Raw genomic sequence first — 57,671 nt, 5'->3', positions numbered from 1 at the left:
GGGATGAGCAGTTTCTCATTATTTTTAACAGCATCGATTATCAAAACCCTGACAACCCGCGCCGCCGTTTAGACGACAGCGTAGACGCCTATTGGACCGTTGACGCTGGTTTGGGTTACACCCACGGCGATGGGGCACTCAGATTTGAGGCGTTCGCTAACAATCTGTTTGATGAGGTTCGCACTGCTGCAACCATTATTACCCAATTTGATAACACACGCTTCTTCACGCGCCCCAGAACCTTTGGTGTGCGCATGCGCTACACTTACTAATTAAGGTTTGTATTATCTAACAATTGATTATGGACGGCGACGCCCTCATTAGGGTGTCGCAGCGTTTACATGTTATTGAAAACCGTTAGGCACGCTTAAGGAGTGATGCAGTGGCCATACTTCATCGTTTAAACACACATTTCCTAATCGCTGTATTAGCACTATTTTCACCCTGCCTATTTGCTAAAGCTATTCACGTAGAGGTAACTAAAGCTTCAGACGGAGGCTATGTGTTAACCCGGGCAGGTAAACATTATGTGGTTAAAGGTGCAGGTGCGGATGGCGCTGATTTAAAAGCCTTGAAGGCACATGGCGCTAACTCTGTTCGTACCTGGTCTATTAACGGTGGCGCTTATTCGGCTTTTGAACTTTTAGATAAAGCTCATGAGTTAGGGATGACGGTGTCTTTAGGACTAGATTTTGCGCGGGAGCGCCACGGTTTTGATTACAATGACTCATATGCAGTGGCAGCGCAATTAAAACGGGTGAAAGCAGAAGTGATAAAATATAAAGACCACCCTGCTCTACTCACATGGTTTATTGGTAACGAATTGAACTTCGATTTCACTAACCCGAAAGTTTACGACGCCGTAGACCAAACCGCAGAAATGATCAAAAGCTTAGATCCACACCACCCCACTACCACAACGATGGCTGGCTTTGACAAAAAAGCCATGGATGCTATTACCCAGCGAGCAACATCATTAGACTTCATTAGCTTTCAGCTTTATGCCGATGTGGTAAACCTACCCAAGTATATCAAGTCTTACGGCTACACAGGCCCTTACATGATTACCGAATGGGGCGCTGTAGGCCACTGGGAAGTGCATAAAACAAAATGGGGCGCGCCCGTTGAAACAACAAGCTCTGAAAAGGCCAGTAACTATGCCAAAAGCTATTTAAAAGCTATTCAGCCCCATGGGAAGCAAGTTATCGGCAACTATGTGTTTTTATGGGGTCAAAAACAAGAACGCACCAGCACCTGGTACGGCATGTTTTTAGACTCTGGCGAGCGCACAGAAGCTGTTGATGTAATGCAATATATATGGACAGGCAGGTGGCCAGAAAATCGAACACCCCGGGTTAGCCCTATTGGCTTAGATGGCAAGGTAGCCTTTGATAACGTGTATCTTTTTATGGGTGATAAGTACGAAGCAACTCTCAATGCAGTAGACCCAGATAAAGACTCACTAACCTTCAAGTGGGAAATAAGAAAGGAATCGACAGCAACACAAGTAGGTGGCGATAAAGAGGAAGTCCCTGAGATTGTGGATGGATTAATTAAAGATACCTCTGCTCAAAAAATTGAATTTGAAGCACCGAAAACACCAGGGGCTTATCGGTTATACGCCTATGTGTATGATGGAAACGGTAACGCCGCACACGCGAATATTCCATTTTTTGTGAAGTGAATTGCGTATCGAGCGACTCTCACAAACCAATAAGCATCTCTATGCCAAACAGTATTGCGCCAATTCCCCCACCCACAATAGTGCCATTAATACGCACTTTTTGAAGGTCTCTACCTATATTCAACTCTACTTGCTCTGCCATGTCTTCTTCATCCCAACTATTTATCGTGTCTCTAATGTGCCGAGTAAGAAACTCGGCTAACTCAGGCGCCATGTATTTTGCAGCCTCACCGATATGCTGATTGAATGAATGGGATAATTGACTATCGTTTCGCAAAGAAGCCCCTAAATCCTGTAATAATCCCGCGACCTTTTGCTCTGCTTTTCCCTCATTTTCTTCAAGGGATTTTAACAGCCATAAGTTAAATCGTTGCCACGAGTTGTGAAGATAATTCTTTAGCGCAGGATCGTTAATAACTTTTTCTCTGAATCCGTTTACTTTTTGCTCCATACCAGGGCTGTGCTGTAGGTCGTGTAAAAACTCATTAACCTGCTCGTCAAATGCATGCCTTATTGGATGATCTTCGTCTTGATAAATATCTTCTAAAATAGATGATACAGCCTTTACCGCTATTAACGCGCCCTGCTCGCTTATCCAACTAGAAGGTAAAATCTTCTCAAGTCTGCTGTATTCAGTCTTAAGCCATATCACTAGCGTATCGGCAATGTATTCTTGCGTATCTGGTTGACTGAGTAATCCTGCTAATTTACCGAGAAGCCTGTCGAGCATAACTTGGTGTTGGCGCTCTTTGGTTACTGCTCCTAGTGAGGTAGCGATTAACTGGTTTAAATCGAGATTTTTCAACCCTTTCTCTACCGTTTTAGCAATAAAGGCTTTTACCGGTTTATCGTCTAATATTCTTAACATTCCGCTTAGCGCATCACATAAAAAACGGCTTAGCTTTTGCGCATTCTGTGGGGTTTCTAGCCACCGGCCAGCACCTTGCGCAGGGTTACTGTCGCTTATAAGCTTTTCAATTGCTTGGGGATTAAAAAACTTTTCCTTTACGAATTCAGAAAGGTTATTGGCAATAGCGTTTTTATTATTCGCCACTATGTTGGTATGAGGAATTGGATAAGATGAAGGAATAGGTTTGAACAACGCAGTGACCGCAAACCAATCGGCTAGCCCGCCGACTAAGGCTGCTTCACTTGCCATTTTGATAAGCCCTAGCCACCAAGTATGAGCAATATCAGGCTGATATTTTTGAATGAGGATAGTGATCACAAAAACACCCGCCGCAAACAGTAAACATGCCAGCGCCTGACGCTTAGCTCTGTGTAGCTGATACTGCTTATCTTGCATGCTATTTCCTTTAAATAAAAATGCTAACCGTGTAGAAGGCCCAATGATTGAAATAGCCTGAACGCACACTATCTTTTTCTCTGCTTCGACTTTTTTCCTACCCACTATGCAAACTACAGACCCATTATCAGCAAACAAAGGCTTTAAGTACATCTACTTGCTTAGCCGTAACACAACGCCGCTGTTTGAGCGCATCACAGTGCAACTCGGCTGCTTACTTTATGTAATACCTTATGTGAACGTTCTGCTCAGCTTTGTACTTAAACTTTGAATTAGCGCACATCTTCTGCTGCACACATAATCACCACAAATAGCGAAAAAAATCATTATTTCGCTTTTTCAGTAACTTAATAATGAAACCCACGAAAAAAATGTACTAGCCAGCAGCCCGAAATTCAATAAATGTTTGTTTTTTATAGCTTTTAATACTTGGCACGGTACATGATAACAACATACTACGAGGTAACTGCTAGCTAATTTACATACTGGCTAAATACCTGCTAAGCAACATTTAAGTCATAGTGAGAGAATAAAGACGTACTACTTACGTAATCATGTACTGCGTTACGCCACTAGTTTTCTCGCTTCAATATAAAATTATAGATTCTCAAAGGAACGAAAATGAAAAAGTCTTCTATCGCTGGTGCCATGATTGTAGTCAGTACAGCGTTATTAAGCGGCTGTGTTATTCATGTGGGTAACGCTAGCGCTATGGATGGAAACGACGTGAGTACTATGCTTGGCAACGTTGATATAAAAAGCGGTAAGCATGCCGGTGATATTTCATCAATCAATGGTAACGTGGATATTGATGATCACGGCAGTGCCGAGGACATCAGCATAGTAAACGGCAATTTAGACATGCAAAGTCACGTAACAGCGAGAAGAATTGATGTTGTAAACGGTGATATTTTCGCTGCATCTCATGTCACTGTAACGCAAGATGTAGAAACGGTGAATGGCGACATATCGTTTGATTCTCATGGTGAAATAGGCGGGAATATAGAAACGGTAAATGGCGACATTCATATTACCGACGTAACAATCGAAAAAGACCTAGCTACTGTTAATGGCGACATTGATATTGAAGGCGACAGCGTTATTTTCGGCAACATCGTTTATAAAAGTAGCGACAGCAAATGGATAGACGAGGATGACCACATGCCCACCCTTACCATAGGGTCTAATGTGACATTGCACGGGTCTGTAATATTAGAGCGACCAGTTGATCTCAAGATTGAAAATAAAGACATCAAAGGAAAGGTTATTGTAAGCTACGCCGACGCGAAATAATCGTTTACCGTATTGTTTACCGAATAGGCACTAAATTTACATGACCGAACATGAAAAAATGCTCGCAGGCGAGCTTTATTTCCCTTCAGATAAACACCTTACGGCACGTCGTAAAGACTGCCGTAAGCAGTTAGATATTCTCAATAGTATATGTCAGACTGAACATAAAAAGCGCACACAGTTACTTAAATCTCTGTTCGCCGAAACGGGAAAACGCCTGTACATCGAGTCTACGTTTAAATGTGACTATGGTGAAAACATTGTTGTGGGTGAGAACTTTTATGCCAATTTCAATTGCGTTATTTTAGACGCCGCCAAGGTCACCATTGGTGATAACTGCATGTTGGCACCACAAGTTGGTTTATATACCGCCACACATCCAATAGATCCCGTGCAGCGTGCCACCGGCATTGAATTCGCAAAACCAATCACGCTTGGCGACAATTGCTGGGTAGGTGGAATGGCCGTAATAAACCCTGGTGTGAAGCTTGGTAATAATGTGGTGGTTGCATCGGGTGCTGTAGTAACCAAATCCTTTGGTGATAATGTGATCATTGGCGGAAACCCTGCCCGCGTTATTAGGCCATGTTAACCTTTGGTGTGCGAATTTTTATCTGAATGGAGGGGGTTTAATCGCGGATCAGTTTTTTGGATCCAGCGGGCTATATCAATTGCTTAAGATAGGTCACTTAGCGTAGCAATACCTACGGCGTTTTTACCTTTATGCTTAACGCTGTATAGCTAGCGCTCCAAGAATGCTAAAAAGCCTCGCTCTGCGCGGCTTAAATATTTCGTTTTTCTCGGTAGTGTTAAAGACTTTCTCCATGCCTCTTGAGTTGCCCCATCTTCTTTACACAATGCAATTAACTCTGGGTGCACATAAGATTTACGAGCAATGGCTGGCGTGTTACCAAGTTGAGAAGACACCGTACCAAGCGTGCTTTTAAGAGTAAGTTCGCCTGTTGCATAAGCCAGTTCTTCAAATGCAATCACACTGGCTCGCCACGTTCTAAAGTGCTTGGCACTAAACGATTCACCCATGACCCCTTGAATATACTGATTGACATCACCTGAGGTCACATTAGTACGCTCTCCATCGCTTACATATTGAAAGAGGTGTTGACCTGGCAAATCCTGCAGCTCTTTAATTACATGGCTAAGCACTCTGTCGGTGATATTGACTTCTCGCTCCTTTCCCGACTTAGCACGGTAGTTCAGCTGAATGGTTTTACCGGTAAGTTTTGCGTGTCGAGTGCGAAGCGTTGTGGCACCGTAGCTTTTATTTTGCTTAACGTTGCGTTCGTTGCCAATTCTCAAGGCGCCTAAATCCATTAGCCTGACCACCGCAGCCAACGTGCGCTGAACAGTAAGCTCGTCACCTTGTAAGTCAGATTCCAATTGCGCTCTAAGAAGCGGTAACTTATTACCGAAAACACCGCAGGCCTCATACTTTTTTGCCTCCTGCTGAGCTCTGAATTCCGGATGATAACGGTACTGCTTGCGCCCTTTGCTATCAAACCCAGTCGCTAGAATATGGCCGTTTTCTTCAGGGCAGAACCACGCATTTTTATAGGCTGGCGGAAACGCTAAGCCATTTAGCCTATCAATAACATCTGCATCTTGTATGGATTTTCCGATAGGATCGAAATACTGCCATTGCTTGCCCTTTGGCTTTCGAGATATGCCGGGTAAATTATCGTCAACATAAATTAATTGCATTGTTTTTTACGAATCCTAGTTATTCTCACCGCGACGTTTACTGAGCGTTTTATTATCTGCTACATACTTAAAAGCCTACAAGATTTAAGCCATGTTCTGCTGCCGTTTATTTAGCGATTGTCACATTCAGCTATTCGCTATTGTTACTCACTATACATTTAGCTTTCAGCCAAGCCTTAATACTCACTCAGAGGACTCCTTTGATAGTCGTTCATTTTCCCTTTCACGACGAGGTTATTACAAGTGAGAAGCGTCATATATCCTTGATGCGACGGAGATAATTCCGGAATTCCCGTGTAATTTTTATAAGTAATTTGGAATATATTACAGCGGCCTTCGTTGATTTTGCGCTTTAAGCGAGTAAAGCGCTGCTAATAATAGAGGCGTGCTTTTTGCACAGTGCTTTTGACACAGTGCTTTTGACACAGTGCTTTTTGCCCAGTGTTTTTTGCCCAGTGTTTTTTGCAAAGTGCTTTCCATAACCTGTTTTTTACAGCGTTATTTTTAATCACCTTATAAGGGTTGCGACTATCGCAAAACACGGAAAACTCAGTAAAGGATTTATCCATGACAGATATCACATTTTCAGTTTACTTCGCCTTCTATTTGTATTTATTGCTTTTACTCGTGCAGTGGGGCGTTGCAACGGTGAGCAAAGCGAAACAACCCCATGCAGTCCCAGGCAAAATAGATGACGATTTATCACATGATAGCTTTGTCTTTAGAGCGCATCGCACGTTTCACAATACGCTTGAAAACAGTGCTTTATTTATAGGTACCGTGTTATTTGCCTTTGTTATTAATTATCAAAGCCCAGTTTTTGCGCTTTGTGTATGGGTCTATGTTATCGCGAGAGTCATTCACATGGCGCTTTACTATGCCATTGCCACCGAAAAGAACCCAAGCCCAAGAAGCTACTTCTTTTTAATCGGTATTATTGCTAACGTGATTATGTTGGTGTTGCTGGGAATGAGATTAGCGGTGTAGTATCGGTCCCCCGCCCTAGTTAAAACACTTTATTGAAGCCGTTTTGAAAGGACGATTATGCGCATTACACTTCTTTGCAACTTAGATATTGCTAGTAATTTGGCCGCAAATCGTCTTGTCACGGCCCTACCCGAACATCATTTTAGTGTGCTAATGACTGCGCAGGTAGGTGGCAAGAACCATCGGCCTAAAGCGCTTGAGGCGTTGTCCTTCTACGAAAACACACTATTCACTGAAATTCTCTTTCCTGCGCTAATCTCTGGGCAAAAAGCTTCTGGCAAAGAAGTTTGTGTAAAAGAAACTTGTGAAAAAAAAGGCGATGAAACACCGAGACTTCTCACATTCGACGCCATGCAACAGCGTGGTGTCGACATCCATCCCGTGTCAGAGATTAACAAAGGTAACGGCCTTTCTATATTAGAGCGCTGCCAACCCGATTTAATATTGTCGGTGCGCTTTGGCCGTATTTTAAAAACCCCCGCCCTTGACGTGCCCAAACACGGAGTACTCAATCTGCACTCGGGATTATTGCCACAGTACCGCGGAATTATGGCAACATTTTGGGCGATGCTAAGGGACGAATCTCATATAGGGTGCACGTTACATCGCATACAAGATGGAGGTATTGATACGGGCGATATATTGTCTACCCACCCTATCAAAACTGACTACAACCGGTCCTATTTTGACAATATGCTTGCCATTTACCCTGCAGGCTTAGATGCCATGATCGCCGCGACAAAACGTATAGCAGACGGCGTGGTGCTAGTTTCGATACCGCAAAACGACACACAAGCCAATTATTATGGCCTACCAGACCCAGCCTCTATCTCATTATTTGAGCAGAAAGGTCATCGTTGGCTTATTCACAGTAACTTAATCAGCTTGGCGCAACGATTCTTTCCCCAATAACGTGTAAAATACGTTTTTTTCTGCAGTAGAATTCGTAATAGTGCGTCGGTTCACCCTCTACGCTGCGTGTTATCGATGACAATTAATGACAAGGAACATGTGTGGATAGGACTTTACTCAATAGGCTCAGTAACCTTTTTAGCCTAGCTGTTATGATGGTATTGCTTGCCCTTTTAACAAGTGAGGAAAGTGCGGCAAGTGAGGAAAGTGCAGCAGCCGATACCACCATAAGTGCTGATTCAGTGAAATTTTCACAAAAGCTAGACATTCAGCTGCGTTATGACAATCGCTCGAATAGACCTAGTCGAGAGCAGTATCGCTTTCGTTATTACCCTTCCGTTTCGCTATCAAAAGCGTGGTCGCTGCATAGCTTTGTTGTAACTGGTGACGGATTTTCTTCAAGCCACAATACCATTGGCAGTAGCAACACCGATTACCTCTACGCTAGGCGACTTTATGCCCGTCATGAAAGTGAGTACGGAAAAACAGAATTTGGAATAATACCTACGTACAAAGGCCGAGTTTCTTCTACAGGGCTATCGAAAGATGGGTGGATAACTGGCTTTCGACACGTTCGTTCTCTTCGCAATAATAGCGCTATAGAAGTTGTTGTAGGGCAACTTGCCAATGAACAAGCTAACCATGCGTTAGATATTGGCAAAGGAAACAGCGATGACAACTACTTTGAAGTTGAATACTCAGCACGAATGGGTCAACGGCACAGCTATGAAGCCAGCATAGAGCGAATGCTACGTGGTGATTTCCTGCGCGCTGAATATCGCTTCAACTATTCCAGTGACAACACGTTGTTTTTTGAAAACGTGCAGCGCATTGATGCATCAGCAAATAAATTTGTTGCCGGTATGAGTGGCGAATTCTCTGGAGAACGTGTGAGCCTGCCCTACCCCATCGAGTACTTCGCTTACTACTCTTATGTGGACGATGGTTTTGGTGAACGCGTAGAGCTTACTGAAGACTTTTTAGGCACCGGACACGGTGGCTCTGTGGAATTTAGCAGTGTGTTGTCTAGACAGCACAATACCGACTGGTTTGTGAGGGTGGACAATGTAGGCGGCGTTACTCGCTTACTGGCAGGAGTAAAACTGTCTCTTAACCGATGAGGGTTAACCATCAAAATATAGTCGATTGCTTTTGAAAATTTAGAGGTTTGGAAGAATTAGAAGTTTCGAGAAATTAGGAGGCTTTGTTATTTTAATCGCTGATTTTCTGCTTCTATTTGTAAAAGCGAAAGCAAGCAGCGAAAGGCAGAATCTGTTACGTGCTCTGTCCAATCGCTACTCTTTATTTTGCGTTGTCTTTTTGTAACTAACGCTTTGTTAGTCTACCTAATCAGTACTCTACTGTTTTAATCCCATTTGGGAGCAAAGTCAGGGTCGACAATTCGCTCGCCATTATCCAGTTCATCAATTGCCTCTAGCTCTTCATCAGATAGCTGTACTCCACCATAAGCTAAGTTTTCTGCCAGATGTGTTTTACTGGTTGATGAAGGTATTGCATAGATATGGCGTTTCTCCATCCACGATAGAACTACTTGAGCAGCCGAAGCATCATATTTCTTAGCAATCGCTGTGAGCGTATCATCGTGCATCACCTTGCCCACCGCAAATGGCATGTAGGCGGTTACCTTAATGCCCCTTTCTCTGCATGCATCTACCACTGCGTGATTTTGCATGAAGGGGTGAAACTCTACTTGGTTGGTATAAATTTCACCTTTACCCAAAATATTCTCTGCTTGGTCCATCTGGTCTATCGTAAAGTTAGATACGCCAATGTGTCGAGCCAACCCGAGTTCTTTCGCTTGTTTTAAACGATTTAAGTAACTTTCAAGGGTTATATCATTACCTGGATAGGGCCAATGTATAAGAAGTAAATCTACATATTCAAGTTTTAGCTTTTCTAAACTTTCATGGACACTTGCCATGAAGTGGTCTTCACCTAATGATTCATACCAAACTTTGGTAGTAACGAAAAAGTCGGCGCGTTTTAACCCACTGGTTTGAATAGCATCGCCTACCTCAGATTCATTACCGTAAAACTGTGCAGTATCGATATGGCGAAACCCTACTTCAAGTGCGTCGCTCACTGCTTGCCTAGCCTGTTCGGCTTCCAAACGGAATGTTCCCATTCCCAACTGCGGCATGTCTTTCATCTTTCCTCCTTGTCATTTTAAAACAACTTGTACGTTATTTCCTACGGGTGGTTGCAACAGTGGATCGCTATTTTTTGTTGATATTGATGGGGGGGAATAGAAATGTGTGCAATAAAAAACACTGCAATAGTTGTTATCTCAAGAGAATAAATTTGTCTGATTTTTGGGATACTTTTGTGACATTTCCCCCTCAGTATTGCTTAGACATGAGCGCCTACTTGCAAGAACTTGTTCATAAGAGCTTTTTGATAACTGAGGAAATACCCATGAAACAACTAAGTAAACTTACTACCGCAGCGTTATTAGTTTTTACAGCCCAACACAGTGTTGCCGCCGATTTGACTGTAGAAATTCAAAACTTAACTCACGGCTTGTATTTCACCCCCATTGCAGCAGTAGCACACTCTGCAGATGCCAGCCTTTTTGAGGTGGGTGAAACGGCGAGTACCGAGTTACAAATGATGGCAGAAGGTGGGAGCTTAGAAGGTATAGCAACCATCGGCGACGCCATTGGAGCGGATGTTATTGCCAATCCAGCGGGCGGATTGTTAGCCCCAACCATGACAGCATCAGCGGATATCACGACAGCTGATAGCAACATCGTGTTGTCTGTTGTTGCTATGGTACTTCCATCTAACGACGGCTTTATTGGGTTAGACAACTGGCAAATTCCAACAGAGGCGGGCACGTATACCGTTTATCTCAATGCTTATGATGCAGGCACAGAGGCCAATGACGAAGTGCGCGGTAGTGGCGCATTAGGAGAAGCAGGAATGCCTGTTCCACCCCCGTTAGAGGACATGTTGGGCACTGGCGGAACCGGCGTTGCCGGAGCAGACATTAACCAAACTGTTCATATACACAGAGGAAACATTGGCGATGATTCGTTAACTGAAGGCGCAAGCGACGTAAATAATGCCGTTCATCGCTGGTTGAACCCTGTAGCGAAAGTCACCGTAACGGTGCGATAAGGAGCAGGATATGACCAACTTATTGCAAGAAAAGACAAAACATTTTCGAAAAGCTATTGTATTGCTAATCCCTTTTTTACTTGCCGCTTGTGGTGATGACGAAATCAGAGAGGTGATTGTTGAAGTACCGGCAGAAATTCCACCGCCAGTGCCCGTGAGCTATGAAGTTACTGTAACCAATTTAACCAATGCACAGCCTCTATCTCCACCTGCCGTTGTATTACATGGTGACGATACCCTTTGGCAGATTGGTGACGTCGCCTCTGTTGAGCTAGAGCGCATAGCCGAAGGTGGCGACGCTACAGAATTTCTTAAACAGGGTGTAGCAAGCGCTGGGGGCACTGGCCCTATACCGCCTGGCGATTCGCAAACGATAAGTGTGACAGTGGATGATGTCACAGATGCCAACCTGACTATTGCCACTATGTTGGTCAATACCAACGATGCGTTTACCGGAATGAGTAACTGGAACTTATCCAGCCTTGAGGTTGGTGAAACCTACATTACTTCTCGCCCTGCTTATGACTCTGGTACAGAATCGAATTCAGAAAGTGCAGCAACAATGCCTGGCCCCGCGGCTAACGGAGAAGGGTTTAATGCCGAGCGTGATGACACTGGCTATATTTCGATGCATCCGGGTGTCGTGAGCGGTGACGACGGACTGCCCCAGTCTGCCCTGTCTTCACAGCACAAGTTCGACAACCCAGTTATCCGCATTCACATTACCCGAACTGAGTAAAATGAATGTGTTCCAAGGGGCAATTGGCACCAGCGTTTGATAAAAATGTTACCCAATGCCCCTGACACAAACCGACTCACCAAATAAAAGCGTTAATCGGATGAAAGATTAACGCCTTTTCATCGTTCTACTTATTTTTAGCGCGCGGAACGCTTCGGATGACTGACACAATATTAATCGTTGAAGACGATCAAGATATAGCAAATCTTATGAGAGTCAATTTGCAAGAATTGGGGGTGAACATTGAGCATCAATCTGATGGCAAAGCGGCACTTAAAAGCGCATTGACGGGTGGATACGCCATTGTGATATTAGACGTTATGTTGCCATCGCTCAATGGCTTAGATATTTGCCGACAGGTGCGGGAAGCGCTTCCGATGCAAATTATTATTATGCTTACCTCAAAAACGTCGGAAACCGACAGAGTGTTAGGGTTAGAGCTAGGCGCCGACGATTACATGACAAAACCCTTCAGTGTGCGAGAACTACAGGCCAGGGTGCGCTCACAACTGCGGAAATTTCACGCCCTGTTAAACAACCAGAATACTCAAAACAGCCAGCAAAAACCTAACGCTTCCTTAACCATCGGAAGCCTTACCATTGACCAGCAGAGCCATGAAGTCTTTTTGCAGGGAAAAGAATTAGTACTTACCGTTACCGAATTTGAATTACTTCATCATTTAGCCAGCCATCCTGGGCAGGTGTTCAGTCGAAGTCAGCTGCTTGAGTCGGTATGGGGATACCACCATAGCGGGTATGAGCATACCGTTAACTCTCACATCAACCGGCTGCGATTTAAATTAGAAAAAGACGCCACCGCGCCCCAAATTGTGCAAACCGTGTGGGGCGTTGGCTATAAATTCAATCCACAAGGTGTGGGCAAATAAGGAACAAACCAATGAAACTCAGTTTTTATCCTCGCCTTGCGCTGTATGTAGTGGGCGTATTTATGGTCGTTATTGTTGCCTGCTTTTACGTCACTAACTTACTGCAGCAGCGTACTCAAGAAGAAGCCGAGCAAAGACTCCACATTGGTTTGGCTGAGCATTTAGTTGGCGACAATCCGCTGCTAGAAGAAGGGGTTTATGACTACAAAGCGTTAGAGAATCTATTTCACACGCTGATGGTGTTAGGGCCCAATTTCGAATTTTATTATCTCAGTCCGCAAGGTCAAATACTTACCTACTCAGCAGAGCCAGGTAAGGTAAAAGTAAAGAAAATCGATCTTACCCCCATTCTTCAACTAGTGAATACCGACATTGAATTACCTATTCTTGGAGATGACCCAAGAAACCTAGGCCAGCATAAGATTTTTTCAGCCGCTCCCGTATACAAGCAAGACACGCTTCAAGGCTACTTGTATGTGATTATTGGCGGTGAGCGTTACGACTCCATTCTTGCTAATTTGAAAAACAGCCAAAGCATGCGAGAAGTGGCGTTGTTTATGTTTGTGGGTATGGCTTTGCTATTAACCGTGCTTTTGATCCTTTTCAAATATTTCACTCACCCCCTTAGGCGCTTAAGTGATGACATGGATAAGGTATGCAAAGCAGAATTTGATCGAGAAAAGTTACTGCCCGTTTTAGCCAAGTGGGACAAGAACAGCACCAATGAGATAGACCGTCTAGGATGTGGTTTTCACGATATGCTAATGCACATTGATGATCAGTTTAGGCAATTAAATAAGATTGATAGCCAACGACGCGTGCTGCTGGCCGACTTATCCCACGACCTGCGAACCCCTTTGGCAAGTTTGCAGGGCTATATCGAAACTTTGGCAATTAACGGTGATAACCTGTCCCAAAAGGACAAACAATACTTTATTGATGTATCTTTGAAAAATGCGAAAAATCTAAAGCATCTCATCGACCAAATTTTTGAACTGGCGTACTTAGAGGGCGGCCAAGTAATGCTGCATCAAGAGTCATTTCCGTTAGGAGAGTTACTTCATGATGTAGCAGCAAAATTTGAGCTAGATGCAAAGCAAAAAGACATTACTATTCGCGTTATTCCCAATCATTTCGAGTATCACGTATTTGCAGATATTGGAAAGCTTGAGCGGGTGCTTACCAACCTAATTGCCAACGCGATACGTCACACGCAACCCAATGGAAGCATTGACTTAAAAGTCACTATTTTTGATGAAAAATTGCGGGTAGATATTAGTGATACTGGCGTAGGTATAAGCGACAAGGAAATTGCGTTTATCTTCGATGCTAGATATCAAGCTAGCAATACAGAGAAAGGTAGCCTTAGCCACGTAGGGTTAGGATTAGCTATTTGTAAAAAGCTTATGGCGCTGCTGAATTCAGATTTACGGGTAGAAAGCCGGCTAGGCCACGGAACGTGTTTTAGTTTTGAATTAACCCTTGCCCAACACACGTAAGCAATCGGTTAAGAATGCTCTGACTTAGCTAAGCTCATATAACGTTGCTAGATAGATTTTGTGAAAAGTGGCAGATAAAGAAAAAGGGCATGCCGCCCTTTTTCACTTTTACTATTTTTTGCGTTTCTTTGCTCTAAACTTGCGCTAAATAAAGTATTCGGCTTTATTTGCGCTTAGTAGCGCGGCCCACTCTATTTTTAAGCCCCTGCTGCTTGCGCACTTTGTGCTTTTTCACCGAGCGACGCATGCGGCTTAACCTAACGTGATCCAGCTTGCCCTGTTGGTTCACATTCACCATGGTCTGGGTTTCTTCAGTTAACTGAACATGCTTTCTCAGCGCGTTAACATCTGATAGTTCAAGTTCCACCCACGCACCTTGAGGCAGGCGTTTTTGCAGTTCGATAGGACCATACTTTACGCGGATAAGACGGCTTACCTGAACCCCTTGAGACTCCCATAAGCGACGAACTTCTCGGTTACGCCCCTCTTTTAGGGTAACGTTGTACCAGCGGTTCATACTTTCGTCTTCGGATAGTTGCGGTGTAGGAGCGCCAGATACCGTGAGGAACTTGGCTTCACCATCTTCTAGCTGAACCCCTTTTTTAAGGGTGCTGATGGTTTTGCCAGTAACTTCACCAAATACACGTACTGCGTATTCTCGCTCCACTTCGCACTTAGGGTGCATCAGGCGGTTGGCGAGCTCACCGTCGTTAGTGAACAGCAATAAGCCACTGGTGTTCATATCTAAGCGGCCTACCGTTATCCAACGCCCTAGGCGTATTGCTGGAAGTCGGTCGAACACTGTATCTCGGCCTTCTGGATCGTGTCTGCTACACAACTCACCTTCAGGCTTGTTGTACATAAGAACACGGCACACAGGCTGTTCGGTTTGGCGGGATAGCAAATGGCCATCAACGCGAATGTTTGCGGTGTTGTCAACGCGGTCGCCAAGGGTTGCAACGGTACCATCTACCGATACTCTTCCGTCGTCAATCCAACGTTCCATTTCTCGTCGCGAGCCTAGCCCTTGGTTAGCTAGTACTTTTTGCAACTTTTCAGTCATGGGTAACTTCACTCTTTGTTTGCTTGTTTACGGTCGCACGGTCTGTGTTGACGGTGCCTCATTTAACACCTTAAGCGTCGAGTCAGATTCAATACTTTCTGCCATATTTTCAAAGGCATCTGCATTTGGCAAATCGGCCAGTGATGACATAGAAAAATAATCTAGAAAACCTTTGGTTGTAGCGTAAAGCGCTGGACGCCCAGGCACTTCTTTGTGCCCTACAACTTTAATCCAATCTCGTTCTGTGAGTGTTTTTATAATATTGCTGCTTACCGCCACTCCCCTCACCTGCTCAATTTCGCCGCGGGTGATAGGTTGACGATACGCAATAAGCGCCAATGTTTCTAACATTGCGCGCGAATACTTTGGTGCACTTTCTTGCCATAGCTTGCTTAACCAAGGGCTAAGCGCGTCAAGGGACTGAAATCGAAAGCCACTTGCTACTTCAATTAGCTGAATTCCGCGGGGCTGATAATCTAACATCAGCTCGTTAATTACCTTGCTTAAGGTTCTGTCCGCCACGGTAAATTCGCTCAGCACAGACTCTTTCAACTGCTGTTTTGTAATGGGTTTTTCTGCTACAAATATAGCAGCTTCAACTAGCTGTTTTAGCTGTGCGGTATTAATTTTCTTCATGTGAGCCCAATTTTACATGAATTTTGGCGTAAGGACCTGCCTGTATGCAAAAAATAAGTTGTTCTTTCATTAGCTCTAAAATGGCTAAAAACGATACCACCACACCAGCGCGTCCTTCCTCCATGGTGAAAAGCGCCTCAAGTGGCGAGAAGTCTGTACTATTGAGCAGACTCAATATCAATGACATGCGCTCTCGCGTGCTTAGCGCCTCTCTTGCAATGGTATGGTGTTCAAAGGCTTCAGCCCGCTTCATTGCTTGACTAAATGCCAATACCACCTCAGCAAGGGTCACATCTGGCTCAACCCTAATAGGCACTACGTTAGAGCTTGTTGCAACAGCAACGTTGAACACATCACGCTCTAAGCGCGGCTGCTCATCTAAGTCTTCCGCGGCTTGTTTTACCAGTTCATACTCTTTCAAACGCCGTATAAGCTCGGCGCGAGGGTCTTCCTCATCATCGCTTTCATCACTTCGCTTGGGCAGTAGCAAGCGAGATTTAATCTCCGCTAAAATCGCCGCCATCAAAAGATATTCTGCGGCAAGTTCAAGCTTTAGCGCCATCATGGCATCCACATATTCCATGTACTGCTTAGTGACATCAGCAATGGGCAATACGGTGATATCAAACTTTTGTTTTCTGATAAGATACAGCAGTAAGTCTAGCGGCCCCTCAAACGTTTCTAGAATCACTTCGAGAGCATCGGGAGGAATGAACAAGTCCTCTGGCTTTTCAATCAACGCCTCACCGTTGATAAACGCCAGAGGTAATGGCTGCTGAACAGGTACCTGAGGCTGCTTTTCGCTGTTATTACGCTCTTCGTTTAAATCGGCGTTGGTAAGTTCTGCGTTGATAAGCTCGCCACCTTTAGACCCATTGCTGGGCATGTCGGTATTGGCAAGCACAGCGCCCGCCTCTTGGGTATTTGTGTCATCGTTCAACGTCAGTTTTCGCTGCAAAGACTATCGTTACTGAAACGGCGTAATGTCACCGGTCCCTTCACGTAATATCACTGGCGTATCGTCAGACAAATCCACTACCGTAGTAAGATGCTCGCCAATATAACCACCGTGGATAATTAGCCCAACTTGCTTCTCAAGATTCTCGCGAATAACGTCTGGATCAGATTCAGCTTCTGTTTTACCCGGCAAAATAAGCGATGTAGACATTAGTGGTTCACCCAGTTCCTCTAGCAGTGCTAGCGCAATGGCGTTGTCTGGCACGCGAATACCAATTGTTTTACGCTTAGGGTTTTGTAAGCGCTTCGGCACTTCTCGCGTGGCTTTTAACACAAAGGTATAGCGCCCTGGCGTGTTGTTTTTGATTTGGCGAAAAGCCGTGTTATCTACTTTTGCGTAAATCGACAGCTCAGACATGTCGCGGCACATCAGCGTGAAGTTGTGATCCTTATCTATCTGACGAATACGGCACAATTGCTCTAAGGCTTTTTTATCCTCGATTTGACAGCCGATGGCGTAACCAGAGTCGGTAGGATAGACCACTACGGCACCGTCGCGAATTAACTCACAAGCTTGAGTGATAAGGCGCTTTTGCGGGTTATCTGGGTGAACGTAAAAAAATTGGCTCATGGTGTCTCTTCATCCCATCAGTTAAGTAAGTAGTTAGGGCGTGTTAATCTTTGTTGCACGAGTTTTGGGCTAAATGGAAGCATTTTAATCGCGAAAAAGTCTTTTAGGCCTAGTGGGCTTAGTCAAAGGGCCCAATTAAAAAAAGCGGCGACAAAGAGTAAAATGCTTCCATAACGCCCCTTTCAGGCAGTGCCTGTGAGCTATTTACCCTGCGTTGAATGATTTCGATTTAGCCCGCTAGACCTTCAACCATTCGCCTTGTCTAAACAGCTCACAGCCCGCTGCAAAAATGTACAGCAAAAATCACCACACCCTAGATATGCTGCCAATTATGCCAGACAGGTGTCAACTTACTATTTATGCCTAAATTCTTTCCAAGTTCGGTCCAACGAGACGGAAAATGGAAATCAGAGCCTGCAGAAGCAAATAAACTGTGATTTTCCGCCAGCTCGTTAATGAGCTCTTGCTTAGTTTTATTGATGCCGGGAAACGCGGTTTCCATGGCGTCTCCGCCAGATTGATCAAAAAATGCGACGAGCCTGCGAAGCCATTTCGCGGTCATGTCGTAATGAGCAGGATGCGCTAATACCGCTTGCCCGCCTGATTCTTGAATCCAGGTTATGGCAGTATCAATACTTGGCCATTGTGCTTTTACTGCTGCCCGTTTGCCCTTGCCTAAATACTTTTTAAATGCTGCATTCATGGTAGGCACATCGTAATTATTCACTAGCACTCTGGCGAAGTGAGCACGAGTTACCTGCCCGACTCCAGCAAGCGCTTTGGCCCGTGCTAACACGCCCTCAAACCCGCATTTTTCTAGTTTTTCGGCAATTAACGCAGCACGTTCTTCTCGCGCATTCGCTTGCTCTTGCAAGCGAGCAAGAAACGTAGGGCACTCTCGATTTACATTAAGCCCAACCACATGAATATCGAAACCATGCCAAAGGGTAGAAATTTCAACACCGTCAATGAGCGTAAGTGGGCGTTTTTGCTGCGCTTGTGTGGCATGCGCTTCATCGAGCCCAGCGACAGTATCGTGATCTGTGATTGCGAGCACATCTACCTGCATGGTATGGGCACGCAGCACCAGTTCAGTGGGCGTAAGATGGCCGTCTGAGAATTTTGTATGGCTATGTAGATCTATTTTCAATGTCTTATGCAAATTTAAGGTTGACACAAAAGGCGTTTTGTTTTCTTCTATAGGCACAGAGTATACGTTTTTACAGCTTCAATGCCTATTGAAGTTTGAACCAAATAGCGAGTTATTCATGCGTTTATCGACAATTTCAACAGCAATGAAAATTGCAGCTTGGTGGTGGCACTCCCTAGTTTAACGGGCGGTGTGCACGGTAGTGCGTAAATGAATACACAAAAGGCCCGTTAGTACGGGCCTTTTTTTTATCTTTTTGCAGTTGGAGAGTAGCAAAAATGAGTTTAGCAGAACTGGGGACATCTCCAGGCAAGGTAGAAACCATAGAACAAGCGGGTCATTACATAGACGATCCCCTTGCCGCATTTGCCCACATTTGCGGTAAAAAAAGTAATGCCTTACTGCTCGAGTCTGCGGAAATAGACTCGAAAGACGACTTGCAGAGCTTATTAATGGTAGACGCTGCGTTAAGACTGGAATGCAGAAGTAACACTGTTGTTGTTACCGCGCTAACAGGCAATGGCAAATCAGTACTTCCACTTTTTCAAACAGAGCGCCCAGAAGGCCTCAATGTTACGCACAGCGACGAAACTTCCATCTCACTTGAATGCGATATAGCGTCAAGCGAACTTGATGAAGACAGCAGATTAAAAGCAGCAAGCGTGATGGACGCGCTTCGCATTGTGGTCAATAAGATTGTACCTATTCGAAAGCACCCCCACGCTGTATTTCTTGGTGGTGTGTTCGCCTACGATATGCTGGCTGGCTTTGAAACATTGCCTGATGTGGTTGACGGTGAAAATGACTGCCCTGACTTTGTATTTTATTTAGCAGAAACCTTAATTACCGTTGATCATAAAACTCGAAAAACTCACCTAGTTGGCAGTGTATTCAGTGGTGAAGATGTGGCTCAGCAATACTTCGCGGTGGCCCAACGGTTAGAAGCCCTGCACCAGCAGCTTCACGCCATGCCACAGGCACCTGAGTTAATGAACGAAGCCGCCGCTGGCGATTCAGGCTCTTCCCTTAACAGTGCAGCAAAAAGTGGACAGACACTCGCAGCAAAAAGTGGACAGACAGCAAAAAGTGGACAGACACTCGAATTAGCTGAAAAAGGACAGACACTCGTTAACACAGATATGAGCGACGAGGTTTACTGTAATCACGTTCTCGATTTAAAGCAGCATATTCTGGCAGGTGATATTTTTCAGGTCGTGCCATCGCGCACCTTCTCTTTGCCCTGTCCGTCACCGCTTCTTGCGTATGCCAAATTAAAAGAGCAGAACCCAAGCCCTTACATGTTTTTCATGCAAGACGCTGAATTTGCGATATTCGGTGCCTCTCCAGAATCTGCACTTAAATACGACAGCGAAACCAACCAAGTTGAGATTTATCCTATTGCAGGTACTCGTCCTCGCGGAAAACGAACAGATGGTAGCATCGATCACGACCTAGACAGTCGAATTGAATTAAACTTGCGTGAAGATATCAAAGAAAAGTCTGAACATATTATGCTTGTTGATTTGGCCCGTAACGATGTGGCTAAAGTCAGTCGGCCGGGCACTCGATTTGTAAAAGATTTATTGAAAGTAGACCGCTATTCCCACGTAATGCATTTAGTGTCGCGAGTCGTTGGGCAACTTCGTGATGACTTAGACGCGCTCAATGCATACCAAGCCTGTATGAACATGGGCACCTTAGTGGGGGCGCCAAAAGTCAGCGCGGCCACCCTTATTCGCCACGTTGAGAAAAAGCGCCGCGGTAGCTACGGCGGTGCGGTAGGTTATCTCAACGGTCAAGGCGATATGGATACGTGTATTGTAATCCGCTCGGCGTTCGTGAAAAACAATACGGCCTATATTCAAGCTGGCGCTGGCGTTGTTCACGACTCAATTCCTCAGGCCGAAGCTGACGAGACTAAAGCAAAAGCTCAGGCGGTTATCGTTGCTGTGCAAGCTGCGCTTGAAGAAGAATTTAAGTCGTCAAGCCTCGAGAGTCAGAGCAGTGAGGAAGCACGATGAGCACTGAAATAAACGTAGACGCAAATGCAGGCACAGACTCGGGTATGAACAAGCAACAAACCACCTTATTTTTGTTGGATAACGTAGACTCTTTTACCTACAACTTGGTAGACGAACTCAGAACATTGAATCTAGATATCAAAGTTTACCGTAATACCGTGTCTGCCGACTTATTGTTTGAGCGAATGCAGGAGCAAGCGCAGAAAAGCTCGGTGTTGCTGATGCTTTCTCCAGGGCCCGGTGCGCCAAGCGATGCAGGCTGCATGCCTGCTCTTTTAAAGAAGGTGGCAGGCAAATTTCCAGTCATCGGGATCTGCTTAGGACATCAAGCCATTGTAGAATACTACGGCGGTGTTGTAGGTCGCGCTGCACAGGTGATGCACGGTAAATCATCTGCTATCACGCATTCTGAAAAAGGCATGTTTGAAGGGTTGCAACAACCGCTGCACGTGGCGAGATATCATTCGCTGGTAGCACATACTTTACCGGATAGCCTTACAGCATGTGCTTCATGTGTAAATGATGATGGTAGCGAAGCCATTATGGCAGTGTATAACGATACTGATCACATGCTTGGTTTTCAATTCCACCCAGAATCAATACTGACAGCACAGGGAAGTTTGTTATTAAAACAAAGTATCGATTACTTAACCTCACAAGGAGCTGCTCATGCTTAATGCCGCCAAACTACTTGAGCAACTAATGCTGCGAGAATCGCTGTCTCAAACTGAATCATTTAGTTTGTTTAATAGCATCATGCACGGTGAGCAAAGCGATGCCATGATTGCTGCTGTGCTCACTTCGCTTAAAATGAAAAAAGAGTCGCCTGGAGAAATTGCAGGTGCCGCCAGTGCAATGGTAGCAAATGCATTGCCCTTCCCTTCGCCCGATTATGAATTTGCCGATATTGTTGGTACGGGTGGTGACGGACACAACACAATTAACATATCGAGTGCGGCGGGCGTTGTAGCTGCTGCGTGTGGCGTAAAAGTAGCAAAACACGGTAATAAGAGCGTGTCGAGCAAGTCTGGATCCGCCGACCTTTTTCGCCAGTTTGGCTTGAATTTAGAGATAAGCCCTGAGCGGTCTCGTCAATGTTTAGATGAAGCAAATTTCACATTTCTTTTTGCCCCCGTCTACCACGCTGGCATGAGATACGCAGCCCCCGTGCGCGCTGCCCTCAAGACACGAACTCTGTTTAATATTTTAGGCCCTTTGGCTAACCCTGCGGGTCCAACTCACGGCGTTTTCGGAGTATACTCCCCCGAGTTGCTCGAACCATATGCGAAAACCCTTATGCTGCTCGGTCAGCATAGAGCGATGATCGTTCACGGCGACGGATTAGACGAATTAGCGCTTCATGGTGAATCAATAATTTACGACCTTGAGCATGGCGATATTCGAGAACTAACCGTGACAGCAAAAGACTTTGGTCTTTCGAGCTACCCGCTTTCTGCCATCGAAGGTGGAGAGCCTGAAGAAAACAGAAAATATATTCAAGCGGCGTTAAACGGTGAAGGCAAAGAAGCCCACCGCGCTGCAATAGCCATGAACTGCGGAGCATTACTTAAAGTAACCGGAAAGGTTAATAACTTTAAGGATGGCGCAGAAATGGCAATGGAAGCAATGAAAAAAGGTGCGCCGATGCAGGTGTTATCAGTTGTTGCAAAAATTACTCAGGAGGTAGGCACGAATGGCTAATGTGCTTGAGAAAATAGTTGCCGATAAAAGAGAGGAAGTGGAAGCACGAAAAATTGCGCTGCCACTTGAGTCGTTCAAAGCACAGCTAACGCCGTCGCAAAAAAGTCTTTTTACTGCGCTTAGCGAGCCAAACGCGGGCTTTATTTTCGAATGCAAAAAAGCGTCGCCGTCCAAAGGGCTCATTAGAGAAAATTTCGATTTAGACGAAATTCTTGAAGCTTATACGCCTTATGCTGCCGGCATCTCGGTACTGACCGATGAAAAATACTTTCAAGGCACATTTGAATATCTGTCTTACGTGACTGAGCGCGTTGCTCAACCGGTGCTTAATAAAGACTTTTTTGTTGACACCTACCAAGTGTATCTTGCTCGTCACTACAATGCCGATGCCGTGCTGTTAATGCTAAGCGTGCTTGACGACACCAGCTACAGAGAGCTTGCTGATGTTGCTGATTCACTAGGGTTAGATATTCTTACCGAAGTAAGCAACGAAGAAGAGATGAAGCGAGCCATCGCTCTTGAGGCGGGCATTATTGGTATAAACAATCGCGACTTGCGAGACTTATCAACCGACTTGGCCACTACCGAGCGGTTAGTTCCTATGCTTGAAAGTGCGACGCACGATTTTGTGGTTATCTCTGAATCTGGCATTTACACCCACGAAGATGTATTGCGATTAGCCTCTGTCTCTCAAGGGTTTCTTGTTGGTAGCGCACTCATGGCGCAAGCCGACCTCCCTCGCGCGGTAAAAACCCTGCTTAACGGTGCAGTGAAAGTATGCGGCCTTACCAGTAAAGAACACGCTGCCATGGCCTTTGAGAAAGGGGCAAGCTTTGGTGGTTTAATCTTTGCTGAAAAATCACCACGATGCGTGAGTAAAGGTACAGCATTAGCGATAACACAGTCTGTGCCGGGCGCTTACGTTGGCGTAGTGGTTAATCTCGCTATTGATGAGGTTGTCGACCTTGCCGTTTCACTGAATCTATTTGCTGTTCAGCTCCACGGTAATGAAGATAGCGCCTATATCGCAGAACTCGCGAGCAAGTTACCTAAGACATGTGAAGTTTGGGTAGCAGTAGGTGTGACCGATAGCATTCCTAACAGTGTGGACAGTCACTTAAATAACGACGCCGTTCATCGCGTACTTTTAGACTGCCAGGTGGGCAAAGCAAAAGGCGGTACGGGTGAGTCGTTTGATTGGTCGTTACTTGACGATATTCAACAAAAGCAAAAAATTATACTTGCAGGCGGTATTAGCCCTGACAACGTTGAAGATGCTATAGCCACAGGCTGCGGCGTACTTGACGTGAACTCTGGTGTAGAAAACGCGCCAGGCGATAAGTCAGCAGAAAAGCTGACCGAATTATTCACGGTTTGCCGCCGCTACTAATATTAAAAACAGGACAACGTATGAACCAACTAGGTACAAAATTTGGCGAATTTGGTGGCATGTACGTGCCCGAATTGCTAATACCAGCGCTTGATCAGCTGGAAAAAGAATTCTTAGACGCAAAAGAAGACCCTAGCTTTAACAAAGAGTTTCTCTCACTGCTTAAAGACTATGCGGGTCGCCCAACTGCGATGACGCTAACTCGTAATTTAGTGAGCAACCCCAAGGTAAAGCTTTACCTAAAACGTGAAGATTTACTTCACGGTGGTGCGCACAAGACCAACCAAGTGCTAGGACAGGCATTACTAACTAAGCGCATGGGTAAAAAAGAAGTTATTGCTGAAACAGGTGCTGGACAGCACGGTGTAGCAACAGCCCTAGCGTGCGCGTTACTTGGCCTCAAAGCACGTATCTATATGGGTGCTAAAGACGTTGAGCGCCAAGCGCCTAACGTATTTAGAATGAAGCTAATGGGCGCTGAAGTCATTCCTGTGAACGCGGGTTCTGGTACGCTAAAAGATGCCGTCAACGAAGCTATGCGTGACTGGTCTGCAAACTACGATACTGCGCATTACCTATTAGGTACCGCCGCAGGACCACACCCATTCCCAACAATTGTTCGCGAATATCACCGCATGATGGGTGAAGAAACCCGTGCACAAATTATGGAAAAAGAAGGTCGACTTCCTGACGCCGTAGTTGCCTGTGTCGGCGGTGGTTCAAACGCGATTGGTATGTTTGCTGACTTTATTGATGAGCCTTCAGTTCGCTTAGTAGGTGTAGAGCCTGCTGGTAAAGGCATTCACACTAAAGACCACGGCGCGACTATTGTAACGGGCACAAAAGGTATATTACACGGTGCTTACACCTTTATCATGCAAGATAATGAAGGTCAGATTGAAGAAAGCTATTCCGTATCTGCTGGCTTAGATTACCCAGCTGTTGGCCCTCAGCATGCTTATTTGCATGATATTGGCCGCGCAGAATATGTTGCAGCTACCGATGAAGAAGCGCTTAATGCCTTTAAATTGCTAGCCCGCAAAGAAGGTATTATTCCAGCACTGGAGCCATCTCACGCACTAGCTCACGCCTTAAACATGGCGGATGAGGCTGAAGAAGAAACCATCATCGTAGTTAACCTTTCGGGTCGTGGCGATAAAGACTTAGAGCATGTAATCAGAGTGTTAGGAGACGATATATAATGGATAGATATGCAGACATGTTCTCTCGTCTTGACGAGAAAAACCAAGGCGCTTTTGTTCCGTTTGTTATGGTGGCAGACCCAGACTTAGCTCAATCTGAAGCCATTATTTGCCAGCTTGTAGAAAGTGGCGCTGATGCACTAGAGTTAGGTATTCCATACTCAGACCCAATTGCTGATGGCCCGACAATCCAGGCGGCGAGTATTCGCGCGCTGAGCCACAAAACGAAAGTTGCTGACTGTATGGCGCTGATTTCTCGCGTGAGAGCCAAATACCCCGACATTCCAATCGGTTTGCTGCTTTACAGCAACCTTGTTATGGCAAAAGGTATTAGCCACTTTTACGAAAACGCTCGCGATGCGGGTGTCGACTCTATTTTGGTTGCTGATGTGCCAATTCGCGAAGCGAAGCCATTTCAAGAAGCGGCAGAGAAAACGGGGGTTTCTCAAATTCTTATTGCACCACCTAATGCAACTGATGAGACTATGGAGAAAATTGGCGAGTACTCAAAAGGCTATACCTATTTACTAGGTCGCGCAGGGGTAACTGGCGCCGAGACGGCTGCCAATGTGCCGGCTTCTGAGCTAATTGAGCGCCTTGATAAGCACAATGCTGCGCCTGCGCTGTTAGGTTTTGGTATTTCAACACCAGAGCAGGTGAAAACCGCTATTGATGCTGGCGCTGCGGGTGCCATCTCTGGTTCAGCCACAGTGAATATCATTGCTGCAAACTTAGATGATAATGAAAAGATGCTCAGTGAGCTAGGTAGCTTTGTATCGGCAATGAAAGCCGCAACAACGAAGGGCTAACCACTATGTTATATATGATTTGCGCAACTGATGTGGCAGACAGTTTAGATAAGCGACTTGCTGCAAGGCCTGCGCATTTAGAAAGATTGAATGCGCTAAAGGATGAAGGCCGCCTGGTGATAGCTGGCCCCTTCCCTGCTATCGACAGCCCTGATCCTGGTCCTGCCGGGTTTACAGGCTCATTAGTTGTGGCAGAGTTTGATTCGCTGGAAGACGCGCAGGCTTGGGCAGATAGTGACCCGTATATTGAAGCTGGCGTTTACGAAAGCGTTATTGTTAAACCTTACAAGAAAGTATTGCCTTAGGGCTGGATGTTTTCACTGTGTTTCTATGAATGCAGTGATGCAATACTTATAAGCTTGTAGCGTGCTTAACGAAAAAAGCTTGGTGCTTAAAAGTGAATGTTGAAAAACATGTCTTTCTTTTCACCAAGCTTTTTTGTCTATGCTGTTGGTAAGTGCGCCTTAGGTGATTGCGCTTTTGGTAAGTGCGCTTTAGGTAAATACGCTTTAAGCCTTTTAATCCTAAAAAATCACAAATTTACTGTGTCGTGATTGCCCATTTCTTCAGGCTGTACGTTTTTCCCTGTTAGCATTTTAAAAACGCCCTTTAAAGATGGGTCTGAATCCCAAATTTCCGCGTCATTGAGCTCGAACCTAAGCATCAAAAGGTGTGGATCTTCTTTACCTTTTTCGTACCACGCTTCAACAGGGTTAGACCAATATTTATCAATAATTTCTGAGCGATTTTCAGTCACTAATGTGCCGCGAATACAGGCAAACACATCATGACCTTTTGATGCAAAGTGGATCATTGCCTTTCCACCCTTCGCTATTCTATTTTCCTTAGTGGTGTAAAACCAAAACATGCCGTTGGCTTCACTATCTAGCTGGGCATACATTGGCTCTGCATGCATGTCCTCATTCACAAGGCTCACCATAACTTTTGGGCTTTCTGACATTGCCTTCCACATTTTCGTTGTAATATCGCTAGACATATTTCCTCCTAAAGGATGTGTGTAGTGGCGCTAACTTATTTAAGGAGTGATGTTAGTTAGCCATTACGCTTGATGTATTTACTGAATTAATAAAATAATACAAAGCATGTGCCATGCCACCACGCATAATTCACTTTTAGACACCCTCATTAATCTTTCTCTGAACCAATATCAAAACGTATAAAAACTCGGCTTACGCTTTAAAAACCCTTTGCATCGAACCGTTTACGAAAGCCGCGCTGTGCGAGTATGGCCAGATTGATTGTGCAGATTGATTGTGGACAGACACTCAAACTAAACTCAGATTGATTGAAGGTTAACAGTGGACAGACACTTGTTTCTAGTGAAGTGATTTTCGCAGACAGAATCTTGAGATTGATTGTGTTTTAATTAAACGGACAGACACTCAAAGGTTAACTTCTATAAATTAGCTGTACCCGCGAGTAAATTTTTCAGGCTTGGTCAATCTTTGGAATCCGAAGTCTTGTGAGAAGATTGACTGTGGACACACACTTAAATTATCTTTGGAAATTGGTAGTTTGGAAAACGTGGACAGTCACTTAAAACCCCATATTGAGTGTCTGTCCATTGTTCATATTTTTATCTATATAGCACTATACTTTGAGTGACTGTCCGCTTTTATTTGCGCTTTTATTTGTCCGCTTTCGGCACAGTTTCACAATCTAACGAAAATAAGTGTCTGTCCTCTTTTCATTCCTCAGTCCATTCTATTACAACTAGTTCAGTGCTTACTTTGCAACTTGTGTACAGTCTTCCCATCACGAGGTAAACTCATTATAGATTCAGGATAGGTTCATCATTGTCTTTTATAATCGGTTAAATTAGTGAGCCTGAGCACATCTTTTCATAGTGAGGTTTTATGTGGCTATCGCTTAGAGCAGCAATATTCAGCGTTATTTTTACACTTTCGAGTGTAAATAGCGCCTATGCTCAGCAAAGTACAAGCGGTGAACTGTCAAAGAGCCAAGCCGCTTCACGAGCCAGTAGTGCCGAAAATGGTCGCGTATTGAAAATTGAGCAAACCTCGACAAAATACCGCGTAAAGGTACTAAAAAAGTCTGGCCGAGTTGTGTCTGTAGAAGTTGATAAACGTTCAGGTAAAGTTAAAAAGTCTGAAGACAAGGGTTAACATGCGAATTTTAATAGCTGAGGATGACAGTAGACTTCTAACGCAACTTGATACTCTCTTACAGCAAAACGGATACAGTGTCGACCTCGCAGACAATGGGGAACACGGCCTATTTCTAATAAAGGAATACACTTACGACTTAGCAATCATCGACATCGGTTTGCCAAAACTAGACGGCTTTGAAGTAATTCGCCAAGCCCGTAAAGATAATATAGCCTGCCCCATTCTTATATTAACAGCACGAGACAGATGGCAAGAAAAAGTAGAGGGCCTTGATGCTGGAGCTGATGACTATTTAACAAAACCGTTTCATAACGAAGAACTCCTCGCCCGAGCTAAAGCCCTCATTCGAAGAGCTTCAGGCCAAGCTAACCCCACTATACAATATGGTCCACTATCCTTAAATACGGTATCTGAAGAGCTGTGCGTTAATGATAAATCTTTTGATCTGACTGCTTACGAATATAAAGTTATGGAGTACTTGATGATGAACCCGCAAAAGGTTGTCTCAAAAACTGAGCTTACCGAACATATTTACGACCAGGACTTTGATTTAGACAGCAACGTCATTGAAGTATTTATTGGACGACTTCGCAAAAAGCTCGATCCTGACGGAAGTTTAAAGCCTATTGAGACCTTAAGAGGCCGAGGTTATCGGATAAACCGTAGCTTATGAGGCAACTATCACTTCGCGTAAGAAGTGTATTATTGGCAATAACCCTACTTGCGTTATTCGCGCCTTTTACCGTGATCATTTTAGAAGAGGCGTTTACTGAAAGTCTCACTGAAGCCAAGATGAGCGAATTGCGCCTGATGAATTTAGGGTTGCTGTCAGCTTTCGAATTGGAAGGTGATAATCCCTTTATGCCTGATTTGCTTTTTGAAGAGCAACTCAACTTACCCGGTTCAGGTTACTTGGGTATCATCGTTTTTCGCGACCGTGTTATATGGCAATCGGCATCTGCATTAGAATACTTTTTCACACCGCCAAATTTTGATGTACCCGTTGGTAACGAACTGTTTACAGACACTTATCATCCCAGTTTTGACAACGGAGAAGAATATTTTGTTTACGCGTTCACTGCTGAATTTTTGTCGAACAAAGATTTCGAACCCGTTCACTTTTATATATTCAACGACAAACTATTGTTCGAAAAGGAACGCAAAACCTTTTTAGCGACTACTTGGCAATGGATAAGCACCTTATGCGTAGCCCTCCTTATTTTTATCGTTGTTGGTATAAGCGTGTTATTAGTTCCTGTTAGAAAACTGATCGAGGAAATTTCGCTTGCCTCTAGAGGTAACAAAAGTGAACTCGACAACCACTACCCTGCAGAGTTCGACTCACTTAAGCACTCTATCAACGAACTTTTGTATTTTGAGGCCGCGCAGCGAAAACGCTATAAAAATAGCTTGGGAGATTTAGCCCACAGTTTAAAGACGCCTCTTGCCGTTGCTTCAAATAGCGAAGGCCTACAGCCAGAAGTAAAAGAATCATTAGCGCAAATTGATAAGATAATTCAGCGCCAGCTAAAGCGCGCCAGCGCCGGCAAAGTGGGATGGCAAGCGTCTATCGCTATAGAACCGATACTGTTAAAAATAGCTGACGCCATGGACAAGGTTTATCATCACAAACAACTATCAATTGACATTGATGTGGCTGACTCGTATCTATTTAAGGGAGACGACACCGACCTATTAGAGCTCTGTGGCAATATTTTAGATAATGCCTGTAAAGCGGCTCAGTCACGAATTCGAGTGCAGGTAACTTCTGATTCCAATTGGCTAACACTCTCGTTTGACGATGATGGCCCCGGTATTGCTGATGATAAAAAGCATTTTTTGTTGGAAAGAGGTACACGGTTAGACACTTACACAGAAGGCCAAGGTATTGGTTTAGCTCTAGTGAGCGACTTGGTGTCTATTTATGAGGGCAAGTTGCGAATTGAGGACAGTGACCTTGGCGGCGCCCGCATCATCATTCAATTTCCTTACCACTAATTCTTTGCGTTGAAATAGCGCGGACAAACTCCTAGGTAAAAATGAGTGACTGTCCGCTTTTAGTTTCAGCTTTTGGTTTCTTTTGATTCAGCTTTAACTTAAGTGTCTGTCCACTTTTGGATTTAAGTGTCTGTCCACTTTTAAGTTTAAGTGTCTGTCCACTTTTAAGTTCGCTTTTGGATTTAGTATGTTTCACTAACGACTATGCGTTTTTTTCGTTCCCTTCGCTTGAAAGCAACACGGCTAGCCATTTACTTTCTTCTCTCGACTCAAGAGCAATTTTTACAACCATGGTGAGCGGCACGGATAGCAACATACCCACGGTTCCTAATAGCCATCCCCAAAAAATCAATGAAAGAAAAACGACCAAGGTAGAAAGCCCCATTCCTTTACCCATCAGTCGCGGCTCAACCATATTGCCCATGATGGTATTCACCAGTAAAAAGCCGAGTGCGGCAAAACCAGCAGAGGCAATACCATACTGAACAAACGCAATAAGCACGGCAGGCACGGCGGCAATGATAGAGCCGATGTTAGGGATGAAATTAAGCATAAAGGCGAGCACTGCCCACAACATGAAGTGGTCTACGCCCATTACGTAAAGCCATGTTCCGATAATGATACCCGTCCCTAAACTAACAACGGTTTTAATGGCTAAGTAACTGTTTACTGATCGAATAAAACGGTCTATGTGCTGCAACTTCATATCCGGGTCTGACAGAGCAATATGCAAGCGCCTCGGTATACTATCAGCCTCAAAAAGCATAAAAATAACCGTAAGAAGAATGAGGAAAAGGTTAGAGAGTACGCCTCCCATGCCGCTAATAAAGTTAGTTGCGACAGACATCGCCGTAGCGGGATCGAGATGATTAGCAATTAGCTCACTGTTAATGTGAATATTGAAATCGGCTAATTTAGCAACAACCCATTCAAACTCAGAATCAAGTTTGCTTCTATATTGAGGCAGGTTTTCTCTAAACTCCGCCATTGATTGACCAACCAGGCCAGCTAAGAGGAATCCGAAAACAACAATAAGTAGTATAACAAAAGATATAGACAACCATTTTGGAACGCCATAGCGCGATGTCCAGTGAATAATTGGCCCGCATGCAATTGCAATAAATACGGATAAGAAAAAAGGCACCATAATGGCACTTGCTGATTTAACACCAGCCATAACAACAACTAAGCACGCTAATACAACGAGACTTTTTGCTGTTGACGATCGTAGTTCCATAGACATTGTGTGCTACATTCCTAAATAAAACAGCAACACTTTACAACGACTTATAATCAACTACAAACAAGAGACTGCAATGAATTTCAACCTTGCCACTATTAAAATCAAAAATTTACGTCTTCGCACCTACATCGGTATTAATGAAGACGAAATAAAAAACAAACAAGACGTTGTGGTAAACGTAAAGATTGATTACGACGCTGCAAAAGCTACTGACACCGATGATATGAGTGACGCGCTTAATTATAAAATTATCACCAAAGCGATAATAAAGCTTGTTGAAGACAATCGCTTTTCGCTTTTGGAAAAGCTTACCGCTGATGTACTAAGCATTGCTTCAGAGCATAGCTCTGTACGTTATGCTCAAGTTGAAGTCGATAAGCCTCACGCATTGCGATTCTCTGACTCAGTGTCGCTAACACTTTCTTGCAACAAATCTGAATAGTCGATTCAGCAGGGAGTTATGTCTTGAACATTCTTATTACCGGCGGCACTGGCTTAATTGGCAGCGCGCTTATCAAAAAGCTTGGCGATGAACATAGCTTTACCGTTATCTCTCGTAACGAAGCAAACGCCAAGCAAACACTGGGCGCTCATACCAACGCGCTTGGCAGTGTGTCTGACGTAAAAGATATTGGTGTGTTCGATGCTGTAATCAATCTTGCAGGTGAGCCTATCGCTGACAAACGATGGACAGACACTCAAAAGCAAATTATTTGCGACAGTCGCTGGGACATAACCACCCAACTTGTCGCCAAAATTAATAGCAGTGATAATCCGCCTAAGACGTTTATTTCTGGTTCTGCTATTGGCTTTTATGGAAGACAGGGCGATAAGATTGTTACTGAGGGTACCCCCCCACACAAAGAATTCACGCACGATTTGTGTGAGAAATGGGAAGGTATTGCTACTGGCGTAAATAGCGAAAAAACCCGTGTTGCCATTTTGCGTACTGGTGTTGTACTCGCTGAGAATGGCGGCGCGCTTGAGAAAATGGCGTTGCCATTTAAAATAGGTGTTGGTGGGAGTTTAGGAAGCGGACGTCAATATTTATCGTGGATTCACCTTGACGACATGGTCAACGCAATAGAGTTTCTGCTTAATAATGAAGACTGTTCTGGGCCGTTTAATCTCACCGCACCCGAACCCGTAACGAACAAAACTTTTTCTAAGCAACTAGCCAAAGCATTGTCTCGACCTTGTTTGTTTTTCGTTCCCAGCTTTGTAATGAAAATTGCTATGGGTGAATCGTCAACGATGTTACTAGAGGGGCAAAATGTAATACCTGATAAGCTGATTAAAGCTGGGTACTCATTTACCTACCCTACCGTATCCAGCGCCCTTAGCGCTATCTATCGATAACTGACTTCTTTGGTTGGTAATATAAAAACACTGACATTTCTATAGAGCTTCCTAGGTTTAAACGGGAAGCTTTCGCTGGATTCCATAGAAAATTAACAGTGAAATTAACAGTGGACAGTCACTTAAAGCTTAATTTTTTAGCCCCCAAAAAAATCGAGTACTTAAGAAGCGGAAAACGGACAGTCACTCAAATTTATTTAAGTGACTGTCCGGTTTTTATAAGTGTCTGTCCGATTTAATTTCTAATTAATTACCCGACTACTATTCGCACTAAGAACATCCCTGTCCATAGAGTAATCAAAATTAAACCATTTTGCGCAGCATCTCTCCGGTATTAAGCGTAAGCAAACGCCAGCAGCCTATAGCTCCAAGAATACCTACAACCAGAGCACCAACAGCAGGTGCGACCAACCAATACTCTAAGTGCAAACTGGCCGTCATTTGAAATACGCTTGTTTGCAGCATATACAAACTTAGCTCGTTTGCCAGTGCTGCCATAAAGCCCGCTACGGTACCAATGATAAGGAATTCAAAAACCACGCTTTTACGAATTAAACTGCCTTTAGCACCTAGTGTTCGCAATATTGCAATCTCTTGTCGGCGCTCATCCATACTTGCCTGTACTTGAGCTATGAGCACTAAACTGCCTGCCATAAGCACTAGCACTAGAATGAACTCAACTGCCACAGAGACTTGCTCCACTATATCCCTAAGTTGATTAATACGAGCATCCACATCAAACATCGTCACAGACGCAAATGGTTTGAGCAATTTGGTAAGCTCTGCCTTTCGCTCCGTTGGTAAGTAAAAGCTCGTAATATAGGTAGGACTAAACGCCTTCATTGCATCTGGGTGTATCACAAAGAAAAAGTTAGGCTGCATCGTTTGCCAGTTCACCTTGCGAACGCTAGTTACTTTCGTTTCAACTATCTCGCTACCCACGTTAAAGCTTAGCAAGTCGCCCATTTTTATATCTAACCTTTCGGCAACGCCCTCTTCCACCGATACTGGAAACCAGCCTTCAGAGTATGTGGAATCAACGTTACCATGCCAAATACCTTCTATAACCTCGTTTTCTTTTTGCAGCGTGTTGCCCCATGTAAGGTTTGCTTCTCGGCCTAACCCTCTTCTTCCTTCATTAGATGATTCTTCCTCTTTAGAAACTTCGGTATTAACCCCTTCACCATTTACCGAAACAAAACGGCCTCGAGTAACCGGGAAAAGTTCATTGATATCAACATTTTGATCAGCGAAGTGTCTGTCCAACCGGGCTTGATTATCGGGTGTGATATTTGTTAGAAAGTAATTAGGCGTACCCTCTGGCAACTGTGCGCGCCACTGAGACACCATGTCATTTCGCATCACAAGCACCACAAGCAGCAGCATAATAGTGATTGAGAAGCTAATAAGCTGCACACTATTGTCCATGGCTCTTCGCTTAATACGCGCCCAAGCAAGCTGCCACGGCCCCATTTTGCCACTCCCTAATTTTCGACCCAGCGCAATAAGGAAATAAGTAGCAACTAGGAGCCCCGCTACTAACGCCGCGCCAGAGGCAAAAAGAATAACGCTTATTTTCAGGTCTTGGCTATACATCCACATAAGCGCAAAAATAGCGCCACCAGAAGCCACAAACTGAATACTTCTGGAGCGTAAACTCGCATCGAGATCTTTTCGTAATACGCGTAAAGGCGGTACAGAAAAAAGCTGAAGCAGCGGATACAAAGAGAACAAAACGGCACAGGTTGCCCCTGTGGCAATGGCGATAACCACTGGGCGCCAGTGCCATACGTTTAACGACACGTCTACCCTATCGGCAACTAAAGACACAACAATGTGTTGGCCAATAAAGCCAATAATCAACCCAATGGCGATTCCTAACAACGTGATAAAGAGTATTTGAATTAAATACACCTTGCGGATTGTTTGCTTTGTTGCGCCTAAGGTTTTCATGATTGCAACAGGGTCAAAATGACGCTGTGCATATCGCTGAGCAGCAACGGCAATCGACACTGCAGCTAAAACAATAGCGAGTAGACTGGCAAGCAAAAAATATCGCTCAGCACTGGCCACCGAGCGACCAATAGCTGATTCGTCGTCTTCAACAGTGCGCCATGAGTGTAAGTCGTCGTTAAGTTGAGGAAGAAGCCACGAGGTATAACTTTTGACGCTACTGGTATCGCCCGCAAAATAACTGACGTAACGAGCTCGGCTTCCTGGCCCTGTTATCTCAGCGGCCTCCAAATCATCTAAACTCATCAATACTATCGGATCGGTGTTAAACACACTAAATCCAGCATCTGGGATATCAGACAGCACGCGGGTTACGATAAGCTTTACCTCGCCAATATCAATAGCGTCGCCCACATTGAGCTTGAGCGTTTGAAAGAGCCTAGACTGCACCCAGGCCTCGCCAGAGGCCGGTAATGCGTCTATATCCTTTTTTGCGCCAAAAGGGGCGTCAGCCACGCTCACCATTCCTTTTAGCGGGTAGTTGTTATTTACAGCACGTAAGTCTACAAGGGACATTGCATCGCCTTTAAACACCATAGAGCGAGTTGAAACTTGTCTGGCGGTATCAAGGCCCTCATCTTTCGCTTTTAATAGCCACGTTTCATCAACTGGCTTATCGGAGCGAAGCTGGGCATCGGCGGCGATAAACGCTGCTGAACGTGATTTCAATGCACCTTGTAAACGTTCACTGAAAAGAGACAGAGAAAGGACCGCACCTACCGATAGCACTATGGCAAGCAAAATAATAGTGAGTTCGCCCCGTCGCGCTTCATGCTTAAAAAGTCGCCAAGCGAGATTAAACGTCATAGGCATTTAGCTCACCTCACTAGGCGATGTGGATGAGGGCGTCGTTTCTTTTAGTTCACCGGCGTGCATGGTGAGCTGCCTATCGCAGTGCGCCGCCAATTCGTTGTCATGCGTTACTAAAATCAGCGTGGTGCCTGTATTTCGGTTTAACTCAAAAAGTAGTTCTTCAATTTTATCGCTATTTTTAGCGTCTAGGTTACCGGTAGGTTCGTCGGCAAATAAAATTTTTGGTGATGTGATAAAGGCTCGTGCAATGGCAACGCGCTGCTGCTCTCCACCAGAAAGCTGATTAGGAAAATGATGCGCACGATGGGCTAGCCCAACTTGCTCTAGTATTTTCATTGCCAATTCTTTCGGTTTATCAAGGTTTGAGATTTCTGCAGGTAACATCACATTTTCGAGCGCCGTTAAACTTTGAACCAGCATGAAGCTTTGGAAGATAAAGCCTACTTTACTGCCTCTTAAAACTGCCCGCTGCTCCTCATCCATCGTATGGAGTGCTTCATTATCAAGATAGATTTCACCACTCGTCACTTCATCCAGGCCAGCTAACAGACCAAGAAGCGTTGATTTTCCGGAGCCTGACGCACCAATAATTGCAACGGACTCACCAGACTTGACTTCAAAGGAGATTGGCTGAAGGATCTGTAGCGAACCTTCACTCGTATTTACTGTTTTCGTTACCGTGCTTGTTTTTATCATAAGGGGTCATCAATTTGTTCGTAAGTTATCGTCAAATTATTGCGATTTTATTCATTGTTTTAATACCGTTTCAGGCGCTTTCAGATCAAGAAAGCCCATCACAGGGTGCAGATGAAGCAACATTGCTCATTGTTGGAGACAGTTTGTCGGCAGCCTACGGTCTTCAACAAGAACAAGGCTGGGTTAGTTTGTTACAAAAACGCTGGCAAGACGACAACATTCCGATTGATATTGTAAATGCTGCGGTGAGCGGTGAAACGACAGATGGCGGACTTGCCAGGTTACCACGTCTTATTGAGCAGCATAAGCCAACTCACATTTTCATCGAACTTGGAGGAAATGATGGGCTTCAAGGTCACAATATAACGAAGATTAGAAATAACTTGGACTCGCTAGTTCAGGTTGCTCAGCAAAGTGACGCCACCGTTTTTTTACAGCAGATGCAGATACCGTCGAACTACGGCAAACGATATACCACTATGTTTATGGAAAGCTTTGACACTATTGCAGACAAATACTCGATACCATTAATACCGTTTTTTCTTGAGACTATCGCACTTAACGAGTCAATGATGCAAAACGATGGGATCCATCCAAATGCTGAGGCACAGCCGAAAATAGCTGAGCTTATGGACAGTAATTTACGAAGTTTAATAATAGCTGAATAATATTTGTGCTACTTTCTATTAATAGAATTAACTAATAAAGGGGCATTATGGACATTTCTTCAATAAATTCTTCGCCGGTGTCTACAATTTTAGAATCGACGCCACAAGCACCACAGCGCCAAGAACAGCGCAGTGAGCAGACCAATCAGATTAGTGAATCTAGAGCGTCTAACGAGACTTCCTCAAATAGAAGCGATAGTCGTCTGGGTAGCCGTGTTGATGTGTTTGCGTAATTAAATTTGTACTACTTTTAAAAACTACAGTGAAAAATTACAGTGGACAGACACTCGTTTTGCAATGAGTGTCTGTCCACTGTTTCTGCAATGAGTGTCTGTCCACTGTTTCTGCAATGAGTGTCTGTCCACTGTTGCTGCGTCTGTCCACTGTTGCTTCGCCGTAACTACAACATGCTTCGATCGCTCTCCTTTTTCCCGACTTCATTTCATAAACGACAAAAAACAAGCCAATCCTGCTCTAAAGCTCAGTTCACATCCCATACTTTTTATTCATAATACTAAGAAAACATTGGGATATGGATATGCCTTTACCGCGCTACAAGCAAATCAACACAGACATTACTCCTTATTATCATTGCACCTCACGTTGCGTAAGGCAGTCGTTTTTGTGCGGCAAGGACAAGCGTACGGGAGCCAACTATGAGCACAGGAGAAAGTGGATTACAGATAGATTACATAAATTATCTCAAGCTTTTGCCATCGATCTATGTGCTTATGCCGTTATGCACAATCACATTCATGTAGTGCTACACATCGCAAAAGGACGTGCTGATGGCTGGTCGATGGATGAAGTGTTATTGCGATGGAGAATGTTTTATAAATGTCCACCGATTGTTCAGCGATATTTAGATGATCAACATCAGGCGTTCACTGAAAAAGAGAGTGATGAAATTAAAGCACTGTCGGTTCAGTACAGGGAAAGACTACAAAACATTAGTTGGTTCATGCGGCTATTGAATGAATACATCGCAAGAAGAGCGAATAAAGAAGATGAGTGTACTGGTTACTTTTGGGAACGGCGATTTCGCTCTCAGGCTATATTAGATGAAAAAGCGCTCGCTGCGGTCATGGCCTATGTCGACCTAAATCCAATTAGATCGAATATCGCAACATCTCTTCAGACCTCTAAACATACCAGTATTCATTATCGAATGAACGCGCAAAGAGTGAGAAAAACGCCAAAGTACCTGATGTTATTCATCGATCAGGCGATAAAAACACAGCCACATTTACCATTTAACTATCACGACTACATATCACTGGTAGAAGCGACATTTAAAGCACATAGAGATAAATGCACACGCACGATACCTAAATTGCCTCATGGTTTACTGTCTAAAATAGGGATGGATCAAGAAAAATGGCGCCTATTAACCAGTCGTTTTGAGACATTCTTTTCAGGCCCGGTGGGCAATGAGAACAAAATGCGTAAATTTGCGGACGGATGTAAGAGAGGCTCTAGGCCAAATGTAAAAAACGCTATCAAATATCTGTCTTAAAATGAAAAGCTGCACTTAGAGTAAATAAATATAAGTGCGGCTTTCCATCTAAGATTATGCAATATTACTCAACACGCTCATACTGCGACGGGTTGGCATGTTTCTTTTGTTGCAGCGACATATATCTATCACGCAACTTCGTTTGCCTAGATTCCATTTTAATGGCTTTACCGCCAATGAAAACCGACTCAGCCGCCTCTGTCACCTCCAGTGGATCACCAGACCAAATAACAACGTCTGCTCTTGCGCCTTGGCGAAGACTTCCTACTTCCTTTTCAAGACCCAGAATTTTCGCAGGTACGCTAGTAAGGCTTGCTAACCCAGCCTCATGAGGCAAACCATTTGCAACGGCATTACCGGCATGTTGCGCCGCCAAACGAATATTATGAGTATCCATGCCTATAGCGACTTCCACACCAGCTTCATGGAGTCGAGCAGCATTGGTTAAGGTTGCGCCCATTTGGTCAAACCCACCTGGTAAGTTGTATTCTGGGTCGATAATAACCGGAATATCAGCACCAGCAAGTTCCTTCGCTACTCTCCATGCTTCAACACCGTGCACAAGCACAACGTTAATCGACGAGTGTCTGTCTTTAAACGCAATAACCTGTCGGATATCGGCGGCCCTATCAGCTCGCATAAACAACGGCATGTCTCCAGCAACCACTCTTTTCAGCACTGCCACGTCTAAGCGCGAGTTTATGCCATACCATGATTTTTCAGGCGAGAGGTTATCACTTGCTTGCTTCGCTTCTTCAAAAACTTTATCGAGCATTACCCATAGTGACGCTCTAGAGCCCCCTGACAATTCCGCGCCATCGCTGCCCGCATCAACTGTCATAAACGCGCCAGATTTTAAAACGGGTGTCTGTCCGCTTTTATTTTCGCTTTTATATTCGTTAGCATTTGCGCTCTCACCGTCTAGGCGATGACCCTCAAGATTGATTACCGCGCCTTGACCTCCAAACAGATAGTCGCTTCTATTCATGGTGGTGGCAGCCGAGGTAATACCCTCTAAACGGGTGATCGCGATAAGCGAACTGTCTGGGTTTATTGCGTATTGAACATCAAATGCAGCGCCGGTTTTTGATATAGGCGTAAGCTCAATGCTGGCATCCACCACACCAGATGATGAAGACACTTCAACCAAGCCTAGCGATGTTAAAGCACCAATGAAACCTGGAGTAACCACTTTACCGCTTGCATCTATGACTCGGTAGCCATCGGGCACGTCTCCGTTAGCTAACACAGAATCTATAAGGCCACCTGACAACAACACAGTGCCATTTTCTATCACACCTTGAGATGTCATGGTGTGTACTTCACCGCCTACAAGGGCAATGTTTTCAGCATTAGCATAAGATGTCATTGTTAGCGCGGCTAATAATACTATTAACTTTTTCACTTGGTATCTCCCTCACCTACTTGACCTAACTCGAAGTCACTTACCGGCCATGACGTACTATCGCTCAATGAATACGCAAGTCCGCCATCTATATAAACATGCTCAGCTTTGGCATAAGTCGAAAATGGGTTACCGTTCCATAACACCACATCAGCATGTTTGCCCTTTTCTAACGAGCCCGTCTTATCAAATACACCTAACGATTTGGCAGGGTTAGCTGAAAGCCACGTCCACGCATCTTTCATCGGAATATCAAGACCTACTCGTTTGCCGTCAGACCATGCTTTGGCAGCTTCTTGGTTCAATCTCTGTATCCCCAAGTCACTATCAGAATGAACAATGGCACAAGCACCTGCGGCGTGCACTGCGGGAATGTTTTCCCTAATGCCATCATAAGCTTCCATTTTAAAGCCCCACCAGTCTGCCCACATCGCTGAGCACACGTTGTTTTCTTTCAGCTTGTCAGCAATCTTATAAGCCTCAACAGCGTGATGAAAGGTACCTATCTGATAATCAAACTCTTGCATTACGTCCATCATTACCGTCATCTCATCAGCACGATAACAATGCATGTGCACACGAATATCGCCATTGAGTACGCCCGCTAACGTTTCAAGCTTTAAATCTCGTTTGGGCGCCTTAGCGTCTTTACCCGCCTCATAATCAGTCTCATACTTGTCCCATTTTCGCATGTAGTCTTGTGCATCAGACCAAGCCTGTCGATAACCTGCAACGTTCCCCATGCGAGTCATGGGGCCGCCTTTTTGGCCATAAACCCGCTTGGGATTTTCACCACACGCCATCTTCATTCCATAGGGAGCATCGGGAAATTTCATATCTTGCATCGTTCTATTGGGAACGTTTTTTAATACTACTGAGCGGCCACCAAAAAGGTTGGCTGAGCCAGGTAGAATTTGTAGTGACGTAACACCGCCAGCCAGTGCGCGTCCAAAACCTGGGTCTTGAGGCCATACCGAATGCTCTGCCCATACTTGTGCGGTCACTGGGTTGGTCATTTCATTGCCGTCGGAGTGCGAGCGTGTAGATGGAGAAGGGTATACGCCCAAGTGACTGTGGTTGTCGATAATGCCAGGAGTAACCCACTTACCAGTACCGTCAATGACAGCTGTTTCATCAGGCACTTCGAGTGTCTGTCCACTTTCAGCTAGTGCTTGAATTTTTCCGCCTGCAAAATAAATGCTGCCGTTTTCTATACGGTTACCTACACCATCTAATATGGTGACATTGGTGATAAGCGTTGGCTGGCCTTCAATGGGCATGTAAGTACTTGGATAAGGATTTGGGTCTATGGTGACCTTTGGTGCCTTAGCGTTATCGTTGTCGGCTTGTTTACTGCATCCTGCTGTTAGCAAAGACATAGTACAAGCCAACAGAAGCGTAAGCTTCGTTGGTGTTAGTTTCATGTGTACCCCAGAGCAATTGTTATGATTATGGTTTTATAGATAAGGACATAACGTGTGCGTTATGTCCTTATCTGAGAGTAGACAATTGAGTCACTAAAACCAAGTAGCTCTGGGATAAACCCGCTGTTTACTGGGAAGACTGACGAGCTAGCACGTCAACAATATCTTGTGAGTTGGTAAGACGTCTTATGTCGTTGAAAAGAATGTCTGCTTCAGGGTACTGTCTTTTTAGATACCCACACCACTGCTTAATTCTATTTGGATAATACCGTCCCTTATCGCCAAAGATTTCATAACCCGAATATTGAATAAGCAACGCGGCCAATTCCGGCCACGGCATAGGAGTATCGCCAAATTTTATTGCCCGTGCAAGGTTAGGCATAGCGAGAGCGCCTCGACCAACCATGAGGTTGATACAATCAGATTGTGCTTGGCATTTTTGGGCGTCATCAGCATTCCATATTTCGCCATTTGCGACTAACGGAATATCGGTGTGCTGCTTAATTTTCGCTATCCAATCCCAGTATGCTGGCGGTTTATAGCCCTCTGTTTTAGTACGGGCATGCACCACCAATTCTGAAGCGCCTGCTTCTGTTATAGCAATGGCGTTATCAACGGCTAGTGATTTGTCTTCAAACCCCAAACGAATTTTTGCCGACACCGGAATATGTTGCGGTACGGCGTCTCGCACTGCCTTTACAATGTCATATAGCGTTTGAGTTTCTTTTAACAGAACTGCTCCGCCCTTACTTTTGTTGACGGTTTTAGCAGGGCATCCAAAATTTAGATCGACTCCGGGAGAGCCAAGTTCAACAGCAGTTTCAGCGTTTTCTGCTAACCATTGTGCGTGCTGCCCTAATAGCTGAACACGCACAGGCACACCTGAGGCAGTCTTGCCATCTGTATGAAGCTCTGGACAAATTTTATAAAAGGTCTTTTTAGGTAGCTTTTGATCAACAACACGAACAAACTCCGTCACACATCGATCAAACCCGCCAACGCGGGTCAACATGTCTCTCATTAGATGGTCGACTACCCCTTCCATCGGGGCCAGCATTATTTTCATTCGAAATTGAGCTCAAGATAAGTAAGAAAAATCGGCGGGAGTGTATCAAAAAGGTAGGCTGGTCGCTATGCGGCTAAAGTTAATAATATTTTCCCCGGCAGAGGTAGACCTGAGAGGTGCCCAAGAAGTTGCTTATATATACCGTTTCGAAGCGTTTGAGAAAAAAGATGAGCGTTTTAAATAAAACGAGTGTGTGTCCACTTTAAGCTCACTTAAGCTAATCAGTATCTTCGAGGGTGTTGAGTCGCTGGAATATCGCATTTTTTTGCTCAAGGGTATACGACGCCCAATTTACAATCTCATCTAGGGTTCTATTGCAGCCAATACAGATATCGTCATCAGTGAGTTTACACTGCGCTTTACAAGGAGATATGGGGTTATTCATTCTACTACTTTATTCAAGATGGTTACTGTAACTTTTTTGTGGCCGCTATATTAGCTAGCGTGTTCTCTGATAGCTCTTTATTCGACCATAGACAAACATAACAACCGTAGCGCGCCTCAAGATATGCAGAAAACTCTGAGTCTGTTTGACAATTATGTCTTACTAAAGACTGTTTATTACCGTCATAAATGACTGCTGAAAAAGTAAACACAATGAGCCTCCTCTGAAAGAAGGCCCAATATACATCTAGACGTCTAAACGTTCAAGCATCCAAATGTAAATATGCGCGTTACCGTATCGTGAAAGTTACATTATAAAGTCAAGTGCAGCACATACCGCCGTCACTTGCGCATCGTTACAATTTTCTGGCGTAGCGTTATCGCTGTCTGGATACACTTCGGTTGTAGTAACAAAGTTTGCATCTGTCATTCCACCGCAAAGAAAAAGAGATTTCTTGTCGTAACAAATAACCCCTTCACTCACGACGTCAGCACCTATAATTTTTCCACTTTCATCAGGTGGCGCTATATGAGTAACGCCTTTAACAGCCTCGATGACGGCCTGTTGGAAAGCAAGCTGTGGGTTTGGTGTATTCGCTACCGTATAGAACCCATCTGGTATATTCCAGTTGTCGTGATCAGTTCCATCACGAGCTGCTAACGCGGGCCTAAATTCACTATTATCTGTATCAGTAGTCTCATGCAAGTCGATATGCAAAGAGAGATCTGTCTTTAACGACGTCACAAACTGCATCAACTGCTGAGATTCAGGAGCTGGTGAATCAGGATAAAAAGAACGATTTGGATCGATGGCTAACGGATTCCATCGGTTGATTGTTTCGTAGGCCCATGGACTAACACAGGGCACTACAAAAATGTTAACGCTTGCGGCATAACCTGATAGTTTAGTTTCAATAAACTTCAATGCGCCTTGCACACCGCTCGTTTCGTAGCCATGTACACCGCCTGTGACTAATGCAGATGGTTTGGAACTGTCAAATGACGTAGGCACTACTGCATACAATGGGTAGCGCGCTTCATCATAGGGTAATGCGCCGTATTGCTGTAACCTGAAACCTTCGGGAATAATGTTTTGTAACTTAGTAAACACTTCCTCTTTTACACTGCGCTTTACGCTTTGCTGCTCATACCACTGTGCTTTTTCTTTCTCGCCCCACGGTTTTCCCGCAGTGCCGATTGAGTAATTTTGCATAATAGCCTCTTTGTTCGTCATTCAATCAATAACGTTATGATATCACCTGTATTTCCTAAAGTATGTGATATCGCCCACCCAACTGGGTTCTGGCAGTAATTCTGACTGTACACCGAATACATTTTTGTGAACTTAACGTTGCCACCTTCAAAGTGCTCCCCGTTAAATAAGGCACAATGAAAGCTTTGATGAAAGCGGACAGACGCTCGTTCAAAAAAGTAAATGAAAGCGGACAGACACTCGTTTAAAAATGGACAGACACTCAAAATATTCAACCCCCTTCATCCAGAAGCAAGAGCATAATACCGTTGGTGTAAGATTAATGTAGATTAGAAGAGTCAAATAAAAAGCAGAAATGGATGGAATTGAGGGGTGACGTTATTGAAAACAGTGAACGACGATAGAGAGGTTTTACACTTAAGGAATGCACGTTCACAAAATGTAAGCGCTAAAACAAAAAAACCAGCCGATTGGCTGGTTTTTTCGATATGGCGTCCCCTAGGGGATTCGAACCCCTGTTACCGCCGTGAAAGGGCGGTGTCCTAGGCCTCTAGACGAAGGGGACTGAAAATCTTCTTTCGAAAGCTACGCTTTCGAGATTCTCAGTAAGGTGAAGTGAGCCAGCGAACTGAGCGACCTTTTCCTTACCAAACTTTCAGTCAGAAGTTTAAAAAAACTCCAGCCTATTTCACGGTATTGACCGACCGTGACGCGATTAAATGGCGTCCCCTAGGGGATTCGAACCCCTGTTACCGCCGTGAAAGGGCGGTGTCCTAGGCCTCTAGACGAAGGGGACTGAAAATCTTCTTTCGAAAGCTACGCGTTCGAGATTTTCAGTAAGGAGAAGTGAGCCCGCGAACTGAGCGACCTTTTCCTTACTAAACTTTCAGTCAGAAGTTTAAAAAACTCCAGCCTATTTCACGGTATTGACCGACCGTGACGCGATTAAATGGCGTCCCCTAGGGGATTCGAACCCCTGTTACCGCCGTGAAAGGGCGGTGTCCTAGGCCTCTAGACGAAGGGGACTGAAAATCTTCTTTCGAAAGCTACGCTTTCGAGATTTTCAGTAAGGCGAAGTGAGCCAGCGAACTGAGCGACCTTTTCCTTACTAAACTTTCAGTCAGAAGTTTAAAAAACTCCAGCCTATTTCACGGTATTGACCGACCGTGACGCGATTAAATGGCGTCCCCTAGGGGATTCGAACCCCTGTTACCGCCGTGAAAGGGCGGTGTCCTAGGCCTCTAGACGAAGGGGACAATAAATCTATTCAAACGTAAACGGTTGAATCAGTTACACCGTAAATTCACTAAATAAGCAACGATGCAATGAAATATTGTCGCAACTGATTGCACTCAACCCGAGCTATCAGTTAGCCTACTAAGTTACAAGATATTCTCTCTATCATGCTAGGCACGATGTGTAACTTGGTGGAGCCAGGCGGGATCGAACCGCCGACCTCCTGCATGCCATGCAGGCGCTCTCCCAGCTGAGCTATGGCCCCGTCGTGTCGTAGTCAATTCATTATGACTGTTCCGTGACAGCGGGGCGCATTCTAGGCATCCCCCCCTGCCATGTCAACGGTTTTTTTATGAATTTTCTCTGTTTGCTATAAAAGTAAGCGCTTTGTCGATTCTCTCACCAACTTTCTCTTTTGAGAGCAGATTTAATGTCACGTCTAGCGAGGGAGAATTACCACTGCCTGTGGAAGCTACACGTAGCGGCATGCCTACCTTTCCCATACCAACTTCAAGTTCTTCTGCCGTGGCATTTATCGCAGCTTGAATACTCGCTGGCGTCCACTCTCCAAGTGCTAATAGCTTATCTTTCACCAGCTCTAATGGTCCTCTTGCCACTGGGCGAAGATGCTTTTTCGCGGCGTTGGCGTCAAATTCATCATAATCCTGATAAAAGTACGTCGAGATCTCCGCCAGCTCTTTGAGCGTCTTCACGCGGTCGGCTTGTATCGCAATAACCGATTCAAGAGAAGGACCCGCGGTTACATCCACATTCAACTGGTCAAAATGCCATTTTGCGTGAGCGGCAACGTCACTTGCTGGCATAGACTTAATGTAATGCTGATTCAACCAAATAAGTTTCTCTGTGTTAAATGCAGAAGCAGACTGCCCTATTCCATCTAGGCTAAAGTGCTCAATCATTTCATCAAGAGTAAATACTTCTTGGTCGCCGTGTGACCAACCTAGCCTAACAAGGTAGTTCAACACCGCCTGTGGTAAAAAGCCATCATCGCGATACTGCATTACGCTAACAGCGCCATGACGCTTTGACAATTTCTTACCATCATCGCCAAGTATCATAGATACGTGAGCGTATTCAGGAATAGGTGCGCCTAGTGCGTGAAGAATATTAATCTGACGCGGAGTATTATTGATATGATCTTCGCCGCGTACAACGTGAGTAATACCCATATCCCAATCATCTACAACAACACAGAAGTTATAAGTAGGCGTTCCATCAGTACGCTGAATAACAAGATCGTCAAGTTCACCGTTACTGATTTCTATGGTGCCGCGCACATGGTCTTTTATCTCAACAGACCCATCTAGCGGATTTTTAAACCGGATAACGAATGGCTGCCCTTCAGGGTGGTCTGTTCTGTCGCGCCATGTTCCAGGATAGCGAGGTTTTTCACCTTTTTCTTTTTGTGCTTCGCGAATAGCATCAAGCTCTTCTGAACTCATGAAGCATTTGTACGCTTTACCTTCGTCTAGTAACTTTTGGATAAGCTCTTTGTATCGGTCAAAACGCTCTGTTTGATAAACCGGGCCTGTGTCCCAGGTTAAGCCAAGCCACTGCATGCCGTCTAAGATTGCTTGTTTAGCTTCTTCAGTAGAACGTTCAATATCTGTATCTTCTATGCGAAGTACAAACTCACCGCCTTTGCTTTTCGCATAAAGCCAAGAATACAGCGCTGTGCGTGCGCCCCCAACATGAAGATACCCCGTTGGGCTAGGTGCAAATCGTGTTACAACCGACATGAATACTCTCTATAGTTAATTCAGAACTTATTTGCCCTTATTCTACCAGCGTAAGTGTTACGACAAAAGCCGCTTCATTCACTCTGCAGTATTTAATACTCAGGTGTCATTCAACATCCCGCTAAAACAATCATGGAAAATATATGGGTGTACCGGACAGACACTCGAGGAGTTAAGCGGGAGTTAAGCGGACAGACACTCGTATTCGTAAAGCGAGCAAAATGGACAGACACTCACCTCAGTAGAGAATGTCACTTTATAGTTGTTTGCGTTGTCTCTCTATTTGAGACTGTTAGGAGGCTCAGGAAAAAATACGTGACAAAAAAACGGTGCGCTTTTCATCAATTTATATAAAAAGGCAGCAAAATGTTTAATTTTCGCGCATACAGTAATTTTCTTTAATTTTATTGTTGACACTATCACGAGCAACTCTATAATACCGCCCCACTTGCCCAGGCAAGTAAACAAACAAGACGGACGCTTAGCTCAGTTGGGAGAGCATCGCCCTTACAAGGCGAGGGTCACTGGTTCAAGCCCAGTAGCGTCCACCACTCTTGCTTGTTGTTAGAATTGCGAAATACAGATGGACGCTTAGCTCAGTTGGGAGAGCATCGCCCTTACAAGGCGAGGGTCACTGGTTCAAGCCCAGTAGCGTCCACCACTCTTTTTTCGAATTCAGTTTTATCGGACGCTTAGCTCAGTTGGGAGAGCATCGCCCTTACAAGGCGAGGGTCACTGGTTCAAGCCCAGTAGCGTCCACCAATTTATCTTTTATCCTCAAATCTTCATAAGACTCGATGGTTCAATAACTTCATTACGAGCCACAGCAGCGTCCACCACCTTCTCTTTTACTCCAAAATTCGATAATATTCTGCAGTTCAATAGTCTCAAATTGATCTACAGCGATACTTCTCCAACCTTTAAATAACATCACAAAGCGCTTACGCCTCACCAATGGGTTACATCTTAAAATCGGTGTGCTACATTTGATGTAGAAAGTTTGCGAATACAGGCCCCTATCATCATGGATGCAAAACAAAAACATGAACTACTCCGTAAAAGCGTATCTACTAAAGCAAGAGCTGCACTGCTTGCAGGCCTTGGAGTTTGTTTTTTAAGCGGTTGTTCAAATGCTCTGCATCAGGCAAAAGTTGAAGAATTAAACACTGACTATTGCACTGAAAAAGTACAACACAACTGTAGATATATTGCAGCAGGCTTTTTAAGGCCCGTGCAACCAAATGACGCCTTTGAAGAACAGCTAAAGCCTATACACGAAAGAGAAGAAGTCATTGAACAAGAGTTTGAAGTATTAAGGCGAAAGTGAGTGGGAAGTGGTCATCCAAATCTTCCCCACGGTATCGTCAAATGCCGTTGATTCTAACTTTGGTAATCACATAATCATTAAAATATTCAGATAACATCCTACCTGCTAACAAAAGCGCCTTTAAAACCAGCCATTAATATAACTAACTTAAATACTCAAAAGCCAAGTGAAGCATAGAAAACGCTGAAGGATGGTTAGCATTTATTGCTGCCTATCAAAAATTCTCACTCTATTTACACATACCCCTTACAAGCTGCATCTACGCAAAATAAATAATCAAATGCGTGGGATAAAATTAGCTCTCGCCAACCTTTAGATTCACAAAGGTCAATTTTCAAGCATCTATGCCGATAAAAAGCTATAGTGAAGCAATAGGGAAATCATTTTTGTTGCCCACTGTCTTTTAACGCTTATCGTAAAACGCTTCTTAATAGGTGTTTTAAAATTAATTATGCGGCAGGAATATGAAATATAACTTAGCCAAAGATACTAAATTACTTATTGCTGAAGACCAAGTGTTGGCCAAAAGCCATTTACACTATGCCCTTGAGCAACTTGGGTTTAGTAATATGGACTATGTAGACCGTCCTTCCACCGCAATTGCATCGTTACAAGAGCACGAATACGATGCAATTATTTGCTCATACAACCTACGTTCTGATCAAGGTGGGTATTATCTCCTCGAGCAATTACAATCTCAAAACGCATTATCATTAACTAACGCTTTTATCTTTACGAGTGCAGATACCTCCGCAGAAGTTGTTCACGCCATTATCGAACTACAGCCTGATGAGTTCATAGCGAAGCCTTTTTCAGTCAATGAGTTGGATAGACGACTTTCTCGGGTTCTCTCCAGGAAAGCAGCTTTAAAGAACGTGTATCGCTGTATGGACAAGGCCGACCACGAGAAAGCCCTTTATGAAGTAGAGCAGTTTCTTCTTCAGCCGGAACACGCTGAACATTTTCCGCTGGCAATGAAGATTAAGGGCGACTTATTAATTCTCAACGAGCGATTTAGTGATGCATTAGCGTTTTACGACGCAATCATAAACGTTCAAGACTTTAGCTGGGCAAAGTTAGGTATTGCCAACTGCCTTTTAGCACTTAAAGAATTTGATGACGCCGAAAGAGAAATTTTACAACTGGCAATGCGTCCCGACTCTGAACTGGCGGCTTACGATTTACTCGCGAAATTAAAAATTCAGTTCGATGCCTTTGATGACGCCCTAGAATGCACCAATCTCGCTTGCCATATTTCGCCAAGAAAAGTGTCTCGCCACCAGCAGGCCGTCAATTTAGCCCGTATAACGCACAACTATGAAAACCAATTTTCCAGTGCCAAACAGCTTGTGCGCTATGCCCGTGACTCTATACATGACACACCAGAAATTTACCTTAACGCCGCTAGGGCCGGTGTCGACTTTGCAATGACTTCTGCACCTGAAGATATGAATAGAATTGTAAAACAGTCTACAAGCTATTTGCAGCAGCTAAAACAGGCGCACCCTAAAGCCTCACTTAAAGACGAGTTATATGTTTTAGATGCACGGTTACATTATTTAAAAGATGATGTGGCCAAAGCGCAATCGCTCTTATCAGACTTTCATATAGACCAAGCACAGCATCACTCTACAGAAGCCCTTTTAGATAGAGCAAAAGCACTACATGAAGTGGGGCTTAAAGATGAATCACTAAAGATATTTGAAGCCCTCGCCCATCGTTTGAAAAAACATGAAGGAAGCGATGACTTGATGAGTCGCTACATTGCACAAGAGCAGGAAGAGAAAACGGCTATTTCGTTAAGTCCTAAAGCACTGAATAACTCTGCTGTGGCTGAGTATAAAAGAGGTAATCTTGAGCAGTCTTACTCTACATTTTCTCAAGCATTCAGAGTCATGCCTAAGAACCCTTCCATTGCTTTGAACTACTTGCAAGCCATTGTACGCGCTAGAAAGTCTCGTGAAGCGTTACCGGCTGACACACGGCAGGCCATCAAGTCTTGTCGGGAAACGTTGGAATCTGCACCGCTTTCTAAAGAGCAGTTATCGCGATACGAAACTGTTAAAAGCATCTTAACGAATAACGGAAAGTAATTAGCAGTATCGCTTACTCCCTTCACGTAGCCTTGTGTACAGAATTCAAAGCTTAAATGAATATTAGCTCCGTAAAAAGGTAGCTCGTTAACAAAGTAGCAAAGCAGAATAATGACTCGACAGTCTCAAGTCTGTGCAAGACACCATCTAGCATTTAGTTAGGTTTTTTAAGCCATTTTCTCAACGTAGAAATGACAACGGTATGCTCGATAGGTTTCGCCAGGAAGTCATCCATTCCGGCTTGTAGGCACATTTCTTTATCGCTTTTCATCGCATTTGCAGTCATTGCAATGATAGGAACCTCTCGATATTGACTGCCTCCAACGCCTCTTCTTATCTGTCGAGTCGCTTCAAACCCGTCCATTTCCGGCATTTGACAGTCCATGACGACAAGGGAATACACGCTATCTTCGCCACACTGTTGTAAAAGCTCAAGGGCCTCTTTACCATTACTGGCCACGTCTACCTGAAAACCTTCGCTTTCCATCACGCTGGTAGCAACCATCTGATTTATCGTATTATCTTCAACCAATAAAACCCGAGTGACACTCAAGAAAGACAGCAACGGCTCTTGCTTCTTTTCAAACATATCAGTGTCAAAAGTATCAGTCTCAAAAGCACCTGTTTTAAAAGTGCCCTTTTCAACACCGTCTACTTCAACAGAAAGCGCACTTTTCATAGTAACTTGAGTGCCTTCCTTACTAGGGTTATGAGAGTCATCAGTTGATGAGCTATCTTCTAACACGCTCTTAAAGTCATTAGTCGATAAAGGCTTGGGGAAGCTAGCAAAAACGCCTAACGCATGATTTTGTTCTGCGCTACTGATATCTTTTAGGGAGGTCATTTTTACAACGCGAATATCACGAAAACGCTCATCATCTCGCAGTGCAGTGCAGAACGTATCGAAAGGCATATCAGGTATCTCTTTATCAATAAATATTGTAGTAATTGGCTTTACACTATTAACCGTATTTTCGCATTGTTCAAGAGCACTTCTAGCTGAATTGGCCACTGATGTAGTGATACCCCACACCGTAAATTGTCTTTCAAGCGCTTTTCTATTGGCCCTGTTATTGTCTACAACAAGGCAGTGAAGATCAGTTCTTGTTATGAGCGGCGATATAGATATAGGTTGAGCGTCGTTTACTTTATTTACTTCACAAGTCACTACAAAACAACTTCCCTTACCTAGCTCACTGGTTACCGTAATGTCACCACCTAATAATTCACACAACTTTTTAGTGATCGTTAACCCAAGTCCAGTTCCACCATAACGACGTGTGGTAGACGCATCAACCTGGGTAAATGCATCAAAAAGACTTGCTAACTTGCGTTTCTCTATGCCAATACCCGTATCGCTTATTGCACAGCGCATGACTAACTTCCCTTCCTCTTTTGCAGGAAGTAGCTCTGCCACAATGCTTAATTCACCTTGCTCCGTAAACTTAACCGCATTACTTAATAAGTTAGTGAGAATTTGTTTTATACGGTTTGGGTCTGAATTAATTTTTGAGGTGGTCACCCGGGCCAGATCGACAACCAATTCTAGTCCCTTTTCTTGCGCAGTGTGGGCTATTGAATAAGCAAGTTCTTCAATTAAACCGCGCAAATCAAAGTCCACCGATTCGATTTCAAGCTTGTCAGCTTCAATCTTAGAAAAGTCTAAAATATCGTTAATCAGAACCAGCAAAGACTTAGCACTTGAATTCGCAATATTCACCCGGTGTGCCTGCTGCGTATTTAGACCGCTGTTTTTAAGTAGACCCAGCATGCCTATTACACCGTTAATTGGCGTTCTGATTTCATGGCTCATATTGGCAAGGAATTCAGATTTAAGCTTCGTTGCCTCTTCTGCTTCTTTTAATGCCGCTTTAAGTTGGTGTGCTTGCCCCTCCAGCGAAGCAGTTTTCTCAGAAACCTGTTGCTCTAACGCCTGCACAAAACGCTTCTGCTTAATAATTTCGCTTTGGTGCAACTTAGTACGTAAATAAATAACTAACAACACCAAGCCCAGTAATAGCAAGCAATAAAACGCATAGGCCCACCATGTTTTCCATGGCACTTTCTCTACATGTAAATTAACCGCGAGCTGTTCTTCACTCCACTGACCGTTTGGCTTTAAGGCCTTTACTCTCAGCGTATAGTCGCCCCCATTTAAATTAGTGAATGACACATTATTATAGCTGCCAATATCTATCCATTGCTCATCGTAGCCTTCAAGCTCATAAGCAAAATGAGGTTTTGTTTGTGATGAGTAATCAAGTAGTGCAAATTCAAAAGAGAAAAAATAATCTTCGTATGACAGATAAACGTCAGTGAGATAGGAAAGCGGGGTATTCGTATCTGCCTTCTCACCCATAATATTAAACCCGGTTAAGACAATGGCCGCATCGAGTAACTGCTGCTGTTCTTCTTCATCAGAAAAATACTCGATACCCCGTTGACTGCTAGTAAACAAGGTACCTTGAGCAGAATTAACTAAACTGTTGGCGTAGTAATTTTTCCCTGTAGGGGTTGTGCTGCGAGTATAGTTACTGGCGCTTTGCTCATAAGGGTCGTATAAAAAGATGCCCTTATTAGTGGTAAGCCAAAGTTTGCCATCTTCCCCGTTTGCGATGGCGCGAATGAGTGTTGCGGGCAGCCCCTCTTGCTCACTAAACTGCCTAAAGCTTTGCGTGTCGGGCAGGTAACGATTTAATCCCTTTTGGGTTGCAACCCATATATCGCCATTGGCGCTTTGATGAATATCTTCCACAATACTGCCAAGCAGAGTTTCGTCTTCCTTGGCGGTGCTGAATGCGTCGAAATGCTTGCCGCCTTTCTGCCATCGACTAACACCTTTGCCAGTTCCCACCCACATGTTGCCATTGCGCTCTTTAAAGATAGTGTGAATTTCAGGGTGAGGAAGACCGTCTTGTTGGGTTAAGTGCTTAAATGTTTTGTCTCGAACGCTATAAATATAAACACCGTTTTTATAAGTGCCTACCCATAGGTTTCCCTCATCGTCTACCTCAAGGGCTCTAAACTCGCGAAAATGACGAAATTCGCTGTCGTCTTTTGGGTATTCAATTCGCTGTATCTCGCCAGTGATTCTGTTGAACTTTGCCAAGTAGTCATCTTGAGCTACCCAAAGCGTATTAGCACCTTCAAAGCCTTCAATAGGGGCTGCGTTAGGTGCTTCAATAGGGGCTGTAACAGGCACAATAATGGGCCGCTCAAGCACGCCGCTTTGTGCATAATCATCAAAGCCAGCGAACACTGACTCTGACACCGGCTCGAGCTGCTGTTCGTTCACCTGCCACTTAAAAATTTCGGTATTTGCATTTACTATGAGCACATCGCCATTTTCATCAAGCTCAATACCGTTTGGCGCAACTAACGACTCGCTGTTGATCAGTTTCACGTTTCGACGGAGCGACAGCTTAAAAATGCCGTGCACTTCGCTAGTTATCCATTTTGTGTGAGTTTTATCTTCAAAAATTATTCTCAGGCCGTTGTCATAGCCAAAATCCATTTTTTCTACCATATTTTTACTACCCGTATGGCGATACAATCCATTGGTTGAAACAAACCACACACCGCCTTGATGATCTTCAATCATCGAGTTTACCTGCCCCAACGACCTCCCATCTTTTGTAAGCTGCGCAGTAAAGCGACCTGTTTGGGGTGAAAACAGAAAAGGGCCTTCCTGAGTAGCAACATAAAATTGTCCAGAGCTTGTCAGTAGCAAACTTCGAATTTCGTTGGCGCCTGTGGCAGTTTTATTGTTTTGATCAGGGAAATAGTGTGTGGCAGTGAGCGTGGTTTTATTAAGTAAATTCAAGCCATAGCTTGTTGCTACCCAAAGGGATTCTTCATCGTTATCGATGATGTCCCAAATACGATTGTGCGATAAGCCGGTGCTCTTTCCCTCCTTCTTCATAATCCGCTGAAACGCATTATTACCAAGATATTTATTGAGCCCTCTGTTATACGTTCCAAGCCAGATAGTGCCGCTGCTGTCATGAAACAGAGACTGAATGCGATTTGAAGAAAGCGACGTTACATTGTTAGGGTCATTGCTAAATCGTTGAAAAGTTCCTGTTGCCGGGTCGTATTTATTTGCTCCTCCTCCCCAGGTACCTACCCAGATATTGCCATCCTTATCGAGCATAAGATTACCGGCATCATTGTGTGATAGGCCTTGTGTTACCCTTTTGTTTGACTCAAACAGTCTGACTTTATTGCCGTCATAGCGCATAACGCCATTTTCGGCTGTACCAAACCACAAAAAGCCCTGCTGGTCTTGAATGATGGAGTAAATTTCGGAGGATACGAAACCGTCACTGGCTGTAAGTTGGTCGACGGTGTATTCATTGATTAGCTTATCCGAGCCTGATGAGTGCCCCTTGGACACACAAAGAAAAAACGAGAATATTACTGTGAAAGCCTGCAAGAGAAAAGCTTGATGGGTCGTCATTTTTCGCAAATGTACGCTCTCTGTATTTGGCACGCGAGCTGAATTTCTATTTCTAGAACAATAATCTATTTTGCTCCCGCTTTCTATGCGACCAAAGGTGCATTTCCTATTTGTATATACAGTACGAATGTATATGAGCCGTTGTAACGAGCAGCAATAGGGCGTATTGATCTTTACTAGGTGGTATATACCACTACCAGTTCTTGAAAGACGCTGTCTTTGTACTCAAGTTCGTGGCTATAAGACATACCTAGCTTTTTCATAATATTGATTGACGCAGTATTGTCTGGATTAGCGATGGCAGAAAACTTATCGATACCGAGGTCATATAAATTTTCCTTTATGGCATTTGCCGCTTCTGTGGCGTACCCCTTACCCCAGCTTCTTCGTTTAAAACGCCAGCCTAATTCTATATTGTCGCTTTCAGGCGCGTTAGTGAAGAAACCGAAAGGCCTTACTAAAATCCAGCCGATGCTTTCCTTGTTGTCTTGCCTTTCTACGCGCCACAATCCCCAGCCGAAAGCAGGGTTAGAATACGCTTGAAATCGAGGAACAAAGATATTTTGAATGTCATCTTTAGAAGATTTTTTACCACCGTTGATAAACTTCATAACCAATTCATCTTGGTCTAATTCCCACAGAAAATCAGCATCTGCTTCGGTTATGTAGTGATAGGAAAGACGTGCACTATCCCTGATTTGCATATACATCCTTTTCTCTTATTATTTTTTTGAATATATCTTATTTTTCTCATTATCCAAATAGATTTTTATGCACCATGAGGATGGTTTTCTTTTTAACCGCGCTAGGTTGATCCATCTCAATTATCACGCACCATTCGAACAAAAACTCACTGAATAAATCTATCCACCCAACATAGCTAAGTGTTTAGTGGCACCGGTTTTCCCATCATGCAAATAATGAGTTGCATGTTTTGTTCCTAAAGCATGTTTCAGAAATGTCACTACTTCCTGCACATCTCCTTTAGCCAGTAGGTCGCGCATATCAATACCATTTTCACTGAATAAACAAAGGTGAAGCTTACCAGGAGCAGATACACGCAGTCTGTTGCACGTTTTACAAAAATCCTTGCTGTAAGGCATGATAAGCCCTATTTTGCCCGCGTAGTCTGGGTGATAAAACTCTTGTGCTGGGCCTGCATCTCTTCTCGGAACAATTGGCTGCCAGCCCATATTTTCAAGGGTTGTTTTCAAGGGTGAGCCACTTTGGTGCTGTTTGATGAAAAACTGGGAAAGATCCCCTGTTTCCATTAGCTCAATAAAGCGAAGGGTAACTGGCATATTTTTTAGCCATGATAAGAAACGCTGTAGCCGACTGTCTGAAAAATCATTCAATAATACTGAATTTACTTTTACCTCTAATTCTGAGTCGACTGCGGCATCTAACCCTCTAAGTACCGACTTCAGTTTGTCTTGCCCAGTAATAGCAGCAAACTGCCTGGGGTCGAGGCTGTCTATGCTTACGTTAACCTGATCAAGGCCCGCTTGTTTCCACTGAGATGCGTATTTTTCCATTCGCGCGCCATGGGTTGTCATCGCGACTCTTTCTATGCCTGGCGTATTGGCGGTGAGTTGGAGAATATCAATAAAGTCGCGCCTTAAGGTGGGCTCTCCGCCAGTGAGACGTACCTTTGAAGTGCCCAAGCTAGCGAAAGCTTGCAATAAAGTGTCAATTTCAGATAGTGACATAAACTGATCGCTCGAAGGGCCATCATAGCCATCGGGCAAGCAATACTGACAACGGAAGTTACATGCTTCGGTTACCGATAAACGTAAATAATGAAACTGTCTTCCGAAACTATCTTCTAGCAAACTAACTCCTACTGCTTTTATTGCATCTTTACCAACAACCTATTCTGGTAAGATACAACGATGAAAAAAATTACACCTACGTGTTTTGCTATATCTTATTCGCCAATTGGCTTCTTATATACTCTACACTGTCGTTACTTTACACTACCAACAGCGTATATAAATAGTGAAGCGCTTTTCTTTACATTAAATGAGACCGACATAATCTTAGAATCATTTCATCTCGTACTGTTAAGCTACGTATTATTAAGTCACTAAAGCGCCTTTGTAACATGTGTTTTGATGTTATTGGCTTACATAGAAGCAAATTTGGACGTTACTGCAGTATAAAATGAGAAAAAATCGCTTACCTATTAATGATGATGAGCCCGTAAAATGGCAAGTGTTGTCACAGCTCGTTCCCTATCTTTTTGAATTTAAACAACGCGTCGGACTGGCTATTCTATGCTTAGTGGCTGCAAAGCTTGCCAGCATCGGCCTTCCTTACGTATTGAAGTACACTGTAGACAGTCTCAATGGCAATCTTGCCACCCTTGCCATGGCCGTTCCCATCAGCTTAATTGTGGCCTACGGGGTACTTAGGCTGCTCAATGTACTGCTGGGGGAAGTGCGCGATACCTTATTTGGTAGAGTCACTGAACGCGCGATGAGACGCGTGGGCCTCAAGGTATTTAAACACCTTCATAATTTAGATTTGGGTTTTCATTTAAATCGCAGAACAGGTGGCCTGTCTAGAGATATAGAGAGGGGTACTAACGGCATTAGTTTCTTAATGCGTTTTATGGTGTTTAACATAGTACCAACGCTGTTAGAAATAAGCCTTGTCGTAGGCCTTCTTCTGATTCAATTCGGTATCTCTTTTGCCCTGATTATCGTTATTAGTGTTGTGATTTACGTGGGCTTTTCCATGAAAGCTACCGATTGGCGAACCCAGTTTGTGAAACAAATGAACGAAGCCGACTCCACCACAAACTCGCGGGCGGTAGATAGCCTTCTGAACTTTGAAACCGTGAAATATTTTAATAATGAGCGTTTCGAGGCCAATCGCTACGATGAAGATTTAGCGGCATGGGAAGTAGCCCGTCGACGAAATAGACTATCCCTTTTTACCCTTAATGCTGGGCAAGCGAGTATTATCGCCATTGCCATGACCGCGATGATGGCCAATGCGGCGCTAGGCGTGTTAAACGAGGAAATGACCATTGGTGATTTTGTCCTGATTAACGCGTTCACCATGCAAATTTTTATGCCCCTTAACTTCCTTGGCTTTGTGTATAGAGAGATTCGGG

At 44.2% G+C, this 57,671-nt stretch carries 50 protein-coding genes and 8 tRNA genes (2 of these 58 cut by a window edge); 32 read left to right on the top strand and 26 right to left on the bottom strand.

The features are described 5' to 3' along the window. Together V7R39_RS03835 and V7R39_RS03830 are read left to right on the top strand one after the other, a co-directional pair. Positions 1 to 272 carry the end of a TonB-dependent receptor gene (locus V7R39_RS03835; protein ID WP_334028362.1) on the top strand. Its footprint begins 2,476 nt before the window's first position, so only the last 272 of its 2,748 coding nucleotides appear in the window; its start codon lies beyond the left edge, outside the window; its stop codon occupies positions 270 to 272. Between the two features lie 110 nt (positions 273 to 382). Then, positions 383 to 1,684, top strand: coding sequence for a glycoside hydrolase family 2 TIM barrel-domain containing protein (locus V7R39_RS03830; RefSeq protein WP_334028360.1), 1,302 nt, complete (start codon positions 383 to 385; stop codon positions 1,682 to 1,684). Between the two features lie 19 nt (positions 1,685 to 1,703). On the opposite strand, the gene V7R39_RS03825 is transcribed toward V7R39_RS03830, so the two are convergent. Next, complete coding sequence (locus V7R39_RS03825; protein WP_334028358.1) at positions 1,704 to 2,990, bottom strand: DUF445 domain-containing protein; 1,287 nt, start codon at positions 2,988 to 2,990, stop codon at positions 1,704 to 1,706. Positions 2,991 to 3,611: 621 nt separating this feature from the next. Here V7R39_RS03825 and V7R39_RS03820 point away from each other — a divergent pair. Beyond that, the gene (locus V7R39_RS03820; protein ID WP_334028355.1) at positions 3,612 to 4,283 is read left to right on the top strand and encodes a hypothetical protein; all 672 of its coding nucleotides are present in this window, start codon (positions 3,612 to 3,614) and stop codon (positions 4,281 to 4,283) included. Between the two features lie 40 nt (positions 4,284 to 4,323). Beyond that, a complete protein-coding gene (locus V7R39_RS03815; protein WP_334028353.1) occupies positions 4,324 to 4,875 on the top strand; it encodes a sugar O-acetyltransferase in 552 nt (183 codons plus the stop codon). Positions 4,876 to 5,024: 149 nt separating this feature from the next. On the opposite strand, the gene V7R39_RS03810 is transcribed toward V7R39_RS03815, so the two are convergent. Beyond that, positions 5,025 to 6,002 carry a DNA topoisomerase IB gene (locus V7R39_RS03810; protein WP_334028351.1) on the bottom strand — a complete coding sequence of 326 codons (978 nt, stop codon included), beginning with the start codon at positions 6,000 to 6,002 and terminating at the stop codon, positions 5,025 to 5,027. 567 nt (positions 6,003 to 6,569) lie between these two features. Between V7R39_RS03810 and V7R39_RS03805 the strand changes: the two genes are divergently transcribed. The 3 genes from V7R39_RS03805 (at position 6,570) to V7R39_RS03795 (ending at position 9,022) form a co-directional block, all read left to right on the top strand. Continuing rightward, positions 6,570 to 6,989, top strand: coding sequence for an MAPEG family protein (locus V7R39_RS03805; protein WP_334028349.1), 420 nt, complete (start codon positions 6,570 to 6,572; stop codon positions 6,987 to 6,989). Positions 6,990 to 7,046: 57 nt separating this feature from the next. Next, positions 7,047 to 7,901, top strand: coding sequence for a formyl transferase (locus V7R39_RS03800; protein WP_334028347.1), 855 nt, complete (start codon positions 7,047 to 7,049; stop codon positions 7,899 to 7,901). Positions 7,902 to 8,002: 101 nt separating this feature from the next. Continuing rightward, positions 8,003 to 9,022, top strand: a complete 1,020-nt coding sequence (locus V7R39_RS03795; RefSeq protein WP_334028345.1) for a hypothetical protein — start codon at positions 8,003 to 8,005, stop codon at positions 9,020 to 9,022. A gap of 245 nt (positions 9,023 to 9,267) precedes the next feature. Here the strand turns inward: V7R39_RS03795 and dkgB are convergent, their stop codons facing one another. Further along, positions 9,268 to 10,071, bottom strand: coding sequence for a 2,5-didehydrogluconate reductase DkgB (gene dkgB, locus V7R39_RS03790; protein ID WP_334028343.1), 804 nt, complete (start codon positions 10,069 to 10,071; stop codon positions 9,268 to 9,270). A gap of 266 nt (positions 10,072 to 10,337) precedes the next feature. Here dkgB and V7R39_RS03785 point away from each other — a divergent pair, with 266 nt between their 5' ends. From V7R39_RS03785 to V7R39_RS03770, 4 genes are all read left to right on the top strand, one after another. Further along, positions 10,338 to 11,042 carry a spondin domain-containing protein gene (locus V7R39_RS03785; RefSeq protein ID WP_334028341.1) on the top strand — a complete coding sequence of 235 codons (705 nt, stop codon included), beginning with the start codon at positions 10,338 to 10,340 and terminating at the stop codon, positions 11,040 to 11,042. Positions 11,043 to 11,052: 10 nt separating this feature from the next. Then, positions 11,053 to 11,781: a spondin domain-containing protein gene (locus V7R39_RS03780; protein WP_334028339.1), complete on the top strand. Its 729-nt coding sequence runs from the start codon at positions 11,053 to 11,055 to the stop codon at positions 11,779 to 11,781. 158 nt (positions 11,782 to 11,939) lie between these two features. Then, a complete protein-coding gene (locus V7R39_RS03775; protein ID WP_334028337.1) occupies positions 11,940 to 12,668 on the top strand; it encodes a response regulator transcription factor in 729 nt (242 codons plus the stop codon). A gap of 11 nt (positions 12,669 to 12,679) precedes the next feature. After that, entirely contained in the window at positions 12,680 to 14,167 is a 1,488-nt protein-coding gene (locus tag V7R39_RS03770; RefSeq protein ID WP_334028336.1) for a sensor histidine kinase, read from the top strand. Positions 14,168 to 14,330: 163 nt separating this feature from the next. On the opposite strand, the gene rluB is transcribed toward V7R39_RS03770, so the two are convergent. The 5 genes from rluB to V7R39_RS03745 form a co-directional block, all read right to left on the bottom strand. Next, a complete protein-coding gene (gene rluB / locus V7R39_RS03765; protein WP_334028333.1) occupies positions 14,331 to 15,230 on the bottom strand; it encodes a 23S rRNA pseudouridine(2605) synthase RluB in 900 nt (299 codons plus the stop codon). 27 nt (positions 15,231 to 15,257) lie between these two features. Further along, positions 15,258 to 15,866 (bottom strand): SMC-Scp complex subunit ScpB, encoded by a 609-nt coding sequence (scpB, locus tag V7R39_RS03760; RefSeq protein WP_334028331.1) that lies wholly within the window; start codon positions 15,864 to 15,866, stop codon positions 15,258 to 15,260. Continuing rightward, a complete protein-coding gene (locus V7R39_RS03755; protein ID WP_438823513.1) occupies positions 15,853 to 16,752 on the bottom strand; it encodes a segregation and condensation protein A in 900 nt (299 codons plus the stop codon). Before V7R39_RS03755 ends, scpB begins: the two co-directional genes overlap by 14 nt. A gap of 81 nt (positions 16,753 to 16,833) precedes the next feature. Continuing rightward, on the bottom strand, positions 16,834 to 17,454 hold the full coding sequence (locus tag V7R39_RS03750; RefSeq protein WP_334028326.1) for an L-threonylcarbamoyladenylate synthase: 621 nt from the start codon (positions 17,452 to 17,454) through the stop codon (positions 16,834 to 16,836). A 313-nt stretch (positions 17,455 to 17,767) separates the two neighbouring features. Then, complete coding sequence (locus V7R39_RS03745; protein WP_334028324.1) at positions 17,768 to 18,604, bottom strand: PHP domain-containing protein; 837 nt, start codon at positions 18,602 to 18,604, stop codon at positions 17,768 to 17,770. A gap of 278 nt (positions 18,605 to 18,882) precedes the next feature. Between V7R39_RS03745 and V7R39_RS03740 the strand changes: the two genes are divergently transcribed. From V7R39_RS03740 to V7R39_RS03710, 7 genes are read left to right on the top strand one after another with little or no spacing between them, the layout of a single operon-like run. Beyond that, on the top strand, positions 18,883 to 20,625 hold the full coding sequence (locus V7R39_RS03740) for an anthranilate synthase component 1 (protein WP_334028322.1): 1,743 nt from the start codon (positions 18,883 to 18,885) through the stop codon (positions 20,623 to 20,625). Between the two features lie 44 nt (positions 20,626 to 20,669). Next, entirely contained in the window at positions 20,670 to 21,302 is a 633-nt protein-coding gene (locus V7R39_RS03735) for an aminodeoxychorismate/anthranilate synthase component II (protein ID WP_334029110.1), read from the top strand. Further along, entirely contained in the window at positions 21,295 to 22,326 is a 1,032-nt protein-coding gene (gene trpD, locus V7R39_RS03730) for an anthranilate phosphoribosyltransferase (protein ID WP_334028320.1), read from the top strand. Before V7R39_RS03735 ends, trpD begins: the two co-directional genes overlap by 8 nt. Further along, complete coding sequence (trpCF, locus tag V7R39_RS03725; RefSeq protein WP_334028318.1) at positions 22,319 to 23,716, top strand: bifunctional indole-3-glycerol-phosphate synthase TrpC/phosphoribosylanthranilate isomerase TrpF; 1,398 nt, start codon at positions 22,319 to 22,321, stop codon at positions 23,714 to 23,716. Before trpD ends, trpCF begins: the two co-directional genes overlap by 8 nt. A gap of 20 nt (positions 23,717 to 23,736) precedes the next feature. Continuing rightward, positions 23,737 to 24,918: a tryptophan synthase subunit beta gene (gene trpB / locus V7R39_RS03720; protein WP_334028316.1), complete on the top strand. Its 1,182-nt coding sequence runs from the start codon at positions 23,737 to 23,739 to the stop codon at positions 24,916 to 24,918. Continuing rightward, positions 24,918 to 25,727, top strand: coding sequence for a tryptophan synthase subunit alpha (gene trpA / locus V7R39_RS03715; protein WP_334028314.1), 810 nt, complete (start codon positions 24,918 to 24,920; stop codon positions 25,725 to 25,727). The genes trpB and trpA overlap by 1 nt, the downstream gene beginning before the upstream one ends. A 5-nt stretch (positions 25,728 to 25,732) precedes the next feature. Beyond that, positions 25,733 to 26,032, top strand: a complete 300-nt coding sequence (locus V7R39_RS03710; RefSeq protein ID WP_163105642.1) for a YciI family protein — start codon at positions 25,733 to 25,735, stop codon at positions 26,030 to 26,032. 227 nt (positions 26,033 to 26,259) lie between these two features. On the opposite strand, the gene V7R39_RS03705 is transcribed toward V7R39_RS03710, so the two are convergent. Beyond that, positions 26,260 to 26,724, bottom strand: a complete 465-nt coding sequence (locus V7R39_RS03705; protein WP_334028309.1) for a pyridoxamine 5'-phosphate oxidase family protein — start codon at positions 26,722 to 26,724, stop codon at positions 26,260 to 26,262. Positions 26,725 to 27,604: 880 nt separating this feature from the next. Between V7R39_RS03705 and V7R39_RS03700 the strand changes: the two genes are divergently transcribed. Genes V7R39_RS03700 through V7R39_RS03690 form a run of 3 tightly spaced genes read left to right on the top strand, consistent with a single transcriptional unit; the run spans position 27,605 to position 29,875 of the window. Continuing rightward, a complete protein-coding gene (locus tag V7R39_RS03700; protein WP_334028307.1) occupies positions 27,605 to 27,874 on the top strand; it encodes a PepSY domain-containing protein in 270 nt (89 codons plus the stop codon). A 1-nt stretch (position 27,875) separates the two neighbouring features. Then, complete coding sequence (locus tag V7R39_RS03695; RefSeq protein WP_334028305.1) at positions 27,876 to 28,550, top strand: response regulator transcription factor; 675 nt, start codon at positions 27,876 to 27,878, stop codon at positions 28,548 to 28,550. Next, positions 28,547 to 29,875 carry an ATP-binding protein gene (locus V7R39_RS03690; RefSeq protein WP_334028303.1) on the top strand — a complete coding sequence of 443 codons (1,329 nt, stop codon included), beginning with the start codon at positions 28,547 to 28,549 and terminating at the stop codon, positions 29,873 to 29,875. The genes V7R39_RS03695 and V7R39_RS03690 overlap by 4 nt, the downstream gene beginning before the upstream one ends. Positions 29,876 to 30,077: 202 nt before the next feature. On the opposite strand, the gene V7R39_RS03685 is transcribed toward V7R39_RS03690, so the two are convergent. Continuing rightward, positions 30,078 to 31,118, bottom strand: a complete 1,041-nt coding sequence (locus tag V7R39_RS03685) for an AI-2E family transporter (protein WP_334028301.1) — start codon at positions 31,116 to 31,118, stop codon at positions 30,078 to 30,080. 73 nt (positions 31,119 to 31,191) lie between these two features. Here V7R39_RS03685 and folX point away from each other — a divergent pair, with 73 nt between their 5' ends. Beyond that, positions 31,192 to 31,560, top strand: coding sequence for a dihydroneopterin triphosphate 2'-epimerase (gene folX, locus V7R39_RS03680; protein ID WP_032094616.1), 369 nt, complete (start codon positions 31,192 to 31,194; stop codon positions 31,558 to 31,560). Between the two features lie 23 nt (positions 31,561 to 31,583). Then, a complete protein-coding gene (locus V7R39_RS03675) occupies positions 31,584 to 32,477 on the top strand; it encodes a TIGR01777 family oxidoreductase (protein ID WP_334028299.1) in 894 nt (297 codons plus the stop codon). Positions 32,478 to 32,780: 303 nt separating this feature from the next. Here the strand turns inward: V7R39_RS03675 and V7R39_RS03670 are convergent, their stop codons facing one another. After that, complete coding sequence (locus V7R39_RS03670; RefSeq protein ID WP_334028297.1) at positions 32,781 to 35,303, bottom strand: ABC transporter permease; 2,523 nt, start codon at positions 35,301 to 35,303, stop codon at positions 32,781 to 32,783. Beyond that, positions 35,304 to 35,999, bottom strand: coding sequence for an ABC transporter ATP-binding protein (locus V7R39_RS03665; protein WP_334028295.1), 696 nt, complete (start codon positions 35,997 to 35,999; stop codon positions 35,304 to 35,306). 14 nt (positions 36,000 to 36,013) lie between these two features. Between V7R39_RS03665 and V7R39_RS03660 the strand changes: the two genes are divergently transcribed. From V7R39_RS03660 to V7R39_RS03650, 3 genes are all read left to right on the top strand, one after another. After that, positions 36,014 to 36,667: an arylesterase gene (locus V7R39_RS03660; RefSeq protein WP_334028292.1), complete on the top strand. Its 654-nt coding sequence runs from the start codon at positions 36,014 to 36,016 to the stop codon at positions 36,665 to 36,667. Between the two features lie 47 nt (positions 36,668 to 36,714). Beyond that, on the top strand, positions 36,715 to 36,900 hold the full coding sequence (locus V7R39_RS03655) for a hypothetical protein (RefSeq protein WP_334028290.1): 186 nt from the start codon (positions 36,715 to 36,717) through the stop codon (positions 36,898 to 36,900). Positions 36,901 to 37,199: 299 nt separating this feature from the next. Beyond that, positions 37,200 to 38,183 carry a transposase gene (locus V7R39_RS03650; protein ID WP_334028288.1) on the top strand — a complete coding sequence of 328 codons (984 nt, stop codon included), beginning with the start codon at positions 37,200 to 37,202 and terminating at the stop codon, positions 38,181 to 38,183. Between the two features lie 64 nt (positions 38,184 to 38,247). On the opposite strand, the gene V7R39_RS03645 is transcribed toward V7R39_RS03650, so the two are convergent. The 11 genes from V7R39_RS03645 to gltX form a co-directional block, all read right to left on the bottom strand. Continuing rightward, a complete protein-coding gene (locus V7R39_RS03645) occupies positions 38,248 to 39,588 on the bottom strand; it encodes an amidohydrolase family protein (RefSeq protein ID WP_334028286.1) in 1,341 nt (446 codons plus the stop codon). Continuing rightward, positions 39,585 to 40,967 (bottom strand): amidohydrolase, encoded by a 1,383-nt coding sequence (locus V7R39_RS03640; RefSeq protein ID WP_334028284.1) that lies wholly within the window; start codon positions 40,965 to 40,967, stop codon positions 39,585 to 39,587. Before V7R39_RS03640 ends, V7R39_RS03645 begins: the two co-directional genes overlap by 4 nt. Before the next feature lie 172 nt (positions 40,968 to 41,139). Next, positions 41,140 to 42,078 (bottom strand): tRNA dihydrouridine(16) synthase DusC, encoded by a 939-nt coding sequence (dusC, locus tag V7R39_RS03635; RefSeq protein ID WP_334028282.1) that lies wholly within the window; start codon positions 42,076 to 42,078, stop codon positions 41,140 to 41,142. A gap of 217 nt (positions 42,079 to 42,295) precedes the next feature. Continuing rightward, entirely contained in the window at positions 42,296 to 42,463 is a 168-nt protein-coding gene (locus tag V7R39_RS03630; RefSeq protein WP_334028280.1) for a DUF1289 domain-containing protein, read from the bottom strand. A gap of 306 nt (positions 42,464 to 42,769) precedes the next feature. Next, positions 42,770 to 43,675 (bottom strand): M14 family metallopeptidase, encoded by a 906-nt coding sequence (locus V7R39_RS03625; protein WP_334028277.1) that lies wholly within the window; start codon positions 43,673 to 43,675, stop codon positions 42,770 to 42,772. 489 nt (positions 43,676 to 44,164) lie between these two features. After that, positions 44,165 to 44,240: transfer RNA gene (locus V7R39_RS03620), tRNA-Glu, on the bottom strand. A gap of 155 nt (positions 44,241 to 44,395) precedes the next feature. After that, positions 44,396 to 44,471 (bottom strand) — tRNA-Glu (locus V7R39_RS03615). A 154-nt stretch (positions 44,472 to 44,625) separates the two neighbouring features. Continuing rightward, positions 44,626 to 44,701 (bottom strand) — tRNA-Glu (locus V7R39_RS03610). Between the two features lie 154 nt (positions 44,702 to 44,855). Further along, positions 44,856 to 44,931, bottom strand: a tRNA-Glu gene (locus tag V7R39_RS03605). A gap of 169 nt (positions 44,932 to 45,100) precedes the next feature. Next, positions 45,101 to 45,176, bottom strand: a tRNA-Ala gene (locus V7R39_RS03600). 85 nt (positions 45,177 to 45,261) lie between these two features. Next, a complete protein-coding gene (gene gltX / locus V7R39_RS03595) occupies positions 45,262 to 46,671 on the bottom strand; it encodes a glutamate--tRNA ligase (protein WP_334028275.1) in 1,410 nt (469 codons plus the stop codon). 475 nt (positions 46,672 to 47,146) lie between these two features. Here gltX and V7R39_RS03590 point away from each other — a divergent pair. The 5 genes from V7R39_RS03590 (at position 47,147) to V7R39_RS03570 (ending at position 50,091) form a co-directional block, all read left to right on the top strand. Beyond that, positions 47,147 to 47,222 (top strand) — tRNA-Val (locus tag V7R39_RS03590). Positions 47,223 to 47,256: 34 nt separating this feature from the next. Further along, positions 47,257 to 47,332 (top strand) — tRNA-Val (locus tag V7R39_RS03585). Between the two features lie 25 nt (positions 47,333 to 47,357). Further along, positions 47,358 to 47,433, top strand: a tRNA-Val gene (locus V7R39_RS03580). Between the two features lie 262 nt (positions 47,434 to 47,695). Then, a complete protein-coding gene (locus tag V7R39_RS03575; protein ID WP_334028273.1) occupies positions 47,696 to 47,998 on the top strand; it encodes a hypothetical protein in 303 nt (100 codons plus the stop codon). Positions 47,999 to 48,462: 464 nt separating this feature from the next. Beyond that, on the top strand, positions 48,463 to 50,091 hold the full coding sequence (locus V7R39_RS03570; protein WP_334028271.1) for a response regulator: 1,629 nt from the start codon (positions 48,463 to 48,465) through the stop codon (positions 50,089 to 50,091). Positions 50,092 to 50,245: 154 nt separating this feature from the next. On the opposite strand, the gene V7R39_RS03565 is transcribed toward V7R39_RS03570, so the two are convergent. The 3 genes from V7R39_RS03565 to moaA all read right to left on the bottom strand — a co-directional run bounded on the left by V7R39_RS03565 (position 50,246) and on the right by moaA (position 56,382). After that, entirely contained in the window at positions 50,246 to 54,451 is a 4,206-nt protein-coding gene (locus V7R39_RS03565) for a two-component regulator propeller domain-containing protein (RefSeq protein WP_438823512.1), read from the bottom strand. 275 nt (positions 54,452 to 54,726) lie between these two features. After that, positions 54,727 to 55,254: a GNAT family N-acetyltransferase gene (locus V7R39_RS03560; RefSeq protein WP_334028270.1), complete on the bottom strand. Its 528-nt coding sequence runs from the start codon at positions 55,252 to 55,254 to the stop codon at positions 54,727 to 54,729. A 159-nt stretch (positions 55,255 to 55,413) separates the two neighbouring features. After that, the gene (moaA, locus tag V7R39_RS03555) at positions 55,414 to 56,382 is read right to left on the bottom strand and encodes a GTP 3',8-cyclase MoaA (RefSeq protein WP_334028266.1); all 969 of its coding nucleotides are present in this window, start codon (positions 56,380 to 56,382) and stop codon (positions 55,414 to 55,416) included. Between the two features lie 331 nt (positions 56,383 to 56,713). On the opposite strand from moaA, the gene V7R39_RS03550 reads away from it, so the two are divergent. Then, a protein-coding gene (locus V7R39_RS03550) for an ABCB family ABC transporter ATP-binding protein/permease (RefSeq protein ID WP_334028265.1) crosses the window boundary here: on the top strand, positions 56,714 to 57,671 show its 5' portion. Its footprint extends 833 nt past the window's final position; the window shows 958 of its 1,791 coding nt (coding positions 1–958); the start codon lies at positions 56,714 to 56,716; the stop codon falls past the right edge of the window.

The organism is Alteromonas sp. P256 (genome assembly GCF_036864455.1).
Taxonomy (GTDB): Bacteria; Pseudomonadota; Gammaproteobacteria; order Enterobacterales; family Alteromonadaceae; genus Alteromonas.
Note: the sequence above shows the minus strand (reverse complement) of the source record. Positions and strands in the feature narration are given on the sequence as shown.

What these genes read in the sequence shown, in the direction of transcription:
- rluB (WP_334028333.1), bottom strand. Translation starts at nt 15,230, where the DNA reads ATGACTGAAAAGTTGCAAAAAGTACTAGCTAACCAAGGGCTAGGCTCG.
- V7R39_RS03700 (WP_334028307.1), top strand. Translation starts at nt 27,605, where the DNA reads ATGTGGCTATCGCTTAGAGCAGCAATATTCAGCGTTATTTTTACACTT.
- V7R39_RS03750 (WP_334028326.1), bottom strand. Translation starts at nt 17,454, where the DNA reads ATGAGCCAATTTTTTTACGTTCACCCAGATAACCCGCAAAAGCGCCTT.
- V7R39_RS03695 (WP_334028305.1), top strand. Translation starts at nt 27,876, where the DNA reads ATGCGAATTTTAATAGCTGAGGATGACAGTAGACTTCTAACGCAACTT.
- V7R39_RS03770 (WP_334028336.1), top strand. Translation starts at nt 12,680, where the DNA reads ATGAAACTCAGTTTTTATCCTCGCCTTGCGCTGTATGTAGTGGGCGTA.
- V7R39_RS03665 (WP_334028295.1), bottom strand. Translation starts at nt 35,999, where the DNA reads ATGATAAAAACAAGCACGGTAACGAAAACAGTAAATACGAGTGAAGGT.
- V7R39_RS03810 (WP_334028351.1), bottom strand. Translation starts at nt 6,002, where the DNA reads ATGCAATTAATTTATGTTGACGATAATTTACCCGGCATATCTCGAAAG.
- V7R39_RS03625 (WP_334028277.1), bottom strand. Translation starts at nt 43,675, where the DNA reads ATGCAAAATTACTCAATCGGCACTGCGGGAAAACCGTGGGGCGAGAAA.
- V7R39_RS03655 (WP_334028290.1), top strand. Translation starts at nt 36,715, where the DNA reads ATGGACATTTCTTCAATAAATTCTTCGCCGGTGTCTACAATTTTAGAA.
- folX (WP_032094616.1), top strand. Translation starts at nt 31,192, where the DNA reads ATGAATTTCAACCTTGCCACTATTAAAATCAAAAATTTACGTCTTCGC.
- V7R39_RS03630 (WP_334028280.1), bottom strand. Translation starts at nt 42,463, where the DNA reads ATGAATAACCCCATATCTCCTTGTAAAGCGCAGTGTAAACTCACTGAT.
- V7R39_RS03740 (WP_334028322.1), top strand. Translation starts at nt 18,883, where the DNA reads ATGAGTTTAGCAGAACTGGGGACATCTCCAGGCAAGGTAGAAACCATA.
- V7R39_RS03705 (WP_334028309.1), bottom strand. Translation starts at nt 26,724, where the DNA reads ATGTCTAGCGATATTACAACGAAAATGTGGAAGGCAATGTCAGAAAGC.
- V7R39_RS03710 (WP_163105642.1), top strand. Translation starts at nt 25,733, where the DNA reads ATGTTATATATGATTTGCGCAACTGATGTGGCAGACAGTTTAGATAAG.
- V7R39_RS03685 (WP_334028301.1), bottom strand. Translation starts at nt 31,118, where the DNA reads ATGTCTATGGAACTACGATCGTCAACAGCAAAAAGTCTCGTTGTATTA.
- V7R39_RS03800 (WP_334028347.1), top strand. Translation starts at nt 7,047, where the DNA reads ATGCGCATTACACTTCTTTGCAACTTAGATATTGCTAGTAATTTGGCC.
- V7R39_RS03690 (WP_334028303.1), top strand. Translation starts at nt 28,547, where the DNA reads ATGAGGCAACTATCACTTCGCGTAAGAAGTGTATTATTGGCAATAACC.
- V7R39_RS03560 (WP_334028270.1), bottom strand. Translation starts at nt 55,254, where the DNA reads ATGCAAATCAGGGATAGTGCACGTCTTTCCTATCACTACATAACCGAA.
- V7R39_RS03570 (WP_334028271.1), top strand. Translation starts at nt 48,463, where the DNA reads ATGAAATATAACTTAGCCAAAGATACTAAATTACTTATTGCTGAAGAC.
- V7R39_RS03780 (WP_334028339.1), top strand. Translation starts at nt 11,053, where the DNA reads ATGACCAACTTATTGCAAGAAAAGACAAAACATTTTCGAAAAGCTATT.
- V7R39_RS03815 (WP_334028353.1), top strand. Translation starts at nt 4,324, where the DNA reads ATGACCGAACATGAAAAAATGCTCGCAGGCGAGCTTTATTTCCCTTCA.
- V7R39_RS03775 (WP_334028337.1), top strand. Translation starts at nt 11,940, where the DNA reads ATGACTGACACAATATTAATCGTTGAAGACGATCAAGATATAGCAAAT.
- dkgB (WP_334028343.1), bottom strand. Translation starts at nt 10,071, where the DNA reads ATGAAAGACATGCCGCAGTTGGGAATGGGAACATTCCGTTTGGAAGCC.
- scpB (WP_334028331.1), bottom strand. Translation starts at nt 15,866, where the DNA reads ATGAAGAAAATTAATACCGCACAGCTAAAACAGCTAGTTGAAGCTGCT.
- trpA (WP_334028314.1), top strand. Translation starts at nt 24,918, where the DNA reads ATGGATAGATATGCAGACATGTTCTCTCGTCTTGACGAGAAAAACCAA.
- trpB (WP_334028316.1), top strand. Translation starts at nt 23,737, where the DNA reads ATGAACCAACTAGGTACAAAATTTGGCGAATTTGGTGGCATGTACGTG.
- V7R39_RS03670 (WP_334028297.1), bottom strand. Translation starts at nt 35,303, where the DNA reads ATGCCTATGACGTTTAATCTCGCTTGGCGACTTTTTAAGCATGAAGCG.
- V7R39_RS03805 (WP_334028349.1), top strand. Translation starts at nt 6,570, where the DNA reads ATGACAGATATCACATTTTCAGTTTACTTCGCCTTCTATTTGTATTTA.
- V7R39_RS03735 (WP_334029110.1), top strand. Translation starts at nt 20,670, where the DNA reads ATGAACAAGCAACAAACCACCTTATTTTTGTTGGATAACGTAGACTCT.
- V7R39_RS03820 (WP_334028355.1), top strand. Translation starts at nt 3,612, where the DNA reads ATGAAAAAGTCTTCTATCGCTGGTGCCATGATTGTAGTCAGTACAGCG.
- V7R39_RS03785 (WP_334028341.1), top strand. Translation starts at nt 10,338, where the DNA reads ATGAAACAACTAAGTAAACTTACTACCGCAGCGTTATTAGTTTTTACA.
- V7R39_RS03825 (WP_334028358.1), bottom strand. Translation starts at nt 2,990, where the DNA reads ATGCAAGATAAGCAGTATCAGCTACACAGAGCTAAGCGTCAGGCGCTG.
- dusC (WP_334028282.1), bottom strand. Translation starts at nt 42,078, where the DNA reads ATGAAAATAATGCTGGCCCCGATGGAAGGGGTAGTCGACCATCTAATG.
- V7R39_RS03575 (WP_334028273.1), top strand. Translation starts at nt 47,696, where the DNA reads ATGGATGCAAAACAAAAACATGAACTACTCCGTAAAAGCGTATCTACT.
- V7R39_RS03755 (WP_438823513.1), bottom strand. Translation starts at nt 16,752, where the DNA reads ATGCCCAGCAATGGGTCTAAAGGTGGCGAGCTTATCAACGCAGAACTT.
- V7R39_RS03650 (WP_334028288.1), top strand. Translation starts at nt 37,200, where the DNA reads ATGGATATGCCTTTACCGCGCTACAAGCAAATCAACACAGACATTACT.
- trpCF (WP_334028318.1), top strand. Translation starts at nt 22,319, where the DNA reads ATGGCTAATGTGCTTGAGAAAATAGTTGCCGATAAAAGAGAGGAAGTG.
- V7R39_RS03640 (WP_334028284.1), bottom strand. Translation starts at nt 40,967, where the DNA reads ATGTCTTTGCTAACAGCAGGATGCAGTAAACAAGCCGACAACGATAAC.
- gltX (WP_334028275.1), bottom strand. Translation starts at nt 46,671, where the DNA reads ATGTCGGTTGTAACACGATTTGCACCTAGCCCAACGGGGTATCTTCAT.
- trpD (WP_334028320.1), top strand. Translation starts at nt 21,295, where the DNA reads ATGCTTAATGCCGCCAAACTACTTGAGCAACTAATGCTGCGAGAATCG.